The organism is Devosia sp., from assembly GCF_017307495.1.
Classification (GTDB): Bacteria; Pseudomonadota; Alphaproteobacteria; order Rhizobiales; family Devosiaceae; genus Devosia_A.
The window spans coordinates 55520-110439 of sequence record NZ_JAFKHE010000013.1; the positions used below are offsets into that span (position 1 = coordinate 55520).

General features: G+C 66.9%; 56 protein-coding genes and 1 riboswitch (2 of these 57 running past the window's edge). Of the genes, 26 read left to right on the forward strand and 30 right to left on the reverse strand.

The window, feature by feature from the left end:
• A protein-coding gene (locus J0I99_RS03610; protein ID WP_291395910.1) for an EAL domain-containing protein crosses the window boundary here: on the forward strand, positions 1-775 show its 3' end. Its footprint begins 1013 nt before the window's first position; the window shows 775 of its 1788 coding nt (coding positions 1014-1788); the start codon falls outside the window, past its left edge; its stop codon occupies positions 773-775.
• A gap of 176 nt (positions 776-951) precedes the next feature.
• Here the strand turns inward: J0I99_RS03610 and J0I99_RS03615 are convergent, their stop codons facing one another.
• From J0I99_RS03615 to J0I99_RS03660, 10 genes are all read right to left on the reverse strand, one after another.
• Entirely contained in the window at positions 952-1926 is a 975-nt protein-coding gene (locus tag J0I99_RS03615; RefSeq protein WP_291395911.1) for an ABC transporter substrate-binding protein, read from the reverse strand.
• Positions 1927-1948: 22 nt separating this feature from the next.
• Positions 1949-2842 carry an ABC transporter permease gene (locus J0I99_RS03620; RefSeq protein WP_291389604.1) on the reverse strand — a complete coding sequence of 298 codons (894 nt, stop codon included), beginning with the start codon at positions 2840-2842 and terminating at the stop codon, positions 1949-1951.
• 218 nt (positions 2843-3060) lie between these two features.
• Entirely contained in the window at positions 3061-3945 is an 885-nt protein-coding gene (locus tag J0I99_RS03625) for an ABC transporter permease (RefSeq protein WP_291389601.1), read from the reverse strand.
• 2 nt (positions 3946-3947) lie between these two features.
• Complete coding sequence (locus J0I99_RS03630; RefSeq protein WP_291389605.1) at positions 3948-4748, reverse strand: ABC transporter ATP-binding protein; 801 nt, start codon at positions 4746-4748, stop codon at positions 3948-3950.
• 2 nt (positions 4749-4750) lie between these two features.
• The gene (gene hydA, locus J0I99_RS03635; RefSeq protein WP_291395913.1) at positions 4751-6205 is read right to left on the reverse strand and encodes a dihydropyrimidinase; all 1455 of its coding nucleotides are present in this window, start codon (positions 6203-6205) and stop codon (positions 4751-4753) included.
• A 30-nt stretch (positions 6206-6235) separates the two neighbouring features.
• On the reverse strand, positions 6236-6748 hold the full coding sequence (locus tag J0I99_RS03640) for an endonuclease domain-containing protein (protein ID WP_291395915.1): 513 nt from the start codon (positions 6746-6748) through the stop codon (positions 6236-6238).
• A 2-nt stretch (positions 6749-6750) separates the two neighbouring features.
• Complete coding sequence (locus J0I99_RS03645; RefSeq protein WP_291395917.1) at positions 6751-8001, reverse strand: Zn-dependent hydrolase; 1251 nt, start codon at positions 7999-8001, stop codon at positions 6751-6753.
• 2 nt (positions 8002-8003) lie between these two features.
• Entirely contained in the window at positions 8004-8567 is a 564-nt protein-coding gene (locus J0I99_RS03650; protein WP_367115346.1) for an endonuclease domain-containing protein, read from the reverse strand.
• 3 nt (positions 8568-8570) lie between these two features.
• A complete protein-coding gene (locus J0I99_RS03655) occupies positions 8571-10067 on the reverse strand; it encodes a CoA-acylating methylmalonate-semialdehyde dehydrogenase (protein WP_291395919.1) in 1497 nt (498 codons plus the stop codon).
• A 66-nt stretch (positions 10068-10133) separates the two neighbouring features.
• Positions 10134-11465: an aspartate aminotransferase family protein gene (locus J0I99_RS03660; protein ID WP_291395920.1), complete on the reverse strand. Its 1332-nt coding sequence runs from the start codon at positions 11463-11465 to the stop codon at positions 10134-10136.
• Between the two features lie 116 nt (positions 11466-11581).
• On the opposite strand from J0I99_RS03660, the gene J0I99_RS03665 reads away from it, so the two are divergent.
• Positions 11582-12277 carry a TetR family transcriptional regulator C-terminal domain-containing protein gene (locus J0I99_RS03665; RefSeq protein WP_291395922.1) on the forward strand — a complete coding sequence of 232 codons (696 nt, stop codon included), beginning with the start codon at positions 11582-11584 and terminating at the stop codon, positions 12275-12277.
• On the opposite strand, the gene J0I99_RS03670 is transcribed toward J0I99_RS03665, so the two are convergent.
• The 4 genes from J0I99_RS03670 to J0I99_RS03685 all read right to left on the reverse strand — a co-directional run bounded on the left by J0I99_RS03670 (position 12274) and on the right by J0I99_RS03685 (position 17200).
• Positions 12274-13197, reverse strand: coding sequence for a DMT family transporter (locus J0I99_RS03670; RefSeq protein WP_291390875.1), 924 nt, complete (start codon positions 13195-13197; stop codon positions 12274-12276). The two genes, J0I99_RS03665 and J0I99_RS03670, sit on opposite strands and share 4 nt — an antisense overlap.
• A 101-nt stretch (positions 13198-13298) precedes the next feature.
• A complete protein-coding gene (locus J0I99_RS03675) occupies positions 13299-14282 on the reverse strand; it encodes a GGDEF domain-containing protein (RefSeq protein WP_291395923.1) in 984 nt (327 codons plus the stop codon).
• 241 nt (positions 14283-14523) lie between these two features.
• On the reverse strand, positions 14524-15840 hold the full coding sequence (preA, locus tag J0I99_RS03680; protein ID WP_291395925.1) for an NAD-dependent dihydropyrimidine dehydrogenase subunit PreA: 1317 nt from the start codon (positions 15838-15840) through the stop codon (positions 14524-14526).
• Positions 15841-15850: 10 nt separating this feature from the next.
• On the reverse strand, positions 15851-17200 hold the full coding sequence (locus J0I99_RS03685; RefSeq protein WP_291395927.1) for an NAD(P)-dependent oxidoreductase: 1350 nt from the start codon (positions 17198-17200) through the stop codon (positions 15851-15853).
• A gap of 465 nt (positions 17201-17665) precedes the next feature.
• Here J0I99_RS03685 and J0I99_RS03690 point away from each other — a divergent pair, with 465 nt between their 5' ends.
• Complete coding sequence (locus J0I99_RS03690) at positions 17666-17977, forward strand: septal ring lytic transglycosylase RlpA family protein (RefSeq protein ID WP_291389912.1); 312 nt, start codon at positions 17666-17668, stop codon at positions 17975-17977.
• Positions 17978-18044: 67 nt separating this feature from the next.
• On the opposite strand, the gene J0I99_RS03695 is transcribed toward J0I99_RS03690, so the two are convergent.
• From J0I99_RS03695 to J0I99_RS03720, 6 genes are all read right to left on the reverse strand, one after another.
• Positions 18045-18254 (reverse strand): hypothetical protein, encoded by a 210-nt coding sequence (locus J0I99_RS03695; protein ID WP_291395929.1) that lies wholly within the window; start codon positions 18252-18254, stop codon positions 18045-18047.
• On the reverse strand, positions 18247-18396 hold the full coding sequence (locus J0I99_RS03700) for a hypothetical protein (RefSeq protein ID WP_291389910.1): 150 nt from the start codon (positions 18394-18396) through the stop codon (positions 18247-18249). The genes J0I99_RS03695 and J0I99_RS03700 overlap by 8 nt, the downstream gene beginning before the upstream one ends.
• Positions 18397-18451: 55 nt before the next feature.
• Positions 18452-19006: a phosphonate metabolism protein/1,5-bisphosphokinase (PRPP-forming) PhnN gene (gene phnN / locus J0I99_RS03705; RefSeq protein ID WP_291395932.1), complete on the reverse strand. Its 555-nt coding sequence runs from the start codon at positions 19004-19006 to the stop codon at positions 18452-18454.
• Positions 19006-20142 carry an alpha-D-ribose 1-methylphosphonate 5-triphosphate diphosphatase gene (locus J0I99_RS03710; RefSeq protein ID WP_291395934.1) on the reverse strand — a complete coding sequence of 379 codons (1137 nt, stop codon included), beginning with the start codon at positions 20140-20142 and terminating at the stop codon, positions 19006-19008. The genes phnN and J0I99_RS03710 overlap by 1 nt, the downstream gene beginning before the upstream one ends.
• Positions 20120-20842: a DUF1045 domain-containing protein gene (locus J0I99_RS03715; protein WP_291395936.1), complete on the reverse strand. Its 723-nt coding sequence runs from the start codon at positions 20840-20842 to the stop codon at positions 20120-20122. The genes J0I99_RS03710 and J0I99_RS03715 overlap by 23 nt, the downstream gene beginning before the upstream one ends.
• A gap of 83 nt (positions 20843-20925) precedes the next feature.
• The gene (locus tag J0I99_RS03720; protein ID WP_291395937.1) at positions 20926-21381 is read right to left on the reverse strand and encodes a hypothetical protein; all 456 of its coding nucleotides are present in this window, start codon (positions 21379-21381) and stop codon (positions 20926-20928) included.
• Positions 21382-21660: 279 nt separating this feature from the next.
• On the opposite strand from J0I99_RS03720, the gene J0I99_RS03725 reads away from it, so the two are divergent.
• Positions 21661-22932, forward strand: a complete 1272-nt coding sequence (locus J0I99_RS03725) for a glycerate kinase (RefSeq protein WP_291395939.1) — start codon at positions 21661-21663, stop codon at positions 22930-22932.
• A gap of 18 nt (positions 22933-22950) precedes the next feature.
• On the opposite strand, the gene J0I99_RS03730 is transcribed toward J0I99_RS03725, so the two are convergent.
• Positions 22951-23151: a hypothetical protein gene (locus J0I99_RS03730; protein ID WP_291391632.1), complete on the reverse strand. Its 201-nt coding sequence runs from the start codon at positions 23149-23151 to the stop codon at positions 22951-22953.
• A 123-nt stretch (positions 23152-23274) separates the two neighbouring features.
• Here J0I99_RS03730 and J0I99_RS03735 point away from each other — a divergent pair, with 123 nt between their 5' ends.
• The 3 genes from J0I99_RS03735 (at position 23275) to J0I99_RS03745 (ending at position 25662) form a co-directional block, all read left to right on the forward strand.
• Complete coding sequence (locus J0I99_RS03735) at positions 23275-24213, forward strand: Gfo/Idh/MocA family oxidoreductase (RefSeq protein ID WP_291395940.1); 939 nt, start codon at positions 23275-23277, stop codon at positions 24211-24213.
• A 96-nt stretch (positions 24214-24309) separates the two neighbouring features.
• Positions 24310-24807 carry a 2,4'-dihydroxyacetophenone dioxygenase family protein gene (locus tag J0I99_RS03740; RefSeq protein WP_291395941.1) on the forward strand — a complete coding sequence of 166 codons (498 nt, stop codon included), beginning with the start codon at positions 24310-24312 and terminating at the stop codon, positions 24805-24807.
• Positions 24808-24936: 129 nt separating this feature from the next.
• Positions 24937-25662, forward strand: coding sequence for an SDR family oxidoreductase (locus tag J0I99_RS03745; RefSeq protein ID WP_291391629.1), 726 nt, complete (start codon positions 24937-24939; stop codon positions 25660-25662).
• Here the strand turns inward: J0I99_RS03745 and J0I99_RS03750 are convergent.
• The 3 genes from J0I99_RS03750 to J0I99_RS03760 all read right to left on the reverse strand — a co-directional run bounded on the left by J0I99_RS03750 (position 25585) and on the right by J0I99_RS03760 (position 27705).
• Complete coding sequence (locus J0I99_RS03750; RefSeq protein WP_291395942.1) at positions 25585-26127, reverse strand: hypothetical protein; 543 nt, start codon at positions 26125-26127, stop codon at positions 25585-25587. The genes J0I99_RS03745 and J0I99_RS03750 overlap by 78 nt on opposite strands.
• Before the next feature lie 131 nt (positions 26128-26258).
• The gene (locus J0I99_RS03755; RefSeq protein WP_291395943.1) at positions 26259-27206 is read right to left on the reverse strand and encodes an aldo/keto reductase; all 948 of its coding nucleotides are present in this window, start codon (positions 27204-27206) and stop codon (positions 26259-26261) included.
• A 112-nt stretch (positions 27207-27318) separates the two neighbouring features.
• Positions 27319-27705 (reverse strand): VOC family protein, encoded by a 387-nt coding sequence (locus J0I99_RS03760; protein WP_291395944.1) that lies wholly within the window; start codon positions 27703-27705, stop codon positions 27319-27321.
• 282 nt (positions 27706-27987) lie between these two features.
• On the opposite strand from J0I99_RS03760, the gene J0I99_RS03765 reads away from it, so the two are divergent.
• The 6 genes from J0I99_RS03765 (at position 27988) to J0I99_RS03790 (ending at position 35552) form a co-directional block, all read left to right on the forward strand.
• The gene (locus J0I99_RS03765; protein WP_291395945.1) at positions 27988-29583 is read left to right on the forward strand and encodes an ABC transporter substrate-binding protein; all 1596 of its coding nucleotides are present in this window, start codon (positions 27988-27990) and stop codon (positions 29581-29583) included.
• A gap of 67 nt (positions 29584-29650) precedes the next feature.
• On the forward strand, positions 29651-30658 hold the full coding sequence (locus tag J0I99_RS03770; RefSeq protein WP_291395947.1) for an ABC transporter permease subunit: 1008 nt from the start codon (positions 29651-29653) through the stop codon (positions 30656-30658).
• Positions 30658-31560 (forward strand): ABC transporter permease subunit, encoded by a 903-nt coding sequence (locus J0I99_RS03775; protein ID WP_291395948.1) that lies wholly within the window; start codon positions 30658-30660, stop codon positions 31558-31560. Before J0I99_RS03770 ends, J0I99_RS03775 begins: the two co-directional genes overlap by 1 nt.
• A 5-nt stretch (positions 31561-31565) precedes the next feature.
• The gene (locus tag J0I99_RS03780) at positions 31566-32402 is read left to right on the forward strand and encodes an ABC transporter ATP-binding protein (RefSeq protein WP_291395951.1); all 837 of its coding nucleotides are present in this window, start codon (positions 31566-31568) and stop codon (positions 32400-32402) included.
• The gene (locus J0I99_RS03785) at positions 32402-33238 is read left to right on the forward strand and encodes a dipeptide ABC transporter ATP-binding protein (protein WP_291395953.1); all 837 of its coding nucleotides are present in this window, start codon (positions 32402-32404) and stop codon (positions 33236-33238) included. The genes J0I99_RS03780 and J0I99_RS03785 overlap by 1 nt, the downstream gene beginning before the upstream one ends.
• Positions 33239-33326: 88 nt before the next feature.
• Positions 33327-35552: an EAL domain-containing protein gene (locus J0I99_RS03790; RefSeq protein ID WP_291395955.1), complete on the forward strand. Its 2226-nt coding sequence runs from the start codon at positions 33327-33329 to the stop codon at positions 35550-35552.
• On the opposite strand, the gene J0I99_RS03795 is transcribed toward J0I99_RS03790, so the two are convergent.
• From J0I99_RS03795 to J0I99_RS03805, 3 genes are read right to left on the reverse strand one after another with little or no spacing between them, the layout of a single operon-like run.
• Positions 35545-35976: a Fur family transcriptional regulator gene (locus tag J0I99_RS03795; protein ID WP_291395956.1), complete on the reverse strand. Its 432-nt coding sequence runs from the start codon at positions 35974-35976 to the stop codon at positions 35545-35547. The genes J0I99_RS03790 and J0I99_RS03795 overlap by 8 nt on opposite strands.
• A 3-nt stretch (positions 35977-35979) precedes the next feature.
• Positions 35980-36786, reverse strand: coding sequence for a metal ABC transporter permease (locus tag J0I99_RS03800; RefSeq protein ID WP_291395958.1), 807 nt, complete (start codon positions 36784-36786; stop codon positions 35980-35982).
• A complete protein-coding gene (locus J0I99_RS03805; RefSeq protein WP_291391617.1) occupies positions 36779-37618 on the reverse strand; it encodes a metal ABC transporter ATP-binding protein in 840 nt (279 codons plus the stop codon). The genes J0I99_RS03800 and J0I99_RS03805 overlap by 8 nt, the downstream gene beginning before the upstream one ends.
• A 96-nt stretch (positions 37619-37714) precedes the next feature.
• Between J0I99_RS03805 and J0I99_RS03810 the strand changes: the two genes are divergently transcribed.
• A complete protein-coding gene (locus tag J0I99_RS03810; protein WP_291395960.1) occupies positions 37715-38641 on the forward strand; it encodes a zinc ABC transporter substrate-binding protein in 927 nt (308 codons plus the stop codon).
• A 2-nt stretch (positions 38642-38643) separates the two neighbouring features.
• On the opposite strand, the gene J0I99_RS03815 is transcribed toward J0I99_RS03810, so the two are convergent.
• Positions 38644-39000 (reverse strand): DMT family protein, encoded by a 357-nt coding sequence (locus J0I99_RS03815; RefSeq protein ID WP_291395961.1) that lies wholly within the window; start codon positions 38998-39000, stop codon positions 38644-38646.
• Between the two features lie 266 nt (positions 39001-39266).
• On the opposite strand from J0I99_RS03815, the gene J0I99_RS03820 reads away from it, so the two are divergent.
• The 6 genes from J0I99_RS03820 (at position 39267) to cobO (ending at position 46783) form a co-directional block, all read left to right on the forward strand.
• Positions 39267-39866, forward strand: a complete 600-nt coding sequence (locus J0I99_RS03820) for a hypothetical protein (protein WP_291391614.1) — start codon at positions 39267-39269, stop codon at positions 39864-39866.
• A 20-nt stretch (positions 39867-39886) separates the two neighbouring features.
• Positions 39887-40100, forward strand: a riboswitch (cobalamin riboswitch).
• Between the two features lie 35 nt (positions 40101-40135).
• Positions 40136-40318 carry a CbtB-domain containing protein gene (locus J0I99_RS03825; RefSeq protein WP_291395963.1) on the forward strand — a complete coding sequence of 61 codons (183 nt, stop codon included), beginning with the start codon at positions 40136-40138 and terminating at the stop codon, positions 40316-40318.
• 75 nt (positions 40319-40393) lie between these two features.
• A complete protein-coding gene (locus tag J0I99_RS03830; RefSeq protein WP_291395964.1) occupies positions 40394-41125 on the forward strand; it encodes a CbtA family protein in 732 nt (243 codons plus the stop codon).
• Entirely contained in the window at positions 41122-42180 is a 1059-nt protein-coding gene (gene cobW / locus J0I99_RS03835; RefSeq protein WP_291395965.1) for a cobalamin biosynthesis protein CobW, read from the forward strand. Before J0I99_RS03830 ends, cobW begins: the two co-directional genes overlap by 4 nt.
• Positions 42181-42245: 65 nt before the next feature.
• Positions 42246-46145, forward strand: a complete 3900-nt coding sequence (locus J0I99_RS03840; RefSeq protein WP_291395967.1) for a cobaltochelatase subunit CobN — start codon at positions 42246-42248, stop codon at positions 46143-46145.
• Positions 46142-46783: a cob(I)yrinic acid a,c-diamide adenosyltransferase gene (cobO, locus tag J0I99_RS03845; protein ID WP_291395969.1), complete on the forward strand. Its 642-nt coding sequence runs from the start codon at positions 46142-46144 to the stop codon at positions 46781-46783. The genes J0I99_RS03840 and cobO overlap by 4 nt, the downstream gene beginning before the upstream one ends.
• On the opposite strand, the gene J0I99_RS03850 is transcribed toward cobO, so the two are convergent.
• Both J0I99_RS03850 and J0I99_RS03855 read right to left on the reverse strand, forming a co-directional pair.
• Complete coding sequence (locus J0I99_RS03850; protein ID WP_291395971.1) at positions 46784-47263, reverse strand: hypothetical protein; 480 nt, start codon at positions 47261-47263, stop codon at positions 46784-46786.
• A gap of 54 nt (positions 47264-47317) precedes the next feature.
• Positions 47318-48220, reverse strand: coding sequence for a cation diffusion facilitator family transporter (locus J0I99_RS03855; RefSeq protein WP_291393192.1), 903 nt, complete (start codon positions 48218-48220; stop codon positions 47318-47320).
• A gap of 250 nt (positions 48221-48470) precedes the next feature.
• Between J0I99_RS03855 and J0I99_RS03860 the strand changes: the two genes are divergently transcribed.
• The 6 genes in view from J0I99_RS03860 to cobJ are tightly spaced (each overlapping or abutting the next) and all read left to right on the forward strand, a layout consistent with a single transcriptional unit that may run on beyond the window.
• The gene (locus J0I99_RS03860) at positions 48471-49736 is read left to right on the forward strand and encodes a sirohydrochlorin chelatase (protein ID WP_291393195.1); all 1266 of its coding nucleotides are present in this window, start codon (positions 48471-48473) and stop codon (positions 49734-49736) included.
• On the forward strand, positions 49736-50605 hold the full coding sequence (locus tag J0I99_RS03865; RefSeq protein WP_291395973.1) for a hypothetical protein: 870 nt from the start codon (positions 49736-49738) through the stop codon (positions 50603-50605). The genes J0I99_RS03860 and J0I99_RS03865 overlap by 1 nt, the downstream gene beginning before the upstream one ends.
• Entirely contained in the window at positions 50602-51222 is a 621-nt protein-coding gene (locus J0I99_RS03870) for a precorrin-8X methylmutase (protein ID WP_291395975.1), read from the forward strand. Before J0I99_RS03865 ends, J0I99_RS03870 begins: the two co-directional genes overlap by 4 nt.
• Positions 51219-52574, forward strand: a complete 1356-nt coding sequence (cbiE, locus tag J0I99_RS03875) for a precorrin-6y C5,15-methyltransferase (decarboxylating) subunit CbiE (RefSeq protein ID WP_291395977.1) — start codon at positions 51219-51221, stop codon at positions 52572-52574. The genes J0I99_RS03870 and cbiE overlap by 4 nt, the downstream gene beginning before the upstream one ends.
• Complete coding sequence (cobI, locus tag J0I99_RS03880; RefSeq protein ID WP_291395979.1) at positions 52571-53293, forward strand: precorrin-2 C(20)-methyltransferase; 723 nt, start codon at positions 52571-52573, stop codon at positions 53291-53293. The genes cbiE and cobI overlap by 4 nt, the downstream gene beginning before the upstream one ends.
• Positions 53290-54920, forward strand: the 5' portion of a protein-coding gene (gene cobJ, locus J0I99_RS03885) for a precorrin-3B C(17)-methyltransferase (protein ID WP_291395981.1). The gene runs 136 nt beyond the window's last position; only the first 1631 of its 1767 coding nucleotides appear in the window; its start codon is at positions 53290-53292; its stop codon lies beyond the right edge, outside the window. Before cobI ends, cobJ begins: the two co-directional genes overlap by 4 nt.

Consider the following 54920-nt stretch of genomic DNA (forward strand, 5'->3'; position numbering starts at 1 on the left):
ACTCAAGCATGCCATCGCCATGCAGCAGTTCGAGCTCCACTTCCAGCCCATCCTCGACCTCGGGACCGAGGCCTTCGCCGGCTTCGAGGCGCTGCTGCGCTGGCGCCATCCGGAGCGCGGCATGGTTCCGCCCGGCGACTTCATCCCGGTGGCGGAGGCGACGGGCATGATCCTGCCGCTTGGCGAGTGGGTCATCCGCGAGGCGCTGGCGGAAGCGGCCAGGTGGCCGGCCGACCTGCGCGTCGCGGTCAATGTGTCGTCCGTCCAGTTGGTGCGCGGCAACCTGCCCACCATCCTGACCCAGGCGCTGGCCCATAGCGGCATCGCCCCCGGCCGGGTCGAGATCGAGATCACCGAGTCGGTGTTCCTCGCCAATTCCGACGAGAGCCTGGAGACCCTGCGCCGGCTCCGCGCCCTCGGCGTGCGGGTCGCGCTCGACGATTTCGGCACCGGCTATTCTGCGCTCGGCTACCTGCTCGCCTTCCCGTTCGACAAGATCAAGATCGACGGCACCTTCGTCCGCGCCCTGTCGAGCGCCGAAAGCGCCCGGACCATCGTCAGTGCCGTCGCGGACATCGGGGCGCGCCTCGGCATGCAGACCACGGCCGAGGGCATCGAGGATGCCGAGCAACTGCGCGCCGTGCACGCCATGGGCTACAGCGAGGCGCAGGGCTACCTGATTGCCCGCCCCATGCCGCGCGAAGCCGTCCGCCGCCTGCTCACCGCCGCCTTCGACCGGATGCCCGAGGCCCCCCACGAGCGCGTCGCGGGTTAGCGCATTTCACAACCTGACTGGACCGCTCGCTGGTCACCCCTGTTCCTCTCCCCGTCGGGGAGAGGGTGGATCGCGCGTAGCGCGAGACGGGTGAGGGGCAGCGCGCCGTCGCCGCCCCCGCTAACAACAAGGGCGGGGATCGCTCCCCGCCCTCCGGCATTCGATTGCAGCCAGCCTCAGAGCTTGTCGGTGATCGCGGTGGTGTAGGCGCCCGACGGCTTGTTCTTGATGATCTTCTGGTCGAGCAGCGCCTTCTCGGTGCGGTCATAGGCCGCCATGTTGAGCTTGAAGTCGGTGGCATCGACCAGCTTGGCCACTTCGCTCATCATGTACTTCTGGTGCGCCAGCGTCTGGGCGCCGGACTCGTCGTTGTCGATCACGATCTGAGCCGCCTCGTCGGGATGCTCGATCGCATACTGCCAGCCCTTCTGCGAGGCGCGCACGAAGCGCACCATCTTGTCGACGAAGGCCGGGTCGGCCAGCTTGTCTTCCATGGCGTACAGGCCGTCCTCGAGCAGGTCGTTGCCGAGGTCGGTGTAGTTGAAGATCACCAGCTTGTCGGTGGTGAAGCCGGCATCGATCGCCTGGCCGAGCTCGTTGTAGGTCATCACCGAGATGCAGTCGGCCTGCTTCTGGATCAGCGGCTGCACGTCGAAGCTCTGCTTCAGCACGTTGACGCCGTCCGGGCCGCCATTGGTCGGGATGCCGAGCTTGTTCATCCAGGCGTAGAACGGATACTCGTTGCCGAAGAACCAGACGCCGAGCGTATGGCCCTTGAAGTCGGCCTCGGTCTGCACCGGCCCGTCCTTGGGGCAGATCATCAGCAGGCCCGACTTCTTGAACGGCTGCGCGATATTGACCAGGGCCACGCCCTGCTCGCGCGCGGCGAGCGCGCCGCCCATCCAGTCGACGATCACGTCGGCGCCGCCACCGGCGATCACCTGCTCGGGCGCAACGTCCGGCCCGCCCGGCTTGATCGTGATGTCGATGCCTTCGTCGGAGTAGAAGCCCTTGTCCTTGGCGACGTAGTAGCCGGCGAACTGCGCCTGCGTCACCCACTTGAGCTGCAGCGTCACCGGATCGGCGGCGAAGCCGGCGGTGGCGCCCAGCGCCAGCGCGCCGGCCACGAGCCCAACGAGAAGTTTCTTCATGATCACGTTCCCTCTTTCCCTGTTACGCCCGTCCACCACGGACGGACGGATGCCAGAAGGTGACGGCCCGTTCGACGAGCGCCACCACCCAGTAGAAGACAGAGCCCGCTAACGCCGCCACGGCGATCTCTGCCCAGACCATCTCGACATTGAGCTTGCCGATCTCCGACGAGATGCGAAAGCCCATGCCGACGATGGGTGTCCCGAAGAATTCAGCCACGATTGCGCCGATCAGCGCCAGAGTCGAGTTGATCTTCAAAGCGTTGAAGATGAACGGCGCCGCCGCCGGCAGCCTGAGCTTGAACAGCGTCGACCAATACCCGGACGCATAGGTGCGCATCAGGTCGCGCTCCATGTGCCCGGCGACGTTCAACCCGGCGACCGTGTTCACCAGCATGGGGAAGAAGGTCATGATCACGACCACCGCCGCCTTCGACGGCCAGTCGAAGCCGAACCACATCACCATGATCGGCGCGATGCCGATCAGCGGCAGCGCCGAGATGAAGTTGCCGAGCGGCAGCAGCCCGCGCTTCAGGAACGGCGAGCGGTCGACCGCGATGGCGACGAGGAAGCCGGAGCCGCAGCCGAGCACGTAGCCCGCCAGCACCGACTTCATGAACGTCTGCTGGAAGTCCGCGGCGATCTGCGGGATGTTCCCGGTCAGCATGGTCCAGATGCCCGAGGGCGCGGGCAGCAGCACCTTGGGCACGTTACCGCCGCGCGTGATCGCTTCCCAGGCGACGAGGATGGCGACGCCGAACACGAGCGGGATCAGCATGCCGACGGCATCGCCGACCTTGCCCTTGCTGATGGCGCCCGAGAGCCGCTCCGCGAACAGCCAGGCGAACAGCCAGGCCGAAACCAGGGCGAACCAGTACCCCGCCTCGGCCTGCTGGATCGTATCGAGCGCCAGCATCAGCGCCATCGCGCCGAGCGCCGCGAGCCCGCCATCGCCCCAGAAACTGAGCTTCAGGCGGAAGCGGACGAGGCTGAGGATCGCCAGCACCAGGAACGCCCCCACCGCCGGGAACTCCCACACCGGCAGCGGTGCGCCTTCGGTCGAGGCGAACTCGAACACCAGCGCGAGCAGCGCGAAGCCGGCGGCGAAGGCGGCAAGGACTCGTTGCAGCATGCTCATGGCCTTGCCCCCAGCCGCGCATTGATCACCCGCTCGGCGATGCCGACCAGCGCAATCAGCGCTCCGGCGAGCAGCGCCGCCGCCAGCAGCGCCGACCAGATCTGCACCGTCTGGCCGTAATACGAGCCGGCCAGCAGCCGCGCCCCGATGCCGTTGCTGGTCCCGGCCGGCAGTTCGCCGACGATCGCGCCGACAAGGCTGGCCGCGACGCCCACCTTCATCGAGGTGAACAGGTAGGGCAGAGCGATCGGCCAGCGCAGCTTGGTGAACACCTCGAAGCGCGAGGCATTGTAGGTCCGCATCAGGTCGAGCTGGATCTGCTCGGGGCTGCGGAAACCCTTCACCATGCCGACGACGACCGGAAAGAAGCTCAGGTAGGTCGAGATCAGCGCCTTGGGGATCAGCCCCGAGATGCCGACCGCGTTCAGCACCACGATCACCATCGGCGCAATGGCGAGGATCGGCACGGTCTGGCTGGCGATGATCCATGGCATCAGCGAGCGGTCCATCGCCTGGTTGTGCACGATGAACACCGCGAGCCCGATGCCGAACGCCGTGCCCATGATGAAGCCGAGCAGGGTCGCCGACAGCGTCTGCCAGCCATGGTAGACGAGGCTGCGCTTGCTGGTAACGGCCTGCTCGACCGTCGTCTTCCAGAACTCGGCGACGATCTGGTGCGGGGCCGGCAGCAGCGGCTTGTCCTGGTTCAGCACGTCGTTGAGCTGCTGGCCGAAGGTCACGCCAGTCACGTCGGTGCGCTGGTAGAAGTCGGAAACGCCCGACCAGTTCATCAGGATCGCCGCGACGTACCAGACGACGATCAGCCCGATCAGCACGATGACAATGGGGATCAGGCTGCCGTCGCGCCAGGTCTTGCCCATCGTCATTCCTCGTACGAATGCCCGGCCCGCAACCCCTCACGGACGCGGTGGGCAATGGCGAGGAATTCCGGCGTCTCGCGGATTTCGAGCGGGCGCTCGGCGGGGAGGGGGCTTTCGATCACGTCGGTGACCCGCCCCGGGCGCGGCGACATCACCACGATCTTGGTCGACAGGTACACCGCCTCCGGAATCGAGTGGGTCACGAACGCGATGGTCTTCTGCGTCGCCGCCCAGAGCTTCAGCAGCTCCGAGTTCAGGTGGTCGCGCACGATCTCGTCGAGTGCCCCGAACGGCTCATCCATCAGCAAGAGGTCGGCATCGAAGGCCAGCGCCCGGGCGATCGAGGCGCGCTGCTGCATGCCGCCGCTGAGCTGCCAGGGGAACTTCTTCTCGAAGCCCTCGAGGTTGACCAGTTCCAGCGTCTTCCTGATGCGCTCGCGCCGGTCGGCCTCGCCATAGCCCATGATCTCGAGCGGCAGCGCCACGTTCTTTTCGATCGTCCGCCACGGAAACAGCGCCGGCGCCTGGAACACGTAGCCATACGAGCGGTTGACCCGCGCGTCGGCCGGCGACGTCCCATTGACCGTGATCGTGCCCGAGGTCGGCTGCTCGAGGTCGGCGATGACGCGCAGGAACGTCGTCTTGCCGCAGCCCGAGGGCCCGATGAACGAGACGAACTCGCCCCGCCTGATGTCCAGATTTACATCGGACAGCGCGATCACGTCGCCGTCCGCCGTCTTGAAGGTGAGACCGAGGCCCTTGGCCTCGACCACGCTTACAGATTTGCCCCCGTCAGTCGTCAAACTCAAACCCCGCTCTGCGGAATGCCCGCCCGTTCGATCTTGCGCGGTGCGGTGATTTCCTTCCACTGGCTCAGCGCGCGGTTCACAGGGTTCTTGGCCTCGCGGGCCACGAACTCGCCATGCCCCTGCTCGGCCGAGACCTTGTCCTCCGTCACCGCCACCTTGCCACGCGTCAGCGTGAAGCGCGGCAGGCCCGTCACCTCGATGCCCTCGAACACGTTGTAGTCGATCGCCGACTGCTGCTTGCTCGCCTCGATGGTCTTCCTGCGCTTGGGATCCCACACCACGAGGTCGGCGTCGGCCCCGACCAGGATCGCACCCTTCTTCGGGTACATGTTGAGGATCTTGGCGATGTTGGTCGAGGTCACCGCGACGAACTCGTTCATCGTCAGCCGGCCGGTGTTGACGCCCTTGGTCCACAGCACCGGCATCCGGTCCTCGAGCCCGCCCGTGCCGTTCGGGATCTTGGCGAAGTTGCCGATGCCGGTCCGCTTCTGCGCCGTGGTGAAGGCGCAATGGTCGGTCGCCACCACCTGCAGCGACCCGGACGCGAGCCCGGCCCACAGCGAATCCTGGTGCTGCTTGTTGCGGAACGGCGGGCTCATCACCCGGCGCGCCGCATAGTCCCAGTCCTTGTTGAAATACTCGGTCTCGTCGAGCACCAGGTGCTGGATCAGCGGCTCGCCGTAGACGCGCATGCCCTTCTGCCGCGCCCGACGGATCGCCTCGTGCGCCTGCTCGCAGGAGGTATGCACGATATAGACCGGCACGCCCGCCATGTCTGCGATCATGATGGCGCGGTTGGTCGCTTCGCCCTCCACTTCCGGCGGCCGCGAATAGGCGTGGCCCTCCGGCCCGTTATTGCCCTCGGCCAGGAGCTTCTGGGTCATCGAGGCGACGACGTCGCCGTTCTCGGCGTGGACGAGCGGCAGCGCGCCCAGCTCGGCGCAGCGCTGGAAGCTGGCGAACATCTCGTCGTCGTTCACCATCAGCGAGCCCTTGTAGGCCATGAAGTGCTTGAACGAGGTGATGCCGCGATCGACCACCTCGGCCATCTCGTTGAACACCTGCTCGCCCCACCAGGTGATCGCCATGTGGAACGAGTAGTCGCAACTGGCCTTGGACGTCTTGTTGTCCCACATCGAGAGCGCCTCGAGCAGCGACTGGTTCGGGTTGGGCAGGCAGAAATCCACCACCGTCGTCGTGCCGCCCGCCAGCGCCGCCCGCGTGCCGGACTCGAAGTCGTCCGACGAATAGGTGCCCATGAACGGCATCTCGAGATGCGTATGCGGATCGATGCCGCCCGGCATGACATAGCACCCGGACGCATCGAGCACCTCGCCCCCGCTGAGGTTCTGCCCGATCTCGGTGATCCTGCCGCCCTCGACGCGGATATCGGCCGCATAGGTGAGATCGGCAGTAACGATCGTGCCGTTCTTGATGATTTTGCTGGTCATGGCATGTCCCTGTATGTGTCCTGAAACCCCTCACCCGTCCCGGCTTCGCCGGTCCACCCTCTCCCCGACGGGGAGAGGAACAGAGGGTGCCTCGCTCAAATATCTCGCTGCAAACGCCGCCCTCGCGGCTCGTGCTCCCCTTGTTCCTCTCCCCGTCGGGGAGAGGGTGGCCTGCGCGAAGCGCAGGTCGGGTGAGGGGTTGCCCGCCACTGTGTCGAGAATGGCTTGAAGCACAGCATCACGATTGCTGTTCACGTCGTTGTTCCAGAACCTGAGGACCGAGTACCCCTCGCGGTTGAGATACTCGGTGCGCGACATGTCCTCGGCGCTCTCGGCATGCTGTCCACCGTCCAGTTCGACGATCAGTCCCGCCTCGGCACAAAGGAAATCCGCAAAGTACGGACCGATAGGCACCTGCCTCGCGAACTTGAGGCCGGCCAGGTTGCGATTGCGCAGCACGTACCAAAGCCGGTTTTCGACGTCCGTGCCGGCCTTTCGCAGCCGACGCGCCCGTTCAACCGTGGCTGTGGTGCGCTCGCCCAAGCTCACCCCACGATCTCCGCCGTCTCCAGCACCGCCCGCAGCAGCACGTCGGTTCCGGCCGCGGCCCATTCCTTGCTGATCTCTTCCGCCTCGTTGTGGCTGAGCCCGTCGACGCACGGGCACATGATCATCGCCGCCGGCGCGACGCGGTTGATCCAGCACGCATCGTGCCCGGCGCCCGAGACGATGTCGCGGTGCGAATAGCCGAGTTCCTTGGCCGCCGCCCGTACGTTGCCGACCAGCGTCTTGTCGAAAGTCACCGGGTCGAAATGCCCGACCTGCTCGACCTCGAATCCGATATCCAGCGCTTCGGCGGTATTCTCGATGCCGGCGCGGATGCGCGCGTCCATCTCGTCGAGCACGTCCTTGTTGGGCGAGCGGATATCGATGGTGAACACCGCCTTGCCGGCGATGATGTTGCGCGAATTCGGATAGACTTGGATGTGCCCCACCGCGCCCACGGCGTCGGGCTGGTAGTCCATCGCCACCTCGTGCACCAGCTCGATCACCCGCGCCATGCCGAGGCTGGCATTACGGCGCTTCGGCATCGGGGTCGAGCCGGTATGCGCCTCCTTGCCGGTGAGCGTCACCTGCAGCCACTTCAGCCCCTGGCCGTGCGTGACGACGCCGATGTCGATGTTCTCGTCCTCCAGGATTGGGCCCTGCTCGATGTGGAGCTCGTAATAGGCGTGGATCTTCCGCGCCCCGACGACCTCGTCGCCCTTCCAGCCGATCCGCTCGAGTTCTTCGCCGAAGGTCTTTCCGTCCTTGTCGGTGTGCTTGTAGACGTCGGCCTGGTCGAGCACGCCGGCGAAGACGCCCGAGGCCATCATGGCCGGGGCGAAGCGCGCGCCTTCCTCGTTGGTCCAGTTGACCACCACGATCGGCCGCCTGGTCCTGATGTCGAGGTCGTTGAGCGTGCGGATCACCTCGAGCCCGCCGAGCACGCCGAGCACGCCGTCATAGCGCCCGCCGGTCGGCTGGGTGTCGAGATGGCTGCCGACATAGACCGGATCGAGCCCCGGCTCCGTGCCCTCGCGGCGCGCGAACATGGTGCCCATCTGGTCGAGCCCCATGCTCATCCCGGCCGCCTCGCACCATTTCTGGAACAGTGCGCGGCCCTTGCCGTCTTCGTCGGTCACCGTCTGCCGGTTGTTGCCGCCGGCAACCCCAGGACCGATTTCGGCCATCTCGTGGATGGAGCTCCAGAGGCGTTCGGGGTTGATCCTGAGGTTCTCGCCGGGAGCTGCCATAGTTATCGGTCTTTCACAGAAGTTGCAGTCAGGTCCCCTCGCCCCTCTGGGGAGAGGGTGGCTGGCGCGAAGCGCCAGTCGGGGGAGGGGCAGTGCCGCAAGGTCAGCAACAATGCCTGCTGCACGCCGTCGATGTTGCCCAGCACTTCATTGTTCCAGAAGCGCAGGACGGAGAAGCCCTGTTCGTTGAGATAGCGAGTCCGGCGGGCATCACTGACGGAGTCGGAATGCTGGCCGCCGTCCAACTCGACGACGAGCATTTCGTCGCGACAGACGAAGTCTGCGCAGTACGGCCCAATCGCGTACTGGCGCACGAACTTGAAGCCGTCGAGACGGCGGTCGCGCAGACGCCACCAGAGCATCTTCTCTGCGTCAGTGGCAGCTGAGCGCAACGCGCGTACGCGCTTCAGAATGCGTGGATCGCCGTGACTTCCCCTCACCCTGACCCTCTCCCCGGAGGGGAGAGGGGACGCACTTTGCGCCGCCGGTGCTCCATCGCCCCCTCTCCCCTCCGGGGAGAAGGCTGGGGTGAGGGGCAGTCCTGCGATGCTCGCGCGTCCCACCATCTCTTACTTCATGCTCGGGAAGGTGAATTCCGCGCCGGATTTGATCCCTGCCGGCCAGCGCGTCGTCACGGTCTTGAGGCGGGTATAGAAGTGCACCCCCTCGGGCCCGTAGATCGAGTGGTCGCCGAACAGCGAGCGCTTCCAGCCGCCGAACGAGTGGTAGGCCACCGGCACCGGGATCGGCACGTTGATGCCGACCATGCCCACCTCGATCTTGTCGGCGAAGTCGCGCGCGGCGTCGCCGTCGCGGGTGAAGATCGCCGTGCCATTGGCATATTCGTGGCCGTGGATCAGGTCGACCGCATCCTGGTACGACTTGGCCCGCACCACGCTCAGCACCGGCCCGAAGATCTCCTCGCGGTAGATCTTCATGTCCGGCTTCACGTGGTCGAACAGGGTGCCGCCGACGAAGAAGCCGTTCTCGTAGCCCTGCAGCTTGAAGCCGCGCCCGTCGACCACGAGCTCGGCCCCCGCTTCGACGCCGCTATCGATATAGCCGACGATCTTGTCGCGCTGCGCCCTCGAGACGATCGGGCCCATCTGCGCGTCCTTGTCGGTCGCGGGGCCAATCTTCAGCGCCTCGACGCGCGGCTTGAGCCGGGCGACCAGCGCATCGGCCGTCCTGTCGCCGACCGGCACCGCCACCGAGATGGCCATGCAGCGCTCGCCGGCCGAGCCGTAGCCGGCGCCCATCAGCGCGTCGGCGGCCTGGTCCATGTCGGCGTCGGGCATGATGATCATGTGGTTCTTGGCGCCGCCCAGCGCCTGCACGCGCTTGCCCGCCTGCGTGCCGCGCCGGTAGACGTACTCGGCGATCGGGGTCGAGCCCACGAACGACACCGCCTTGATGTCCGGATGGTCGAGCAGCGTGTCGACCGCTTCCTTGTCGCCATGCACGACGTTGAGCACGCCCTCGGGCAGGCCCGCGTCCATGAACAGCTGCCAGGCGAACATCGGCGCGCTGGGATCGCGCTCCGACGGCTTCAAGACGAACGTGTTCCCGCAGGCGATGGCCAGCGGATACATCCACATCGGCACCATGGCCGGGAAGTTGAACGGCGTGATGCCGGCCACGACGCCGAGCGGCTGCCGGTCCGAATAGCTGTCGATCGAGGGGCCGACATTGCGGCTGAACTCGCCCTTCAGCAGCTGCGGGATGCCGCACGCGAAGTCGACGCAGTCGATGCCGCGCGCCAGTTCGCCCAGCGCATCGTCATGCACCTTGCCATGCTCGAGCGAGATCAGCCGCGCCAGCTCGTCGGAGTGCTTCTCGAGCAGCTCCTTGAACTTGAACAGCACCCGCGCGCGCTTCATCGGCGTCAGCCCCGCCCAGCCGGGCAGGGCCTTCTTCGCCGCGGCCACGGCCGAGTTGATCTCGTCGACGCTCGACAGCGGCAGGGTGGCGATGGCCTCGCCGGTCGCCGGGTTGAACACCGGCTGGGTGCGGCTGCTGGTCGAGGTGACCAGCTTCCCGCCAATCGCATTCTGGATCGTCTGCATCGAGGTCTCCGCCCTTAGTGTGGAACGTTCATTCTATTCGCTGTGATATAGAATATCCGTTCCATTCTACTCAAGCGTCTTCAGGATGCCTCCAAGCGTGCCGATCAGTTCGTCGATCTGCGCCTTGGTGATGATCAGCGGCGGGCTCAGGGCGATGATGTCGCCGGTGGTGCGGATCAGGATGCCCTTCTCGTAGGCTTGCACGAAGGCCGAGAAGGCGCGCTTGGTCGGCGCGCCGGCGATCGGCTCCAGCTCCACCGCGCCGATCAGGCCCAGGTTGCGGATGTCGATGACATGCGGCAGGCCCTTGAGCGAATGCAGCGCATCGGCCCAGTAGTCGGCGAGTTCGGCGCCGCGGGTCAGCAGGCCCTCGTCCTTGTAGGTCTCGAGCGTCGCCAGGCCGGCCGCAGCCGCCACCGGGTTGCCCGAATAGGTGTAGCCGTGCATGAACTCGATGACGTGCTCCGGCCCCTGCATGAAGGCGTCGTGGATCTCGGACGTGACCAGCACCGCGCCCATCGGGATGGTGCCGTTGGTCAGGCCCTTGGCCGTCACCATGATGTCGGGCGTGACGCCGAAATAGTCGGCCGCGAACGGCGTGCCGACGCGGCCGAAGCCGGTGATCACTTCGTCGAAGATCAGCAGGATGCCGTGCTTCCTGGTGATCTCGCGCAGCTTCTGCAGATACCCCTTGGGCGGGATCAGCACGCCGGTCGACCCGGCCACCGGCTCGACGATCACCGCGGCGATGGTCGAGGCGTCATGCAGCGTGACGATGCGCTCGAGTTCACTCGCCAGGTCCTCGCCGCCGCCCTCGCGCTCGCCGCGGGTGAACTGGTTCTTGCCCGGGGTATGGGTGTGCGGCATGTGGTCGACGCCGGTCAGCAGCGTGCCGAACATCTTGCGGTTGGTGACGATGCCGCCCACCGAGATGCCGCCGAAGTTGACGCCGTGATAGCCGCGCTCGCGCCCGATCAGGCGGAAGCGGCTGCCCTCGCCCTTCACCCGGTGATAGGCCAGCGCCACCTTCAGCGCCGTCTCCACCGACTCCGAGCCGGAGTTGGTGTAGAGCACGTGGTTCAGCCCCTCCGGCGCGATCGACACCAGCGCGTTGGCGAGCTCGAACGCCTTGGGATGGCCCATCTGGAAGGCCGGCGCGTAGTCCATCTCGGCTGCCTGCGTCGCGATCGCCTCGACGATCTTGGGGCGGCAGTGGCCAGCGTTCACGCACCACAGGCCCGCCGTGCCGTCCAGCACCTTGCGTCCGTCGGAGGTGGTGTAGTGCATGTCCTTGGCGCCCACGAACATGCGCGGCGCCTTCTTGAACTGCCGGTTGGCTGTGAACGGCATCCAGAACGCGCTGAGATCGTTTGGCGTGACATTGCGACGGTCGGACACCTTGATGACTCCCTGGCAGTCTATTTGTTGATCGTACTGGTCAAGTTTTATTATCCCTTGACCTTTGGATGTGTTATCCAGAAATTTGACCAGTTGGAAAAAACGTTATCACTCCCATGCCGCTGATCAAGGTGAAAATGCTGGAGGCCGAAGGCGGCCAGGGGGCGGTGAAACCGACCGGCCGCAAGCGCGCGCGCGCCCAGACCCGCATCCAGCGCGAGAAGCAGGAAGTGATCCTCGAGGCCGCGCTCGACGTGTTCTCGCGCGAGGGTTTTCGCGGCGCCACCATCGACCAGATCGCCGAGGCGGCGGGGATGAGCAAGCCCAACCTGCTCTACTATTTCCCGCGCAAGGAAGAGATCTACAAGCGCCTGATGACCGCCATGCTCGACGTCTGGCTCGCTCCGCTGCGCGAGATCGATTCGGACGGCGACCCGGTGACGGAGCTGCGCTCCTACATCCGGCGCAAGATCGAGATGAGCCGGGACTATCCCCGCCAGAGTCGGCTGTTCGCCAACGAGATGCTGCAGGGCGGGCCGCGCGTGCTCGACGTGCTGGAGACCGATCTCAAGGGGCTGGTCGACGAGAAGGTGCAGATCATGGAGGGCTGGATGGACGCCGGCAAGATCGTGCGCACCGATCCCTACCACATGATCTTTTCGATCTGGGCCACCACGCAGCACTATGCCGATTTCGACGTCCAGGTCCGCGCCGTGCTCGGCAAGGACCGCGGCGGCGAAGGCCGCTTCGAAGACGCTGCCCGCTACCTCGAGAACCTCTTCCTGCACGGGCTCTTGCCCAAGGAACGCTAGGCGTCCCTGAGCAGCGCCAGCACCGCCAGCCCGAGCACGGTCACCAATGCGCCCAGGGCGACGCTGAAGCTCACCCAGCCATGCCCGGCCATGCCCTCGAGCAGGATGACGAACGCCGGTACCAGATAGCCGTAGGCGACAACCTTGGCGGCGGGCAGGTGGGCCGAGGCGAACTGGATCAGGAAGAAGCAGATCGCCGTCGGCCCGATCGCGAGGTAGAGCACCACCCACCACACCAGCGGGTCGAGATGCAGCCAGTCCGTCGCCAGCACCTCCGGCAACCCGTAGAGCACGATCCAGGACGCCGTCGCCACCATCGTCCAGAAGCTCAGCACCAGCGCCGGCTCGCCGCGGTTGAAGCGGCGGAGCAGCGGCGTGTACACCGAGTAGGTGATGCAGCCGACGAGATAGATGAGTTCGCCCTGGCCCACGTCGAAGCGCATGAGCGCCTCGACATCGCCGCGGAAGATGACCCAGATCGCCCCGGCGCCGGCGAGCAGCAGGCTGACCAGCACCGCCGGCCCGGATCGCTGCCCGACGATGAACCACGCCGTCACCGCCGTCATCATCGGCACCAGCGTATAGACCGCGCTGGTCGCGACCGGCTTCGTCATCGTCAGGGCAATGAACATCGTGATGAAGTACACGGCCGTCAGGAAGCCGTTGATGCCGAAGCGCCAGGGCGCAGCCGGCCAGCGAAACCGCAGCCGCGCGATGCCAAAGGCATAGAGCCCCATGAACCCGGCCGCCAGCACGAAGCGCAGGGCATTGAGCGGCACCGCGTGGATATAGGGCACGGTCATCGCGCCGAACGTGAACGAGCCGGCGATCAGGCTTGCGAACAGCAGCATGGCGAGGTGCGCGCGCAGCCGCTGCCGGCCATCGGCCGCCCCTTCGATCTCCGCTCCGCTTTCCGCCACCGTATGCTCCCCGAACCAGCGCCGCCGTCTCTATAGCGGCGCGACGGTCGAGAAAAGCCGGCAACCGCCGCCGGCAGGGCACCCTTTCCCGGCGCCAGTGCTCACGCAGCTTCCGCGAGGGCGAAGGTGTGGCCCGGCAGTGCCTTGGCCCGATAGAGCGCCGCATCCGCCGCCGCGACCAGTTGCGGATCGCCGGGGCGGCCGACGGCTGCCCCCAGGCTCGAGCCGAGCGCGACTTCGCCCGCTCCGATGGGGATCGGCTCGCTCAGCGCGGTGCCGATGTCGGCCGCCATTTCCGCCAGCGCCGCCCGGTCGATCGGACCCTGTCGCACGAAGGCGAACTCGTCGCCGCCCATGCGGGCCACCAGGTCGCCGTCCCCGGCGAGGTTCGCCAGGCGCTGCGCGACGGTTTTCAGCAGTTCGTCGCCGGCGCCATGCCCCATCCGGTCGTTGATCGCCTTGAAGTCGTCGAGGTCGAGATAGAGCAGCCCGATCTCGGTGACGCCGCGCGCCGCCGCGGCCTCGATCCAGCCGTCGAAGGCCAGCCGGTTACCCAGCCCCGTCAGTGCATCGTGCAGCGCCAGCTCATGCGCATCGCGCCGCCGTCGCTCGAGTTCGCGGGTCATGCCCAGCAGCTTGCGCAGGATGGTGAAGATGCCGAACAGGAACACGCCGGTAGCCGCCAGCCGCAGCGGTGCGAGGTGGAGGAACATGTCGGAGCCAATGCGTCTCGGCGTCCACGCCAGCACCTCGGCCCGTCCGGGAGCAGGCACCGACACCTCGTCGGCCGCAACGCCGGACGGCGCGACAAAGCGTGCCCGATCGAGGACGAAGTCCTGCTGCAGCCGCGCTTCTGTCCCGGGCCCGGAACCAACGACCAGCAACGCCCGTTCTGCCCGTTCGATCTCGTCGGCGATGGCGGCCCGGTCGATCGCCTGCATGGCGTAGTAGGCGGCAAACACCACGGTCAGCGCCAGCAGCAGCATCGCTGCGACGCTGCCGGCCATCAGCCGGCCCGGATCGGGCAACTGGGCTGGCAACTCGCTCCCACCCGTCGTCCGCTTCGGTGCGCCGAAAAAACCCATACCCGCATCCCCCTGGCGCCCGGAACCTAGCAAGCAGCTCTTTGCCAATCCCTTAGCGACATCATGGGCTAACGGTAGATGGTTGATGCAGTCTTAAGCGTCGCCGGAACACTGCGGCCCGGCTCGCGGGAGAGACCTGACTCTCCCCACCCGGATCCCGGGAGAGCGACAAGAAGGATCGCAGCAAGAAGCCCGGGAGCCGCAGCTCGCCGGGCTTGCATGACTTGCGGGTCGGGCCGGTTTATTCGGCCGGCTCGACCTTGCGCATTGGGTTGTTGGGGTGCGTGGTCCAGTTGGCGTAGGTCGGCTCGACCACCCTGTTGGTCCGCTCGTCCAGCATGCCCGGCTGGAGCGCGATCATGGTGATGCAGTCCTCGACCGGGCACACGTTGACGCACAGGTTACAGCCGACGCATTCGTCGTCCATCACCTCGAAGTGCCGCTTGCCGTCCTTCTCCTTCATGATCGCCTGGTGCGAGGTGTCCTCGCAGGCGATGTGACAGCGGCCGCACTTGATGCACGTTTCCTGGTCGATATGCGCCTTGGTGATGTAGTTGAGGTTGAGGAACTGCCAGTCGGTGACGTTGCGCACCGCGCGGCCCGAAAAATCGTCGAGCGTGCGATACCCCTTCTCGTCCATCCAGTTCGAGAGCCCCGAGATCATCTCCTCGACGATCTTGAAGCCATAGACCATGGCCGCGGTGCACACCTGCACGTTGCCGGCCCCCAGCGCCAGGAACTCGGCGGCGTCGCGCCACGTCGTCACCCCGCCGATCCCCGAGATCGGCAGCCCGTAGGTTTCCTTGTCGCGGGCGATCTCGGCGACCATGTGCAGCGCGATCGGCTTGGCCGCCGGACCGCAATAGCCGCCATGCGTGCCCTTGCCGTCGATCGTCGGCATCGGCGCCATCAGGTCGAGGTCGACGCTGGTGATCGAGTTGATGGTGTTGATCAGGCTCACCGCATCGGTGCCGCCGTTCTTGGCGGCGCGCGCCGGCCGGCGGATATCGGTGATGTTCGGCGTCAGCTTGGTGATCACCGGCATGCGCGAGTACTGCTTGCACCAGCGCACGACCATCTCGACATATTCGGGCACCTGGCCCACGGCGGCGCCCATGCCGCGCTCGCTCATGCCGTGCGGGCAGCCGAAATTCAGCTCGATGCCGTCCGCTTCGGTCTCTTCCACCAGCGGCAGGATCGCCTTCCAGCTGTCCTCGTCGCACGGCACCATGATCGAGACGACCAATGCCCGGTCGGGCCAGTTCTTCTTGACCTGCTTGATCTCCTGCAGGTTGAGCTGCAGCTGCCGGTCGGTGATCAGCTCGATGTTGTTGAACCCGATCAGCCGCCGGTCGCCCGACCAGATCGCGCCGTAGCGCGGCCCGTTGACGTTGACCACCGGCGGGCCTTCCTCGCCCAGCGTCTTCCACACCACGCCGCCCCAGCCGGCCTTGAAGGCGCGCTCGACATTGTAGGCCTTGTCGGTCGGCGGCGCGGACGCCAGCCAGAACGGATTGGGCGATTTGATCCCGACGAAATTGTTGCGGATGTCAGCCATGGCTCTCTCCTCAGTTTCCGCTCAGGTAACGGTGGATGCTCTCGGCCGCGTCGCGTCCCTGCGCCACCGCCGTCACCGTCAGGTCGTCGCCCTTGTCGATGCAGTCGCCGCCGGCCCATACGCCCGGCCGCGATGTGCGGCCCTCGGCGTCGACGGCGATGCGGCCGCCGCTCAGCGCCAGCCCGGCCGCCGTCTCGTCCTCGAGCGTCTGGCCGATGGCCTTGAACACCTGGTCGGCGGGCAGCGTCAGGGTGTGGCCCATGCCGACCAGCCGGCCATCCGTCAGCGTGGTGTATTCGAGCTCGATGCCGGTCACCCGGCCGTTCTCGGTCAGGATACGCTTGGGCTGCAGCCAGTGCCGGATCCGGACACCCTTGGAGGCCGCCAGGTCCTGCTCGAAGCCCGAGGCGTTCATGTGCTCCTGCCCGCGCCGGTAGCAGATCGTCACGTCCTCGGCGCCCAGCAGCTTGGATTGCACGGCCGCGTCGATCGCCGTCATGCCGCCGCCGATCACCACGATCCGGCGGCCGACGGGGAGCTTGGACAGGTCGTCGCTCTGGCGCAGTTCCGAGATGAAGTCGACGGCGGCGGCGAGCCCGTCGTCGGCGGTGCTCTCGCCCTCCGCCCGCAGCGCATTCACGCCGCCCAGTCCCACGCCGAGGAACACCGCGTCATGCGTCTTGAGCAGGCCCTCGAGCGACAGCTCCTTGCCCAGCGCCTGGCCGAGCTCGATGTCGATGCCGCCGATCGCGGTGACATACTCGACTTCCGCCTGCGCAAAACCGTCGGGCGTCTTGTAGGTGGCGATGCCGTATTCGTTGAGCCCGCCGGCCTTGGGCCGCGCGTCATAGATGGTGACGTCGTGGCCGTGCACGGCCAGCCGGTGCGCCGCCGCGAGGCCGGCCGGGCCGGCGCCCACCACTGCGATCTTCTTGCCGGTCGAGGGGGCGCGCTCGAAGAACTGCGCGTTCTCTTCCATGGCGATGTCGGTCGCGTAGCGCTGCAGCTGGCCGATCTTGACCGGCTTGCCCTCGGCCTCCATGCGCACGCAGGCCTCCTCGCACAGCTGCTCGGTGGGGCAGACCCGGGCGCACATGCCGCCCAGGATGTTCTGCTCGAAGATCGTCTCGGCCGCCCCGAGCGGATTGTCGGTCGAAATCTCCCGGATGAACATCGGGATGTCGATCGAGGTCGGGCAGGCATGCATGCACGGGGCATCGAAGCAGAAGTAGCAGCGGTCGGCCTCGACGAACGCTTCGTGCTTGTCCAGCCGCGGATGCAGGTCCGAGAAATTCCGTGCGTATTGGCCGGGTTCCAGCCGCCCCGGTACGATGCCTTGCTTGAGCATACCCTCGCTCATCGGCCGCTCCCTCTCTCCCTAGAGCCATTCCAGAGAGGGACGCTAACGCAGCGCCGAAATTTTATCAATTGGTCAAAAATGAGAAAAATGCTGACCCTCGACCGAGGCGCGCCGCCTCCCCGCCGGCCCCCGAAAACGTGCCGGATCTTGCCGAAAGCCGTCCGCCATCGCTGCCCGGCGATGCCCGGGCGCGGCTCCGCGCGGATTTTTTTCGTATGGCGCCAAGGAACGGCGAGTCATTCCCGTCGTCGGGACAAGGCCCTGGAATTCCAGTCAGAAATCGAATCCCGGGACAGAATCCAGCTGATGCATTTGTGCAACTGTTGCACTTGCAGGTGACCTGTTCATATTCGGTTCATATTCTCGCCACACCGCCAAAGCTTGTTCCGCCCCGTCGTAACAAGCGTGAGTAGTTGAAGGTTGAATAGGAATATCGTTCTGGTCGCCGCCCTGGTAACGGGCCTCATGACTTCCGTTACCGGTGCCTTGGCCGACCAGTGCGGTGGGGCGTCCTGGTATGGACCAGGTTTCCACGGCAAGAAGACGGCCTCGGGCGAGCGGTTCAACGAGAATGCAATGACCGCCGCCCACAAGAGCCTTCCCCTCGGTACCGTCGTGAAGGTCACGAACCAGCGGACGGGGAAGTCCATCAAGGTCACAATCAACGACCGCGGTCCCTATGCCAAGGGCCGCATCATCGACCTCTCCAAGGCGGCAGCCGCCAAGCTCGGAACCCAGGCGTCCGGCGTCGGCAAGGTCTGCATCGCCGAACTCTGACCACCGCAGTCGGAGCCAATTCAGGGGGTCGCCCGGGACAGCCGGGCGGCCCCTTTGTCATGCCCGCCTACAGGTCGTTGGCCGCGTTCAGTTCGCTGCTCGTCAATCCGTCGCCCTCGGGGTCGATCGGATTGACCGGCTCCAGGCCGATCAGCGCCTCGATGTCGACGGCCAGCATGGTGAGGTCGAGCTCGGCGACCTTTTCCACCTTCTGCCGCGCCAGGGCGTGCTTCAGGGCCTCTTCGATCTGCTGCGTCCTGAGGGACTCGTCAACCATTGCCATCGATCTTGATTCCCCCGTCGTCGACGCGGATCTCCAGCGCCGGGCGCTGCGACTGCTGGTAGGCGATATAGACGCCGAAGCCGACGGCAAGCGCGGCCAGCGTGGCGATCACGATGTAGAGCGAGCTTCTGGTCATGCCGGGACCCTTCAGTTGACGCTGCCGGGGTGCAACGCCGCAGCCCGGCATTGGTTCAACCGGCGATCAGCCTGAGTGCATCGACAAAGCGCGCCACGCCCTGGTCCAGCGATGCGGAGTTGTCGATGGTGACGGCACTGACGCCTTCCGGCACCGGCGCGCCCTCGCGCGCCAGCCGCGCCGCAACCTCGTCGGCGCCCTCGCGCCCGCGCCCGGCCAGGCGCCGCGCCCGCACTTCCGGTTCGGCGGTCACCAGCAGCACGTGGCAGCTGGGGTATTTCTCGATCGCCCGCTCGATCACCCGGCGCGAGGTGTTCACCACCACGACCCGGCCCGCGACCATGGCCGCCTCGATCGCGGCCGGCACGCCATAGCACAGGCCGTGCGCCTCCCAGTCGAGGGCATAGGCGCCGCGCAGCTTCTGCCGGGCGAACTCGGCCGCATCGATGCTGTCGTGATCCTCGAGCTCGACCATCGCCTGCCGCGTCACCACGCGGCGCGGGAAGGTGAAGCGCGGGTCCCCCGCCAGCGCGGTCTTGGCCGCCCCGATCAGCGTGTCCTTGCCGGCGCCCGAAGGGCCGACGACGAGGACGAGGGCCCCCTCGCTCATCAGCTGACCCGCTTGCCTTGCCGCCACACCCCGCGCACCACCGGCACGGGGTCGGTGCGCCGCACGCGCACCAGGTCGGCGCGCTTGCCCACCGCGATCTCCCCGCGGTCGTTGAGATGCGCCGCCTCGGCCGGGCGCTTGCTCACCATCTGCACGGCCTGCGGCAGCGTGATGTTGTCGGCCCGCTCCGGCAGCAGGAACGTCGCATACATCAGCGCGAACGGCACGTAGTCGGAACTCAGCACGTCGAGGACGCCGGCCTTGGCCAGCTCGGCTGCGGAGATATTGCCGTTGTGCGACTTGCCGCGCACCACGTTCGGCGCCCCCATCAGCACGGCGAGCCCGGCCGCGTGGCAGGCCCTGGCCGCGTCCATCGTGGTGGGGAATTCCGCGATGCTCATGCCGTCGCGTACCGCCTCGTCGACATGCTCGACCGTGGCGTCGTCGTGGCTGGCGAAGGCGAGGCCGATCTCGCGGCCGCGCTTCAGGATCGCGGCGCGGTTGGCGTCGGCGTACTTGTCCCGTTCCGCCTGCCGGTCGGCGATGAACTGCGTCATCTCGGCATCCGAAAAGCGCATCTTCTTCTGGTAGTAGGCGACGTAGTGGTCGAGCGTCACATACTGCCGGGCGCCCGGCGTATGGTCCATCAGCGAGGCCAGCCCGACGATCGGGTTGGCGCAATGCGCGTCGAAATGCTCGGCCACGTCCGGTGTCGCCAGTTCGCAGCGAAGGTGGATGTGGTGGTCGGCCCTGAGCCGGTCGTCGGCATCGGCATGCGCCACCGCCTCGACCATGGCAGCCACGTCCTCGGTGATGTCGCCCGTCTCCGGATCCGAACCGATCCGCACCGCGTCGAACACCGTCGTGATGCCGGCGCCCGCCACCTGCGCGTCATGGCTCTGCAGCGCCGCCAGGGCGTTCCAGGTGACCCCCGGCCGCGGCCGGTAGTGGTTCTCGAAGTGGTCGGTGTGCAGTTCGACGAGGCCCGGCACGACATAGTCGCCCTCGACATCTTCGCCGACCCGGCCGGTGCCGGCGTCGATCTCGGCGATCACCCCGTCGCGCACCAGCACGGAGCCCTCGATCACCTCGTCGGCAAGCACGATCCTGGCGTTAGCGAGCGCGAATTCGCGCATCGGCAGTCTCCCCGGTCAGCATGAAATCGTCGAGCCGCGCGAACGGTGCGCCGGCCTCGGGCTCGTGGAACAGGACCAGCCTGTCCACCGCCATGTCCGCTTCGGCCAGCGGGCCGAAGTGCTCGGCCGCCGCCTGCATGTAGGCCGCGCGCTCACCTTCCGGCAGCCGGTCGGTCAGCGTCATGTGCAGCTGGAACTGCTCGAACACGTACGGATAGCCGTAGCCCTCGAGCAACTCGAGCTGGCGTGGGCTGAGATTGCCGTTCTTGACCCGCCGGGCCCGTTCCTCGTCCGAGGGCGGGGCGCGGAACGGATCGAACGTCTCGACCACGTCGCCGGCAAAGGCGGTAAGCGCCTCGCTCTGCGTGGCCGGAATGAGCGCCAGGAAGCCGTCGATCAGCGCCAGCTTGATCGGCCCGATCGCCACCGGCTCCGTCGCCGACACGTACTCGTCCAGCGCCGCCTCGAGTTCGGCGCGTGTCCTGCCCTCGGCCAGCGCCATCGGCGCCTTTATCGTCGCGTGGAAGCCGTAGCGCCGGGCCGAGATGCTGCGCTCGAACAGCGCGTTCCTTGCCGTCGCATGCAGCGGTCCGTCGATCGTCGCCCCGGTCAGCGGGTCGCGGCCCAGCCATTCGGCGGCCTTGGCCCACAGCGGATCGTCCGCGGCGGGCGCATAGTAGATGGCAAAGCGTTCGGGCATCGGCGCGGCTCGGCTGGAAGTCGGGGGTGACTAGCCGGGTTCGATGTCAGTTTTTTGTCAGCCCGGCAAGCCGGCCGCCGAACTCAGAGCACCCTGGCGCTGCACGGCGCCGATTGCGGCGCGGCGCCCGGCAGCACATTGTCGGCCACCAGCGTCTGGCCGCCGGCGAGCGGGCCCAGCAGGGCGAAGAAGCCGACCTGGCCCTCGCTCTTCAGCTGCCACTTGATGCGCGTGCCCGGCGGCAGCTCCTCGGCGCTCTTGTTCACCACCACGATGGCGTTGGGCTGGCTGGCGACGGCGCAGTCGAGGGCGACCTGCAGCCCGAAGTGCCGGGCCTGCAGCGCCGGTTCCTCGACATAGTCCGAAGAAGAGGAAGACCGCTCGACTCTGGTCGGCGACTTCGGCGTGCTGTCGACGATCTCCGTCTTGTCGATGGGGAGGCCCCCGCCGGGTGCGAGCGGTACAACTTCTGCGGCAATGGCCGGCACACACATCAGTATCGCGAACACGACGCCCGCGAGGGGACGAATAACGTTCATTTCGGTTCCTGGCGTAGGGCCATCCGGTCGCGTCCACGACCGCCTGACTATGACTTTGCTTTTGTGGGCCGGCAACTACCGTGTGACTCTTGAACCCCTGCTGAGGTTCCCGTTTAGCCGACGTTCAGCCAACCGTTGCGCAACCGCTACACCTGCGGGCCGGTCCCTTGCCGCCCTATTTGGGCAATGCAGCCGGTTGCACAAGGCGATCGCGGAATGATGATGAAGATGGCCGGCTTGCACCAGGCGCATGCCCCCGCCACTATGCCGGCAACAGGGATGACGACACGCCTCATGGACCGGGACCTTCTCGAGCGGCTCTATCATCGCGCCGTGGATGCTGCGCAGCCTCAGCATGCCATAGCCGCCAACCTGCCCGCCCCGCCGGCCGGCCGGACCATCGTCATCGGGGCCGGCAAGGCCTCGGCCCAGATGGCGCAGGCCTTCGAGCGGGCCTGGCCGTACCGCATCGACAAGGGCCTCGTGGTCACCCGCTACGGTTATGCCGTCCCCTGCGAGCGCATCGAGATCGTCGAAGCCGCCCATCCCGTTCCCGACATTGCCGGCTACCTCGCCGCCCGCCGGCTGATGGAAACCGTCTCCGGCCTCAGCCACGATGATCTCGTGGTCGCGCTGATTTCGGGCGGCGGCTCGGCGCTCCTGCCGCAACCGGCCGCCGGTCTCAGCTTCGAGGACGAGCAGGCGGCCAACGAGGTGCTGCTCGCCTCCGGCGCGCCGATCTCGGTGATGAACGTCATCCGCAACGAACTCAGCGCCATCAAGGGCGGCCGCCTCGCCGCCATGGCCGCTCCCGCCCGCGTCGCCACCCTCGTCGTCTCCGATATCCCCGGCGACGACCCCTCCCTCGTTGCCTCCGGCCCCACCGTGCCCATGGCCACCACCCGCGCCGAGGCCCGCCACCTCGCCGCCCTCTATCGGTTGAAGCTGCCGCAGCCGGCCGAAGCACTGCTCGCCTCCGACGCCAACCCGGCGCCGGGACCGGCCGACCCGCGTTTCCGGCACAACTCCACCCGCATCATCGCCTCTGCGGCCCTGTCGCTCGACGCCGCCGCCGCCGCAGCGCAGGATGCCGGGTTGCAGGCGCACATCCTCTCCGACGCCGTCGAGGGCGAGGCGCGCGACGTTGCCGGCGTGCTCGCCGCCCTGGCCCGCGAAGTGAGCCGGCGCAACCGCCCCTTCGCCCGGCCCGCAGTTCTCCTTTCGGGCGGCGAAACCACCGTCACCCTGCGCGGCACCGGCCGCGGCGGCCGCAATGCCGAGTTCCTGCTCGCCTTCGCCATTGCCGTCGAGGGCACTACCGGGATCACCGCGCTTGCCGCCGATACCGATGGCATCGACGGGGCAGGGGACAATGCCGGCGCCGTCTGCGACGGCACCACCGCCGCGCGCATGCGGGCCGCCGGCATCGACCCGCGCGCCGCGCTCGCCGACAACGACGCCTACAACGCCTTCCGCGCCATCGGCGGCCTGTTCACCACCGGCCCCACCGGCACCAACGTCAACGACTTCCGCGCCATCATCGTCAGGTAGCCGCCGCCGCGAGGCGGATCATTCCTCGACCCAGCTGTCGAAGTCGCCGTCCTTGGTCAGTCGCGCCACCATGTAGCCGCCGCGCTCGCGCGGCCGCACTTCATAGTCGTACCGGTGTCCGTCCATGGCGCGCTGGATGTTGGCTGCGCTCTCGGCGCTCTCCTTGCTGCCATAGACCTGCGGCACGCTGCCGCCTTCGCTGACGAATGCCCGTGACATGGCCGTCTCCTTTGCGACCACCATACACCAACCGTCCCCGGCCGGACGATTTTGCGTGTCGGGGAACTTCCCTTCCGCCCCGACTTCCCCTTAAGTGCGCCCCGCTTCAGGGAGACGCCGCACATGGCCAGAAAGAAGATCGCCGTCATCGGCATCGGCAAGATCGCGCAGGACCAGCACCTGCCGGTGATCGACAAGAGCCCGGACTTCGAGCTCGCCGCCTGCGTCTCGACCCGCGGCCTCGGCCATCGCGACGTCCCGGTGTTCAGGACCCCGGCCGAACTCTACAAGGCCATGCCCGAAGTCGGCCTCGTCGCCATCTGCACGCCCCCGGGCGTGCGCCACGCCTTTGTCCGCGAGGCGATCGACGCCGGCAAGGACGTGCTGCTGGAAAAGCCGCCGACCCCCACCATCACCGAGTTCGAGGACCTCGTCGCCTATGGCGAGAAGAAGGGCGCGGTCCTGTTCCAGACCTGGCACAGCCGCTACAACGCCGCCGTCGAGGCCGCGAGGCTCATCCTCAAGGACGAGGGCGTCGCCTCTGTTCGCATCGACTGGCGCGAGAGCGTGCGCAAGTGGCATCCCGGCCAGGAGTGGGTATGGGAGCCGGGCGGCTTCGGCGTCTGCGATCCGGGCATCAACGCGATGTCGATCTTCACCAGGATCATGCCGTTCCCCGTCTTCGTCGAGCGCGCCACGCTGAAGTTCCCGGCCAACCGGCAGACCCCGGTCGATGTCGAGATCGTCTTCAAGTCGGTCCACAAGCATGCCCCGAAGATGTCGGCCGGCTTCAACTGGCTCGAGGAGTCGGGCGAGATCTGGACCATCGCCATCGAGACCCGCAAGGGCACCCAGCTGAAGCTCGAAAAGGGCGGCACCGTGCTCAAGGTCGATGGCACGGAAACCGTCGCCAATCCGTCCGAGGAATACGAGGCGATCTACGAGCGCTTCGCCAAGCTGCTCAGGAAGGGCAGGTCCGAGATGGACGGTGCGCCCCTGCGCCTCATCGGCGACGCCTTCCTGCTCGGCGCGCGCGAGAACGTGGAAGAGTTCCACTGGTAGTTCAACTGCCGCCGCCGGACTTGGGCTAGACATTTGGTGCACTGGTGCATCGAGTTCCAGCTCGGTACACCTACCATACCAGATGAGGAGGACCGCATGTACGAGACCTTCAACGGCTCGGCGCACCCGCTTGCGCCCAAGGAAATCGCCATCACCGCGCTGCCCGACGACGAGCGCGTCTGGGTCCCGCAGGCCGAGGGCGTCTGGTTCCGCCCGCTCTTCCTCAACACGCTCCAGGGCCAGTGGTGCAACCTGCTGCGCGTCCGCCGCGCCGGCATCCTCTCCAGGCACCTGCATCCGCAGCCGGTGCACGGCTACGTCATCAAGGGCCGCTGGCACTATCTCGAGCACGACTGGGTCGCCGAGACCGGCTCCTATGTCTTTGAACCGCCAGGCGAAATCCACACCCTGACGGTTCCCGAGGATTGCGCCGAGATGATCACCTTCTTCAACATCTCGGGCTGCATGGTCTATCTCGACAAGGACAACAGGCAGGTCGGTTTCGAGGACGTCTTCACCAAGATCGACATGTGTCGGAAGCACTACGAGAAGGTCGGGCTGGGCGCGGATTACGTCCACCAGTTCGTGCGCTGACCGGACTTCCCCTCACCCTGACCCTCTCCCCAGAGGGGAGAGGGGACGCGAGACCACCGACAGTGCCACATCGCCCCCTCTCCCCTCTGGGGAGAGGGCCGGGGTGAGGGGCAGTACCGAGGACAAAACATGACCTGGGCCACCGAATTCTTCGCCAATAAGTCCGTCGTCATCACCGGCGGCACCTCCGGCATCGGCCAGGGCATCGGCCGCGCCTTCGCCGACGCCGGGGCGACGGTCCATGCGACCGGCGCCACCCAGGCCGAAGTCGAAGCCGGCGCCAAAGCCGAGCCGCGCTTCCGCTACACCCAGCTCGACGTGCGCGACACCGAGCAGGTCGCGGAATATGCCAGCGTTTTCAGCCACATCGACGCGCTGGTCAACTGCGCCGGCATCATCTTGCGGGGCGGCGAGTTCAGCGTCTCCGGCTTTGAGACGGTCATGGACATCAACCTCAACGGCTCGATGCGAACGGCCTATGCCTTCCGCGACAAGCTCGGTGGCGGTGCGATCCTCAACATCGGGTCGGTTTCGACATTCCGCGGTGCCCAGCACGCACCGGCCTATGCCGCTAGCAAGCATGCCGTCGGCGGGCTCACCAAGTCGCTGGCCGCGGCGTTCGCAGCCGAGGGCATCAGGGTCAATGCGCTGGCGCCCGGCTGGATCGAGACACGCTTCACCGCCGAGCCGCGCGCCAACGAAGCCCGCAATGCCGAGCTGATGGGGCGCACGCCGCTCGGCCGCTGGGGCACTCCTGCCGACCTCGCGCCGGCTGCTCTATTCCTCTGCTCCCCGCTGGCCGGCTTCATCACCGGCGCCATCCTGCCGGTCGACGGGGGCTACCTCATCGCCTGACGGAGCCGGCGGGTTCACCCTTGGCGCGCAGAAATAGAGCGCCTGGTTGATCGCATGGAGCGAACCCGAGAGCGAAATTGCCCGGTCGATCGAGGCGCCGGCCTGCGGGTCGACATAGACCAGCCCGGCATTCTTCAGCAGCGCGATGATCGGGGCGACGTCGCCCCCGATCCGCGCATGGTAGGGCGAGCCGTCGGCGACGGCCGTCACCGGGAACCGCTCGCCTTCCTTGTCGAACTCCAGCACCCACCGCCCGGCGTCGCCGCCCTCGCGGCTGGTGTGGATGTGCACCCCGACCGAGAAATCGTCCTCGCAACGCACCGCGAGGCAGGCAAAGGCCTCCGGTGTCGAGCCATAGGTGCAACCCAGCGCCGCTCGGTCGCCCTCACCAGGAAGCGGTGAATAGTGCCAGCCGGCCTCCTGTGCGAGGGCCGGGGCGGTGAGCATGATGCTGGTAGCAGCCACCAATGCCCACCCCATCCACGATGTCATTCCGGCGAAGGCCGGAATCCATCTCTCCGCCCGCGCTGGCGGAACCATGGACCCCGGCCTGCGCCGGGATGACATCGGTGTGTGGGGTGGTGCAGTGCCCAAGCCTAGTTCCCCGCGTCGGTGAGTACCTTCAGGTCCTCGGCACTCAACGTCAGGCGCGCCCCGCGGGCAAGGCTCTTCACCTGCTCGACCGAGGTGGCCGAGGCGATCGGCGCCGCAACGCCCGGCTGCGCTGCGACCCAGGCAAGCGCGATCTCGCTCAGGGCTGCGCCGGTCCGCGCTGACACCTTGTCGAGCGCAGTGAGAATCCTGAAGCCCTTGTCGTTGAAGTAGTTGTCGATCACGCCCTTGCCGCGATGGCTCTTGGCGGCGTCCTCGGGCTTTCGGTACTTGCCGGTGAGGAAGCCTCGCGCCAGCCCGAAATAGTGGATGCCGGAAACCTCTTCCTTCACGCACAGTTCCTGCAGCGCGCCGGAGAACTTCCTGCGGCTATAGAGGTTGAACTCGTTCTGGATCGTGTCGTAGCGCGCAAAGCCTCTGCGCCTCGAGATCTCCAGCGCTTCGCTCAGCAATGACACATCGTGGTTGGAGGTGCCGATGAACCGCACCTTGCCCGCCTTGACCAGGCGGTCATGGGCCTCGAGCGTCTCTTCCTGCGGCGTGTTCGGGTCGGGCCAGTGGCTCTGGTAGAGATCGATATAGTCGGTCTGCAGCCGCTTCAGCGAATGCTCGACTTCCTCCATGATCCACCTGGCGCTGAGGTCGCGGTGACCCTGGCCCATGTCCGAGCCGACCTTGGTGAACACGAGCACCTTGTCGCGATTGCCGCGCGCCTTGATCCAGCGCCCGATGACCTTCTCGCTCTCGCTGTCGTTGCCGGGGATCCAGCGCGAGTAGGAATCGGCCGTGTCGATGGCCGTGAACCCTTCCGCCGTGAAGGCATCCAGGATGTCGAACGAGGTCTCCTCGTCCACCCCCGCGCCGATGACGTTGGTGCCCAGCACGATCGGGTCGATGAAAAGCTGGGAGCGGCCGAGGCGGCGCTTTGCCATGAATATCTCCAATGGAATGCTGTGGTCGGGAGGGAAGGCTACGCTAGCGCTGTGCGGTCCGGGTGCCAAGCGAGCCAGTTGCGATCATGGATACGGTCGGAGAACGGCTCGCTCACCGCGGCTGGATCAGGTCCCACTTGTTGCCGTAGAGGTCTTCGAACACCGCAACCGAGCCGTAGGCCTCGTGCCGCGGCGCCTCCAGGAACCTGACGCCCCGCGCCGAATAGAGCGCGAAGTCACGCTCGAAATCGTCCGTCTCCAGAAAGAAGCCGACTCGCCCGCCGGTCTGGTCGCCGATGCGGGCCCGCTGCGCCTCGCCCTCCGCCACCGCCAGCAGCAAGCGGGCCCCGCCGGCTGCAGGAGCCACCAGAACCCAGCGCTTGCCGCCGCCCAGCGGCGTGTCCGTCACAACGACGAATCCGAGCGTGTCGCGATAGAAGGCGATGGCCTCGTCGTAGTCGCTAACGACGAGTGCGATGGTGGCGATGGATTGCGTCATCCTCAGAAACTTTCCTCCGGTGCTGCTGCGGACAAAGTTGCCGGCAAGCCCGGCTCCGCAACCGATTTACCTGCCCGATTCCCGGCGCGTAGTCTTGCTTTCCATCGGTCGGCCAATCCTTGGGCATCCATTCCTCCGGCCGTCGGTCCTTGACCAATTGGTCAACTCCCCATTGCGCAGCCAGGGAAAAAGCGCTTTGTTGCCGCCCAAGCTCCGGCCGGCCAAGGGGGAACACCTTGCCGTTGAACGCCGGGGCGCAATGCTATTCGGGAGACAAACATCATGAAATTGATGCGCACTCTGCTTACCGCAACCGCGCTTGTCGCGGTGATGGGCGGCAGTGTCTATGCCAAGCAGCTCGTATTCTGCTCGGAGGCCTCGCCGGCGCACTTCGACCCCGGTCCGACCGCCGGTGGTAACGATTTCGACGCTTCTTCGCGCACCATCTACGATCGCCTCGTCGAGTTCGAGCATGGCGGCACCGCCGTCACTCCGGGCCTCGCCGAGAAGTGGGAAGTCTCGGCCGACGGCCTCGAGTACACCTTCCATCTGCGTCCGGGCGTGAAGTTCCACACCACGTCCTATTTCACCCCCACCCGTGACCTGAACGCAGACGACGTGATCTTCTCGTTCGAGCGCCAGTGGAAGTCGGACAATCCGTGGTACCAGTACCTCGAGGGCCTGAGCTGGGACTATTTCCAGGGCATGGACATGCCCAAGTTCCTCAAGTCGATCGAGAAGGTTGACGACCTGACGGTCAAGATGACCCTCACCGAGCCCAACGCGCCGATGATCGCGAACCTCGGCATGGACTTCTCTTCGATCGTCTCGAAGGAATATGCCGACCAGCTCGCCGCTTCGGGCAACCTCGCCGACTTCGCCAACAAGCCCATCGGCACCGGCCCGTTCGTCTTTGTCGACTACCAGACCGATGCCGTCATCCGCTACCAGGCCTTTGCCGACTACTGGCGCGGCAAGGTTGCCATCGACGACCTGATCTTCGCCATCACCACCGATCCGGCGGTGCGCGCGCAGAAGCTCAAGGCTGGCGAATGCGACATCATGAGCTACCCGGCCCCGGCTGACATCGAGGGTCTCAAGGCCGACGCCAACCTGAACGTCATGGAACAGGAAGGCCTCAACATCGGCTACATGGCGTACAACACCACGATTGCCCCGATGGACAACGTGAACGTCCGCAAGGCGCTCTCGACGGCCATCAACAAGAAGGCGATCGTCGATGCCGTCTACCAGGGTGCCGGCCAGGTCGCCAAGAACCTGATCCCGCCGACCATGTGGTCCTATGACGACGCCATCGTCGACACCGCCTACGATCCGGAAGCGGCCAAGAAGATGCTGGCCGACGCCGGCGTGTCGGGCCTGACCCTCGATCTCTGGGCCATGCCGGTCAGCCGTCCGTACAACCCCAACGCCCAGCGCGTTGCGGAAATGATCCAGGCCGACTGGGCCGCTGTCGGCGTCACCGCCAACATCGTGACCTACGAGTGGACCGAGTACCGCGAGCGCGGCAAGCAGAAGGACCGCCCGGGCGCCTTCCAGATCGGCTGGACAGGTGACAACGGCGATCCGGACAACTTCTTCGCCACCCTGTTCTCGTGCTCGGCCATCGGCGTCAGCAACTACTCCAGCTGGTGCAACCAGGACTTCGAGACCGCGATCCAGGACGCCAAGAAGGTTTCCGACCAGGCCGAGCGCACCAAGCTCTACACCAGGGCCCAGGAGATCTTCAAAGCCGAGGAGCCCGCCATGACGATCGCTCACTCGAAGGTCTTCATGCCGATGAACAAGCGCGTCCAGGGCTACACCATGGATCCGCTCGGCATCCACCGCTTCGACAACGTCGACGTGACCGAATAATCGGCTAAAATAAGGGGGGCGGCACCGCGGGATACTCCCGACGGCGCCGCCCCTTGGCATACCCAGCATGCTGCGCTTCATCCTCCAGAAACTGGCCTTGATCGTTCCGACCATCATCGGCATCACGATCGCGTCCTTTGCTTTCATCCGCCTGCTTCCCGGCGACCCCATCCTTGCGATGGCGGGCCAGCACGGCGTCACGCCGGAACGCTACGAGATCCTCAAGGAGCAGTTCGGCTTCAACCTGCCGATCTGGCAGCAGTACTTCAACTATGTGGGCGGCATCCTGCAGGGCAACTTCGGCATCTCGCTCGCCACCAAGCGCCCCGTCATCGCCGAGTTCATGACCCTGTTCCCCGCAACGGTCGAACTGGCGCTCTTTGCCATGCTGATCGCCGTGATCCTGGGCATTCCGGCCGGCATCTTCGCCGCCATCAAGCGCGGCTCGTGGTTCGACCAGGTCACCATGGGCGTGGCGCTGACCGGCTACTCCATGCCGATCTTCTGGTGGGGCCTCCTGCTCATCATTTTCTTTTCCGGCTATCTCGGCTGGACGCCGGTGTCGGGCCGCATCGCGCTGAACTTCTTCTTCCCGCGCGTCACCGGCTTCATGCTGATCGACAGCCTGCTCGCAGGCAAGCCGGACGGCTTCGTCTCTGCCTTGCGTCACCTGATCCTGCCCGCCATCGTGCTCGGCACCATTCCGCTGGCCGTGATTGCGCGCCAGACGCGCTCGGCCATGCTCGAAGTGCTGGGCGAGGACTACGTGCGCACTGCCCGCGCCAAGGGGCTCGAGCCCCGCCGCGTCGTCGGCGTCCACGCCTTCCGCAATGCGCTGATCCCGGTTGTCACCACGATCGGCCTTCAGGTCGGCCTGCTGATGGCCGGCGCCATCCTCACCGAGACGATCTTTTCCTGGCCCGGCATCGGCAAGTGGATGATCGATTCCATCGGCAAGCGTGACTATGTCTCCGTGCAATCCGGCCTGTTGCTCATTGCGTTGATCGTCATGGCGGTGAACCTCGTCGTCGACATCCTCTACGCCGTCATCAATCCGCGCATCAGGGTGCAGTGATGAGCACGGACGCCGCAACGCCCACCGTCGCTGCCGGCCCGCTCGCGGGCCTGCGCGAGTTCTGGTACTATTTCTCGATGAACAAGGGGGCCGTCCTCGGCCTCGCCGTATTCGTCCTCCTGATCCTGGTCGCCATCTTCGCGCCGGTCCTCGCGCCGTTCCCGCCCGACCAGCAGTTCCGTGAATTCATCCGCATGGCGCCGCCGTGGGCCGGCGGGACCCAGCCGCAGTTCCTGCTCGGTACCGACGAGGTCGGCCGCGACATCCTTTCCCGTCTCATCCACGGCTCGCGCTATTCCCTGTTCATCGGCTTCTTCGTCGTCAGCGGTGCGCTCCTTGTCGGGGTCACCCTCGGCCTCCTGGCCGGCTATTTCCGCGGCTGGGTCGATGCGCTGATCATGCGCGTCATGGACATCATCCTCGCCTTTCCTTCGCTGCTGCTTGCCCTCGTGCTGGTGGCCATCCTCGGCCCCGGGCTGTTCAATGCGATGCTGGCCATCGCATTGGTGCTGCAGCCGCACTTCGCGCGCCTCACCCGCGCCGCCGTGCTCTCCGAAAAAAGCCGTGAGTACGTGACTTCGGCCAAGGTCGCCGGGGCCGGGCACCTGCGGCTGATGTTCATCACCATCCTGCCCAACTGCCTCGGGCCGCTGATCGTGCAGGCGACGCTCAGCTTCTCCAACGCCATCCTCGAAGCTGCCGCACTGGGCTTCCTCGGCATGGGCGCACAGCCGCCGACGCCGGAATGGGGCACCATGCTGGCCCGCGCCCGCGAGTTCATCACCTCGGCATGGTGGATCGTCACCATGCCCGGCCTCGCGATCCTCATCACGGTTCTCGCCATCAACCTGATCGGCGATGGGTTGCGCGATGCGCTCGACCCCAAGCTCAAGCGGAGCTGAGGCCGATGCCCCTTCTCGAAGTCAAGAATCTCACCGTCTCGTTCGATACCTCGGTCGGCGTGTTCCACGCCGTGAAGGGCATCGACCTCCATGTCGACGCCCGCGAGGTCCTCGCCATCGTCGGCGAGTCGGGCTCGGGCAAGTCGGTGGCCATGCTTGCGGTGATGGGTCTCCTCCCCGCCACCGCCACCGTGAAGGCCGACAAGCTCAGCTTCGACGGGCGCGACCTGTTGAACATCTCGGACAGCGACCGGCGCAAGATCATCGGCAAGGACGTTGCCATGATCTTCCAGGAGCCGATGACCAGCCTCAACCCGTGCTTCACGGTCGGCTTCCAGATCGAGGAAGTGCTGCGCTTCCACCTCGGCATGGGCAAGGCGCAGCGTCGCGCCCGCGCCGTCGAACTGCTCGAGCAGGTCGGCATTCCCAATCCGGCCGAGCGCCTCAATGCCTATCCGCACCAGATGTCGGGCGGCCAGAACCAGCGCGTCATGATCGCCATGGCCATCGCCTGCAAGCCCAAGCTGCTGATCGCCGACGAGCCCACCACCGCGCTCGACGTGACCATCCAGAAGCAGATTCTCGACCTCCTGGTCCGCCTCCAGGCCGAGCACGGCATGGGCCTGATCATGATCACCCACAATATCGGCGTCGTCGCCGAGACGGCCGACCGCGTCGTCGTGCAGTACAAGGGCAACAAGATGGAGGAGGCCGGCGTGCTCGAACTCTTCACGACGCCCAAGAGCCCGTACACGCGGGCCTTGCTCGCCGCCCTGCCCGAGAACGCCACCGGCGACCGGCTGCCGACGATCACCGGCTTCGATTTCGAGGAGGCCCGCTGATGGCCAAGGTCCTCGAAGCCTTCAACATCGTTCGCGACTACCATATCGGCGGCACCCTGTTCGGCGGCGGCCGTACCGTGCATGCCGTGAAGGGCGTCAGCTTTTCGCTCGAGCAGGGCAAGACCCTCGCTGTCGTCGGCGAATCCGGCTCGGGCAAGTCGACGCTTGCCCGCATCCTCACCCTGATCGACCGACAGACGGCCGGCGAGCTGAAGATCGACGGCGAGATCGTCGATATCGCCAAGACCGGTGTCACCAAGGCCATGCGCCGCAAGGTGCAGATGGTGTTCCAGAACCCGTACGGGTCGCTCAACCCGCGCCAGAAGATCGGCGACGTGCTGATGGAGCCCCTGCTGCTCAACACCGACATGCCGGCTGCCGAGCGCCGCGAACGTGCCCTCGACATGCTGGTCAAGGTCGGCCTGCAGCCCGAGCACTTCAACCGCTACCCGCACATGTTCTCGGGCGGGCAGCGCCAGCGCATCGCCATTGCGCGCGCCATCATCCTGCGCCCCTCGCTGCTGGTGCTCGACGAGCCGGTCTCGGCCCTCGACCTCTCCGTCCAGGCCCAGATCCTCAATCTCCTCGCCGACCTGCAGGACGAGTTCGGGCTCACCTACGTGTTCATCAGCCACGACCTCAGCGTAGTGAAGTACATCGCCGACGACGTGATGGTGATGTACCTGGGCGAGGCGGTGGAGCAGGGGACCCGCGACAAGCTCTTCTCCAGTCCCGAGCATCCCTACACCAGGGCCCTGTTCGCCGCGACGCCGCGTGCCGACGTCGAGAGCATCAAGACCCGGTTGGCAAAAAAGGCAGCGCTGGCAACGACCTGAGCGGTTTTGAGCGCAGGCCTTAAGCCGGTGTTAAGCCCGGGCCCGTAGCTTCCCCTGATGCTACGATCGCCGGTGTCCCTCCTTGCCCATGGCTGCCGCTTCCACATTGGCAAAGGCCATTAAGGCGCGCCACCTGAAAGAGGCTGACCGCCCGGCCTCGGCACTTGCCGGCTTCACGCTCTGGATCGCACTCCCGACTCTCGCCGTTTATGTCGGCGTGTGCGCGCTCGTCGTCGTCGCCATGCACCTCATGAGCTCGGAGATGAACGCCATCGACTCCGACCGTGGCCAGAAGGCCATCGCCGCCGCGGTCGATTCCCTGGTGGTCGGCCTGGGCGAAAGCGCCGCCGACGAGGCCACCTGGACCGAGGCCTACATCAACACCTATGTCGAGCCCAACCCGGCCTGGCACGATGCCACCTGGGGCTCCACCGCCCGCATCTCCGATACCTACGACACCGCGATCCTTACCGACGTCGACGGCAAGATCGTCTTCGGCGAAAGCGCCCGCGGACCTGTGAGCGGCAGTCTGGCGGACGCATTCAGTGGGGCCGCCGAGCTGCTGGCGGAACTCGAAAGCGAGATCAGCCATTCGGGCGACGGCGCCACCGTCGCCCATCTGTCGCGCAACAGCCGAGGCGCCGTGGCGCTGGCCGCCGCCGTTGTCCGGGGCAATTCCGGGCAGGCAGGCATTCCCCGGGAGCACCGGCGCATTCTCTGGCTCGCCAAGCAGCTCGACGACGAAATGCTGCGCGGCGTCGCCGCCCGCTTCGAACTGCCGCTGCCGCGTCTTGTGCGTGTCCCGCAGGATGGCCACGACTCCATGGTGCTGAAGGATGCGGCCGGGGCCGACATCGCCACCATCGACTGGAGCCCGCGCCGCCCCGGCGATCCTGCCTTCGCCCACACCATCACCGTTGCGGTGATGGTCATGCTGGTCATCGGCGTGCTGGTCTTCCTCGTCCTCGCGGCCTTCCGTCACAGCATCAAGCTTCGCGCCGTGGCTGACGAGCGCGATTGGTTCAACGCCCGCTACGACCCGGCCACAGGCCTGCGCAACCGCTTCGGCCTCGAGGAGCACCTGAAGAGCCTGATCCCGAAGAAGCGCGGCGAGCGCAGCGTCACCGCCCTCCAGGTCTATGTCGACGGCCTGCCGGATATCGTGGGCCTCTATGGACGCGAGACCGCGGCGCAGGTCCTCGTTTCACTGGCCGAGCGCTTCGCGGACATGTCCGGCGGCAGCGCCACCCTTGCTCGCATCGGTCCCGCCGAGATCGGACTGGTCGAGATCGGGGAGACTTCCGCCATCGACCTGGGCGCGCTGGCCGAGAAGATCCTCGAGACGGCCTCGGATCCCGTCCCCGTCGGCGCCCTCAAGCTCAAGATCGGCGGACTCAGCATTGGTCTGGCCTCCGCTGCTGCCACGCGCGACGACGTCGGCAACGTGATCCGCATGGCCGAGGCCGCGGTGGCCAAGGCGCGCGAGACCGGCGGCAATCACACCGTCGTCTATACCCCGGCCATCGAGGACGAGCGGCGTCGCCGGATCGAGCTGCAGACCGATATCCGCCGAGGGCTCGAGGCTTCCGAATTCGACCTCGAATACCAACCGATCATCGATTTCCGCACCCAGGCCGTCATCGGCGTCGAAGCACTGATGCGCTGGAACCGCCGTGCTGCCGGTCCCATGGGTCCGGGTGAATTCATCCCCGCCGCCGAAGCCTCGGGCCTGATCGACGATCTGGGCATGTTCGCGTTGCGCCGCGCCGTCGAGGAGATCGGTCCGCTCGGCAACCTCAAGATCTCCGTCAACGTCTCGACCGCGCAGTTGCGGAACCCCAACCTGCCGCAGATCGTGTTCTCCGCGCTCGACGAGTGGGGGGTTGATCCCACCCGCCTGCAGCTCGAGGTCACCGAGTCCTTCCTCGTCACCCAGCCCGAGCGGGCCATCAAGCTGATCGAGCAGCTGCGCCATGCCGGTGTGCTGATCGCGCTCGACGATTTCGGCACCGGCTACTCCTCGATCGGCTACCTCAAGCAGTTCAGCTTCGACCGGGTGAAGCTCGACCGTTCGCTCGTCGCAGATATCGATGAGGATCCCGTTCAGGCGGCACTGGTCGAATCCACCATGGTCTATGCCTTCGCCATGGGCCTCGCCGTCACCGCCGAGGGCGTCGAGCGGCGCGAGGAAGCGGCGCTCCTGTCCCGGCTGGGCTGCCGCGAGTTCCAGGGCTATCTCTTCGCCCGCCCGCTGCGACTGGCCCAGCTCGAGCGCCTGATCGGCGTTGAGCCGGAACTGCGCGCGGCTAGCTAGCCGGTTTCCCGCATTGCGCGCAGCGGCCGCGCAACTCGATGGTCGTCCGCTCGAGTGCGAACCCTGTCCGCTCGGACCAGGCCACCAGGCGTCCGGTCACTTCCGGATCGGTGAACTCATCGACCCGTCCGCAACCTGAGCAGATCGCAAAGGCCGCCATGCTGACCCGGTGGCAGCCGGCATCGGCGCAGCAGACGAACGCATTGAGCGATTCCAGCCGGTGCGCGAGACCCTGCTCGATCAGCTTGTCGAGTGCGCGGTAGATCTGCAGCGGCGCGCGCAGTCCGTCCTCGCGCAGCCGATCGAGAATGTCGTATGCCGAAAGCGGGCCGTCGGCCCGATTCAACGCCTCGAGCACCAGGCCCTGGTTGCGCGTCAGGTCGCGCGGCCGTTCGTGATGGTGGTCTTCGTGACTGTGCGCCATGGCTCAGGCCTCCCGCTTGCGCTGCCACAGGCGGGCCGGCACCGCGATCGAAACAAGGAACAGGACCAGCGCGGCCACGACGATCGAGGGGCCGCTGGGCGTGTCGAACCGCAGCGATCCGAACAGCCCGCCGGTTACCGCCACCGCTCCCGCCACGGCAGCCACGACCGCCATCAACTCGGGCGTGCCGCTGACCCGCCGTGCCGTCGCCGGCGGGATGATCAGCAGCGCCGTGATCAGCAGCACGCCGACGATTTTCATCGCGATCGCGATCACCGAGGCGAGCAGCAGCATCAGGATCACCCGCGTCACCTCGGGCCGCATGCCTTCGGCCTCGGCGATGTCGGCATTCACTGTTGCCGCCAGCAGCGGTCGCCACATGAGCACCAGGGCGCCCAGGATCACCGCCCCGCCCAGCCAGATCACCGCGATATCGGCCACCGACACCGCAAGGATGTCGCCGAACAGGAACCCCATCAGGTCGACCCGGATGCCGCTCAGGAACGCGACGACGAGGCCGATCGCCAGCGCCGAATGGCTGAGGATACCGAGCAGCGCATCGGTCGAAAGCGTATTGCGCCGCTGCAGCAGCAGCAGCGCGCCCGCTACCGCCGCGGCGATGACGAATACCCCGAGCGTGACGTTGACCTGTGCCACCAGGCTGAGCGCCACGCCGAGCAACGCCGAATGCGCCATCGTGTCCCCGAAATACGACATCCGCCGCCATACGATGAAGCAGCCCAGCGGCCCCGTGACCAGGGCCAGCCCGATGCCGGCGATGAGCGCGCGGGTGAAGAAGTCCTCAAGCATGGTCGTGTCCGTGGTGGCTGTGGCCCTCGTGCTCGTGCACGTGCTCGTGCGCGCCAACCACCCGGCCGTCCGCCTCCAGCACGCGCCCGTCGGGCAGGTGCGTGTGGTCGTGATGGTGCTGGTACACCGCAAGCGCGTTGGCCGCACGGGCCCCGAACAGGCTCAGGTATTCCGGGCTCCGCGCCACCGATTCCGGCGAACCGCGGCAGCACACGTGCCCGTTGAGGCAGATCACCGTGTCGGTGGCCGCCATCACCACGTGCAGGTCGTGGCTGATCAGCAGGATCCCGCATTGCGTCTCGTCGCGGATCTGGCCAATGAGATCGTAGAGCGCCACCTCGCCCGAGAAATCCACCCCCTGTACGGGCTCATCGAGCACCAGCAGGTCCGGTTTCCGGATCATGGCCCGCGCCAGCAGCGCCCGCTGGAACTCGCCGCCCGACAGGTGCTGGACCTCGGCCTCGGCGAGGTGCGAGACGCCCGTGGCCTCGAGCGCCCCGGCGATCTCCCCGGGCCCGTACCTGCCGGTGAGCGTCATCAGCCGCCTGACCGTAAGCGGCATCGTCCAGTCGATCGCCAGCTTCTGCGGCACATAGCCGACCCTCAGCCCGGTCCGGCGCGACACCGTGCCCACGCTCGGCTTCAAGACGCCGGTCACGAGCTTCGCGGTGGTCGACTTGCCCGAGCCGTTCGGGCCGATCATCGTCACGATCTCGCCGCGCCGGATCGAAAGGTCGACGCCCTCGACCAACCAGCGCCCGTCGCGCTTCACACCAGCCCCGGCGACATCGACCAGCACGTCGTGCCCGCGCGGCGCCTCCACGAAATTCATGCTTCCGTCCCTTGCTGACGTTCTAACATTACGTTACAGCCTAGCAGGCCGACAGCGTAATGTCATAACATTTCGTCGTTCTGAAAGGCTTCTGGCATGTTGAAGAACTTCACCCTGGCGCTGCTGGCGGCGCTCGGCTGGTCGTCCGTAGCTCTGGGGGATGTCCCCAAGGTCGTCGCCTCGGTCAAGCCGATCCATGCGCTGGTCAGCGCCGTGATGGGCAACCTAGGCACGCCCGCGCTGATCGTCAGCGGTGCGGCGTCCCCGCACACCTACAGCCTCAAGCCCTCCGACGCGCAGGCCCTGCAGTCCGCCGACCTCGTGTTCTGGACTGGTCATGGCCTCGAGCTCTTTCTCGAGGATTCGATCGCAACCCTCGCGCCTCGGGCGAAGATCGTGGAGCTCAGCGCTGCCCCGGGCATCGAACTCCTGCCGCCGCGCCAGAGCGGCACCTTCGAGCAGCACGCCGACGATCCGGCGGAGACCGGGGGCGGGCACGCCCACGAAGAGCGCGACATGCACTTCTTCCTCGATCCTGAGAATGCCAAGGTCATGGTCGCCGTGATTGCCGACCAGCTTGCCGCCGCCGATCCCGAGCACGCCGAGCTCTACCGGGCCAATGCCGCCACCGAGACGGCTGACCTCGACGCCCTGATCGCCGAGACCGCCGCGAGGCTCGCGCCGGTCAAGGATCGACCCTTCGTCGTCTTCCACGATGCCTATCAGTACTTCGAGAAGCGCTTCGGGCTGACCGTCGCGGGCTCCGTTACCGTCAGTCCCGAGATCACGCCGGGCGCCGATCGCATCAACGCCATCCGCGACAAGCTCAAGACCCTCGCCGCCGCCTGCGTCTTTGCCGAGCCGCAGTTCGATCCCCGCATGGTCAGCGTACTGATCGAGGGCACCAGCGCCCGGCACGGCGTGCTCGATCCCGAGGGGGCAACCCTCGAAGAAGGTCCCGGTCTCTATCGCAGGCTGATCGAGAACCTCGCAACCAGCCTCGTCGACTGCCTCGGCGGCTGAAGCTACTTCAACGGCCCGCGGAAGATGAAGAAGGCGCCGGCGAAGATGAGCGCGAAGCCGACCGCGTGGTTCCAGGTCAGCTTCTCGCCGAGCACGAACACGGCAAAGCCGACGAACACCGTGAGGCTGATCACCTCCTGGATGGTCTTGAGCTCGGCTGCCGAATAAGTGCCGTAGCCGATACGGTTGGCGGGCACCGCCAGCCAGTATTCCACCAGCGCGATGCCCCAGCTCGCCATTACCGCCGCCCACATCGGGGCGGCGGGGAACTTCAGGTGCCCGTACCACGCAACGGTCATGAACACGTTCGAGCCGACAAGAAGGACGATAGGCATGATCGTCTGGAAGGTCAGGGGCATGGGACACCGCGAGCGAGAATCACGCGCCCATTGATCTCCGGCGGCCGGATCGGCTGCAAGCCCGTCAGCGCGCCGGCAGCTGCAAAAGGAGCTGGTCGACGCCGCCTTCCTGCACAATCGACGCTGTCTGCCCGGCCCGGCGCCACATCGTTTCCGGCCTCGCCGGCCGCGTGGCAGAGGCAAGCTACCCGCCCCGCTTCCGCCACCAAACCCTGCCCAGACTCACAGCCGTCCGCTAGACTCGGCGGCATCGATGGAGGCCTCGCATGCGCACACTCGCCCTCGTTCCATTCCTCCTCCTTGCCGGCCCGGCGATGGCCGGCGAGATCAAGTGCGAGGGCGCCTTCGCCGCCGACAGCTCCGAGGCGAGGCTGGTCGAGAGCTTCGGCAAGGACAACGTGGTGACCGGAGACGTCCCCGGCCCCGAGGGCTCCACCGTCCTCGCCACGACAGTGTTCCCCAACGATCCCGCGCGGGCGATGGAGTTCGGCTGGTGGGACGAGGAGAAGCTCGAGCGCACCGCCTACTTCACTGTCCCCGCCGGTGATACCGCCCCCGGCGGACTGAGGGTCGGCATGACGGTCAAGCAGGTCGAGGCCCTGAACGGCGGCCCCTTCGACATGTATGGCTTCTTCTGGGACTATGGCGGCTCGGCTGGCTTCGACGGCGGCAAGCTCGCCGACCTGCCCGGCGGCTGCAACGTCTCGGTCCGCTTCGCCGTCGGCGACTATCCGGCCGATCTCGATGTCGCTGCTATTTCCGGCGACCAGCAGATCTCCTCGAGCGAGCCACTGCTCGAGACTGTGCACGCCACCATCGAGTCGATCACGGTGGGCTATCCCGACTTCTCCGCCGCCGAAGATTGACCGCCCTCCACCAGGCGGCGTATTGATCACCCTACGTTGGTTCCGCAGACCCGTTCGGGCGCGCGGATCAAAAGGGAACACGGTGCGGCGTACCCATCAGGGACCAAATCCGTGGCTGCCCCCGCAACTGTGAACGGCGAGTGCCCTCCGACTATGCCACTGGTGGAAACCGGGAAGGCTGGAGAACACGAGGACCCGTGAGCCAGGAGACCTGCCGACGTGCAGCCGGGCGAAGAGCCCATTTTCATCCGCACGGAGGGTGCAGGTCTATGAATACGCAAATCCAGACCGCGACGGTTGCGTCGCTTTCTGTCTCGCAGCGCGTCATCGCAGGCGTGCTGGCGCTGTTTCTCGGTCTCGTCCTTGTCGGCGGGGTTGGCTTTGCCAGCGACATGGCCATTCACAATGGCGCGCACGACATGCGCCATTCGCTGGGCTTCCCCTGCCACTGAGCCGGAGCGCGATCGGAACGGCCGCTTGCGCTATTTCCGGCCCGAACGCGCGACCAGCTGAAGAACGAGACATCGATGAAACTCTTCCAGCGAATCTTCTTCGCTGCGGTCCTCTCCGGACTCGCAGCCGGCTTGGTCATGAGCGCCGTCCAGCAATGGCGCGTGGCGCCGCTCATCCTCGAAGCGGAGGTCTATGAGACGGCTGCGGCGCCTGCCGAACATGCCCACGACTCTGCCACCCCGGCGGTCCATGAGCATGACGCAGACGCATGGGCTCCACAGGATGGCCTCGAACGCATCGGCTACACCGTGCTCGCCAACATCCTCGCCTCGATCGGCTTTGCCTTCCTGCTTGCCGCCGTCTCGGTCCTCTCCGGCATCCAGATCACCGCGCGCAACGGCGTGATCTGGGGCCTCGGGGGCTTCGTCGCCCTGCAGCTGGCGCCAGCCTTCGGCTTGGCGCCAGAGCTTCCGGGCATGCCGGCCGCCGATCTCGTGGCCCGCCAGGCCTGGTGGGTCGGCACGGCGCTGGCCACCGGCGTTGGCATCCTCGCGATCGCGAGGTTCCGCAACTGGACCGGCATCGCACTCGCCGCCGTACTGATCCTTGCGCCGCACCTCATCGGCGCGCCGCAACTGGCAGGCGAGCACGTGTCCGTCGTCCCTGCCCATCTCGCCAGCGAATTCGCGGCCGCCTCGCTCGCAACCGGCGCCCTGTTCTGGCTGATCGCCGGCCCGCTGCTGGGCTGGCTCAACGAACGCTTCACCCGCGCCGAGGTGACCGCCCTCAAGGGAGCCCACGCATGAACACCCAGAAGATCCCCGTCACCGTGATTACCGGCTTCCTCGGCGCGGGCAAGACGACACTTGTCCGCCATCTGCTCGCCCACGCCAATGGCAAGCGCATCGCGCTGATCATCAACGAGTTCGGCGAACTCGGCGTCGACAAGGAGATCCTCGCCGGCTGTGGCGACGAGACCTGCCGCGAGGAGGACATGATCGAGCTGAGCAACGGCTGTATCTGCTGCACCGTCGCCGACGAATTCATCCCCACCATGCAGCAGCTCCTCGCCCGCCCGGATCGGCCCGACCACATCGTGATCGAGACTTCCGGCCTCGCCCTGCCGCAGCCGCTGATCCGCGCCTTCAACTGGCCCGAGATCAAGTCCGAGGTCACCATCGACGGCGTCATCACCGTTGCCGACGCCGCCGCGCTGAGCGAAGGCCGCTTCGCCAACGACGAGGCGGCTGTCGATGCGCTCCGCTCGGCCGACGCCATGCTCGATCACGAGACCCCGCTGGGCGAATTGTTCGAGGACCAGCTGATCGCTGCCGACATGGTGATCCTCAACAAGTCCGACCTGGTCTCGACCGCCAAGCTCGATACCATCGAGAGCCACCTCAAGGCCGAGATGCGTCCGGGCACCGGCATCGTCCGCGCTCACAACGGCCATGTCGATGTCGCCGCGCTTCTCGGCATGGGCCTTTCGACCGAGGACAACCTGAGCGGCCGCGAGAGCCACCATGAGCTCGAACACGGCGGCGAAGGGCATGAGCACGACGACTTCGATTCGTTCTCGGTCGACCTCGAGGGCGTCACCAGCAAGGATCAGCTCTTGGCGAGCATCGAAGAGACCATCCGCGCGCACGACGTGCTGCGATTGAAGGGCTTCGCCGCCCTCCCGGGCGCCTCGGCCCGCCTCGCCATCCAGGCCGTCGGCCCGCGCGTCACCGCATATTTCGACCGACCGTGGAAGCCGGGGGAGGTTCGGCAGACCGCACTCGTCGTGATCGGCGAGAGCCCCCTCGACCGCGATGCGATCACCGCCAGCCTTCGGCAGGCGGTAGTGGCCGCAGCCTAGCCGACGGCATCACGTCTCCCTCTCCCCGCGGGAGAGGGTCGGGGTGAGGGGTTGGAGTGACAACGATGCATCTTCTCGCGGCGCAAGCCGGGGCATTGCAGCAGGAGGGCGAGGCCATAGACCTCGCCCAGTCGCCGGCGGACATCGTTTTCGCCTCGGCTGCCGACAGCGAACTGATGATGCTCGCCGCCGCGGCAGACCGTGCAGGGGCCGTCGACCTCCGCCTCGCCAACCTGCTGCGCCTGAGCCACAACCTTTCGGTCGACATGTGGCTCGACCAGACCGTGCAGCACGCGCGCCTCGTCGTCCTCCGCCTGCTCGGCGGCGCATCGTACTGGCAGTACGGCGTCGACGAACTTTCTGCCCTTGCCATGCAGGGCAAGTTCCGGCTCGCCCTGCTCCCCGGCGACGCCACCCCCGACCCGATCCTGCAACAGCGCTCCACCATCGCGCCGGAAGACTGGTCGCGGCTGCACGCGCTGTTCACGGCAGGCGGACCGGACAATGCGGATGAGTTGCTCGCAGCGTTCCACGTTTTGGCGGCTTCATCGCCTCCCTCCCCCTTGAGGGGAGGGATCGAGGGAGGGGGTGGTACGGCGACGCACGGTCCGACCCCCACCCCCAGTGCCTCCCCTCAGGTGGGAGGGGAGCTGTCCGACCTTACCCCCAAGCCCTTCCCCCGCTTCGGCCTCTGGCACCCCGCCCAAGGCATGCTCGAGACCCTGCCGCCGTCGCCACACCCGAACGCCCCCATCCTCTTTTACCGCGCCGCCCTCGAGGGCGCCGGCACCGCCACGCTCGAAGCCCTGATCACCGAGCTCGAAGCCCAGCGCCTCAACCCCGTCCCCATCGTCGTCTCGACGCTGAAGGAGGGCGCCTGCATACGTTTCTTGCAAGCGGCCCTTGCCGCGTACCCGCCCGATGTCATCCTCAACCTCACCGGCTTTGCCCTGGGCCTCGATGGCCTCGAGGACAAGCAGAACCCCTTCGCCGGCATCGACGCGCCGGTGATCCAGCTGATCCAGGGCGGCCGCCCCGAGCAGCAATGGGCTGATGACCTCCAGGGCCTGACGTCCAAGGACCTTGCCATGCAGGTGGTCCTGCCCGAGCTCGACGGCCGCCACGGCATGATCCTCGTCGGCCACAAGCAGGAGGCCGTCTGGCACGAGCGCACCCAATGCCCGCTCTCCGCCTACGCCCCCGACCACGCCGGCATCCGCCGCGCCGTGACGCTGGCGAGGAACTGGACGGTACTGCGCAACACGCCGCGCGCCGGGCGCAAGATTGCCATCGTCCTCGCCAACTATCCCATCCGCGACGGCCGGCTGGCGAACGGGGTCGGCTATGACGCGCCGCAATCGACGGTGGAGATTTTGCGAGCGATGGCGAGGGCAGGATATGCGGCCTCCCCCCTCCCAACCTCCCCACTTGTGGGGGGGGCTGGGAGGGGGGAGGCCACAGGCAACGATCTCATTGCCCTGCTCCAATCTGGCCCCACCAACGCCCATCCCGAGCGCGGCACCGGCATCCCGTTTCGCGTCGCTCGCTACCGCGAACTCTTCGCCACCCTGCCGGCGAAGATCCGTTCCGAGGTCACCGCCCGCTGGGGCGATCCGTCGTCCGATCCCTTTGTCCGCGGCGACAACTTCCACCTTCCAGCCCTCGACCTCTGCAACGTCACCGTCCTCCTCCAGCCGGCCCGCGGCTACCACCTCGACGAGACTGCCAGCTATCACGACCCCGACCTCGTCCCCCCGCACGGCTACCTCGCCGCCTATCTCTGGCTGCGCCATGAGTTCGGCGCCCATGCCGTCATTCACAACGGCAAGCACGGCAATCTCGAATGGCTTCCCGGCAAGGCCGCAGCGCTCGATCCGGCCAGTTACCCCGCTGCCCTCTGGGCCGAACTGCCGCAGCTCTACCCCTTCATCGTCAACGACCCGGGCGAAGGCACCCAGGCCAAGCGCCGCACCGGCGCGGTGATCATCGACCATCTCGTCCCGCCATTGACGCGCGCCGAAACCTACGGCCCGCTCAAGGACCTCGAGGCCCTGCTCGACGAATACTACGCCGCCTCCGGCCTGGACCGCCGTCGCCTCGCCGGGCTTCGCAAGCGCATCCTTGATTTCGCCCGCGATACCCGTCTCGACCGCGACATCGGCCTCGTCCCCGACGAGACGGAATCGCTGCGCCGCATCGACACCTTCCTGTGCGACCTCAAGGAGGCCCAGATCCGCGATGGCCTCCACGTCTTCGGCCAATCCCCCATCGGCCGGCTGGAGCGCGACCTGATCGTGGCGCTGGCGCGCGTCCCGCGCGGCGAGGGGGCAGGCGAGGCGTCGTTGGTGCGGGCACTGGCGGATGATCTGAAGCTGGGGCTTGATCCGTTGACGGCAGACTTGGGCGCCGAATGGACTGGGCCTCTGCTCCCCTCCCCCTTGAGGGGAGGGCCCGGGGGAGGGGGTGGTGCAGTCGGCAACGAGATTTCCCTCGCGACCCCCACGCCCCAGCCCTCCCCTCAAGGGGGAGGGGAGCCGTTCCGCACCGTCGGTGACATCGTCGAATACCTCGAAGCTCTCGCCGCTGAACTGGTGGAGGGCGGGGCCCCGGAGCCGGATTGGCACGCGACCCGTGCCGTCCTGGGAACGGTGGTGCACACCATCCGGCCGCGCCTGCGCGCCTCCGGCCCGGCCGAAACCGCCGCGCTTCTCGCCGGCCTCGACGGCCGCTTCATCGCCCCCGGCCCCTCCGGCGCGCCCTCGCGTGGACGGCTCGATGTCCTCCCCACCGGCCGCAACTTCTATTCCGTGGACAACCGTGCCGTCCCCACGCCAACCGCGTGGGAACTCGGCCGGAAATCCGCGGAGAACCTGCTGCTCCGCCATTTCCAGGATCACGGCACGCCGCTCCGCTCGCTCGCGCTCAGCGTCTGGGGAACCGCCAACATGCGCACCGGCGGCGACGACATCGCCCAGGCCCTCGCCTTCATCGGCGCCCGCCCGAGCTGGGATCCGGGCTCGTTCCGCATCTCCGGCTACGAGATCATCCCGCTGGCGAAGCTCGGGCGACCGCGCGTCGACGTGACCCTGCGCATCTCCGGCTTCTTCCGTGATGCCTTCCCGCAGCAGATCGCGCTGTTCGATAAGGCCATCCGTGCCATCGGCGCGCTCGATGAGCCTGAGGACGACAATCCCATCGCCGCCCGCATGCGCACCGACGCGCTCGAACTGATGAAGTCGGGCGCCGGCGATCGCGATGCCGCCCTCAAGGCTGGCCACCGCATCTTCGGTTCCAAGCCCGGGGCCTACGGGGCCGGCCTGCAGGGCCTCATCGACTCCGGCTCGTGGGAAACCGGGGCCAATCTCGCCGAAGCCTTCCTCAACTGGGGCCAGTATGCCTACGGCGCCAATGCCGCCGGTACGCCCGAACGCGACCGGTTCGTTGCCCGTCTCACCAATAGCGATGCCATCGTCCACAATCAGGACAATCGCGAGCACGACCTGCTCGACAGCGACGACTACTACCAGTTCGAGGGCGGCCTCGCCGTCACCGCTGAAGCCCTGAGCGGGCGCAAGCCCGCCGCCTACCACAACGACCACTCCCGGCCCGAGCGCCCCGTCGCCCGCACGCTTGAGGAAGAAATCGCCCGCGTCATGCGCTCCCGCGTCGTCAACCCCAAGTGGATCGACGGCGTGAAGCGTCACGGCTACAAGGGCGCCTTCGAGATCATCGCTACGGTCGACTACATGTTCGCCTTTGCCGCCACCACCGGCGCGGTGAAGACGCACCACTTCGACCTCGCCTTCGAAGCCTTCGTCGAGGATGATGCGACGCGGCAGTTCATCCAGCAGAACAACCGCTTCGGCTACGACGAACTGATCGAGAAGTTCAACGAAGCCCGCCGCCGCGGCTTCTGGACGCCCCGCTCCAACTCCGCCTTCGCCTATCTCGAGGAACGCCCATGACCGACCGTCCCCCCAAGAAGACCGACCTGATGAGCGAGGCGGAGCGTGACGCCTACCACGCCGAGAAGATGAAGAAGAAGAAGGAGGCGCGGAACAAGATCCTCGCTACCAAGACCGAGGAGCGCGGCCTGCTCATCGTCCACACCGGCAAGGGCAAGGGCAAGTCGACCGCCGCCTTCGGCATGGTGTTCCGCGCCCTCGGCCACGGCTTCAAGGTGGGCATCGTGCAGTTCGTGAAGGGCGCCTGGGAAACCGGCGAGCGCGACGTGCTGGAGAAGTTCCCCGATCTCGTCACCATCAACGCCATGGGCGAGGGCTTTACCTGGGACGTCGCCGATCGCCAGCGCGATCTCGCCGCCGCCCGCGCCGCCTGGGAGCAGGCCAAGCGCCTGATCGCCGATCCGCAGTACAAGCTGATCCTGCTCGACGAGCTCAATATCGTCCTGCGTTACGACTACCTGCCTCTCGACGAAGTGCTGGAGGTGCTGCGCAACAAGCCGCGCGACACGCACGTCATCGTCACCGGCCGCAACGCCAAGGATGAACTGATCGAACTCGCCGACTTGGTCACCGAGATGACCGAGATCAAGCACCCCTTCCGCGCCGGCGTGAAGGCGCAGGCCGGCATCGAGTTCTGATCAGCAACCAGCCTTGAGCGAGCGCACCAGCCGGTTCACCACCGGGTCGAGCCTGGTGATATCCGCGGCCGAGTATTGCAGCCGGAAGGCCGCATACTGGCCATCGCAGCCGGCGACCATCCGCTGGTACAGCACGCGCTTGCCCTGCGTGCCCGAAAAGCTCGCCCAGCTCGGCGTGACCGACCGGTAGGTCAGGGTCCAGCCGTCGCCCTCGGCCGAGGCCATGGCCGCCGCGACCGCCGCTTCGAAACTGTCCTCGAGGATGGTTCCGCCCCACGCGGCCAGCTTCGTCGCCCCGTCGCGGAACTCCCGTCCGTCGCCATTGTCGGCTTCCCGCCCCACCGCAAAGCCGGGTGGCACCTCGATGCTGTAGCCGAAGCGGGCGTTGTCGTAGCGTCGCCAGTCGTCGGCGAGGGCCGGGGTCAGCACAAGGACAAGGAGCAGGGCAAGCAGGGCGCGCATGCCGGGAACATCGCTCAACGCACAGCCTCATTCAATCGTCTTGCTGGTCGCGGCGCGCGGGCCGCGTGGCTGCTACACCACCACGATGCCGGAGTGCTTGGCCTTGTACTCCGGCTCGACATGGATGCTGACCTGCGCATGCGGCACCGCCTCGCGCAACCTCGCCTCGATCGAATCGCAGATGGCGTGCGCCGCCTCCACGCTCATGGCGCCGGGCACAACGAGGTGGAAGTCGACGAAGGTCGCCCGCCCGGCCTGGCGGGTGCGGATGTCGTGCGCCTCGATCGCGCCGTCGGCGCTGGCGGAAATGATTTCGCGGATCGTGTTGAGCGTCTCGGGCGCGACGGCCGCGTCCATCAGTCCTCCCACGCTCTGGCGGATCAACTGCCAACCCGACCACAGGATGGTCACCGCCACGAAGGCGGCGAGGATCGCGTCGAGCCGCTGGTAGCCGGTCACGATGGCGAGCAGGACGCCGGCGAGCACTGCCACGGTAGAGAGCACGTCCGTCATCAGGTGCCGGCCGTCCGCCTCGAGCGACAGCGACCCCTGGCGCTTGCCGGTCCGGATCAGCACCAATGCCCATCCGACGTTGATCAGCGTCGCCACGATCGAGACCGTCAGCCCGACCGGGTCGGCCTCGAACGGCCGCGGATCGTTGAACCCGACCCAGGCCCGCTGCAGGATCACGAGCGCCGCGATGCCGATGAAGATGCCGATCACCACCGCCGAGAAATACTCGGCCTTGTGATAGCCATAGGGCAGGTTTGCATCCGCCGGCCGCGCCACCAGGCGCACGGCCACCAGCGCGACAACTGCCGTGACCACGTTGACGACGCTCTCGAGCGCGTCCGAGAACAGCGCGATCGAGCCCGTCGCATAGGCCGCATAGCCCTTGAGCGCGAGCACAAGTAGGCCCACCACGAGGCTCCCCAGCGCGACGCGCACGGTCAGGTTGTCGGACGATGCTTTCATCGGCGCTCCTTACGCTGGCTCTATTGCACTGACAAGTCCATGAATTTGCACGTGATTTTGAGAAGCGTTCGCATCTGGTCGGGGAATCGTTTGACCCGTTCCAGCCTGCCCAATACAACCCATTGAAAGCGCAGCGTTCCTTGACGGACTGAAACTCACGCCTGGTGCGGTCGACCCAACTCGGGGACCAATTCCGGGGCTGCTGATTGGTCGAAGCGAACTCTGCCTCTTGTGCAAAACAGAGGCGAGAATGGACAAATCCCTGATCCTGCCGGCCAAGACCGGCGTGATGTTGTGCGGCCACGGCAGCCGCAACCAGCTGGCCGTCGGCGAGTTCGCCATCCTTGCCGAGCGTCTGCGTGAGCGCCTGCCCGGCGTGCCGGTGGAGTACGGCTATCTCGAGTTCGCCAACCCGGTGATCCACCAGGGCCTCGACCGCCTGCGCGAGACCGGCGTCGAGCGCATCCTCGCGGTGCCGGGCATGCTGTTCGCCGCTGGCCATGCCAAGAACGACATCCCCTCGGTGTTGAACACCTATGCCGCCAAGGCCGGCGTCGACATCACCTATGGCCGGGAACTCGGCGTCGACCTGAAGATGCTCCGCGCCGCCGGCGACCGTATCCAGGAGGCGATCGACGCTGCGCCCACCGAGGTCCCGCGCCACGAGACATTGCTGCTGGTGGTCGGCCGCGGAGCCTCCGACCCCGATGCCAATTCCAATGTCGCCAAGGTCATGCGCCTCCTCTGGGAGGGCATGGGCTTCGGCTGGGGCGAGGTCGCCTATTCGGGCGTGACCTTCCCGCTGGTTTCTCCCGCGCTCGACCATGCCGTACGCCTCGGCTACCGCCGCATCATCGTCTTCCCCTATTTCCTGTTCACCGGCGTGCTGGTGAAGCGCATCTACGCCGCGGCCGACGAAGCGGCCGCGAAGTACCCGCACGTCGAGATCCTCAACGCCCCGTACCTCAACGACCATCCCCTGGTCATCGACACCTTCCTCGATCGCATCCAGGAAATGCTGGTCGGCCAGAACCTGATGAACTGCGCCATGTGCAAGTATCGCGAGCAGGTGCTGGGCTTCGAGGCCGAAGTTGGCCTCGCGCAGGAAAGCCACCACCATCATGTCGAGGGTATCGGCGGCGGTCTCGAGAACTGCCCGTGCAAGGGCGATTGCGACAGCTCCTGCCGCGACGAGGCCTTCTGCAAGGCGCATGGCCTGCCCTGGACGCCGCTGCACAGCCATGGGCATGACCATGCCCATGGCCACCATCACCATGGCCACGTGCATCCGCATACCCACGCCCCGGCACGCCATGCCCTCCTCGCCAATACGGCCGCTCCGGCGATCCGTCTCGGCCCGAGCCACGATCACGGCTATCCCGAGGATCACGGCCACCACCACGGCGATGCCCCGGCGCATCACCACCATCCCTATCCGCACGCCGACCATCCGCACGGCCCGGTCACGCTGCCCAAAGTCCCTGGCCGGCTTGCGCGCGAGGAACAGGAGCGCTGATGCCGCTCTTCGATCGCTACATCGCGGTGGACTGGTCGGCCAACAGTCGCCCCAAAGGTGGCAAGGACTCCATCTGGATTGCGGAGCGCGGCAGCGGAGATTCTGTGCCAAGCCTGAACCCGCAAACCCGCCACGCCGCCATCAGCCACCTGGTCGAGCGGCTAGAAGGTGCTCTCGCTGCCGGCGAACGAAGCTTTGTCGGCTTCGACTTTCCTTTCGGCTATCCGCAAGGGGCGGCGTTGCGTCTGGCGGGTCGCCCCACTTGGGCCGCGCTGTGGGCAAAAATCGCCGAAGCAATCGTCGACGGAGAGGACAATCGCTCCAACCGCTTCGCCGTCGCGGCCCAGTTCAACGCCCAGCTTGGCGATGACGGCCCACGCTTCTGGGGTTGCCCGGTCTCCGCGGCGTCTGACAGTCTCAGCACGCACAAGCTGGCGCGCTTCGACGCCATTGCAGAGTTTCGTGCGGTCGAGAAAGTGGCCAAAGGCGCCAAGTCGACCTGGCAGCTCTTCTACAATGGCTCGGTCGGCAGCCAGAGCCTGCTCGGTATCGCGTATCTGCAACGGCTGCGGGCTCGTTTCGGCGCCGCCGTCGCCGTCTGGCCATTCGAAACCGATTTCGAGCGCCAACTCGCCGCGCCGATCGTCCTCGCCGAAATCTATCCCTCACTGGATGCCCACGACCCCGCTGTCCTGCCGAAGGATCGCGCGCAGGTGCAAGCGCAGGTCGCCCGCTATTCGTCGCTCGATGCCGCGGATCGCTTCGTCCACGCCCTGAGCCTGCCTGAGCCGTTCGAGCCACAGCGTACGACGCTCGCCGGGGAAGAGGGATGGATCGTTGGCGCCGGCCATGTGGGGCTCGTCGCATGACCTACCTCCGCGATCCCGACGCCATCTACGCCCAGTCCTTTGCCACCATCAAAGCCGAGGCCGACCTCGCGCATCTGCCACCCGAACTGCACCCGGCCGTGATCCGCATGATCCACGCCTGCGGCATGGTCGACCTCGCCGCGGACATCGCCGGCGATCCCGCCGTCGCGGCCGCCACGCGCTCCGCCCTTTCCGCTGGCGCCGCGGTCCTCTGCGATTGCGAAATGGTCCGCTCCGGCATCATCCGCCGCCACCTGCCGGCCGACACCGAACTCATCGTCACCCTCAACGACCCGGCAGTGCCGGATCTGGCGAAAACCCTCGGCACCACGCGCTCCGCCGCCGCCGTCGAACTGTGGCGCCCGCGCCTGGCTGGCGCCGTTGTCCTCATCGGCAATGCGCCGACCGCGCTCTTTCACCTCATCGAACTGATCGCGACCGGCGGGCCGCGTCCTGCGGCGATTATCGCCGCGCCCGTCGGTTTCGTGGGGGCGGCAGAGAGCAAGGCCTTGCTGGCGTCCGGTTCGCTTTCTATTCCCTTCCTTACGGTGCTCGGCCGGCGCGGCGGCTCGGCCATCGCCAGCGCCGCCTTCAATGCGATAAGCAGGGATCAATGACCGCCTGGCTGCACATCATCGGGGTAGGGGAGCGGGGGCCGCGCGAATTGCCGGCCTCGTATAAGCTGCTGCTCGGCTACGCCGACACCGTCATCGGCCCGGCCCGTTTCCTCGCCGATCTCGAGCCCGTGTCCCGTCCCAATGCCACGGCCGACCTGTTCAACCCGGAGTTTGTGAGCAAGCGCAGCTTCGAGGCCGTCGCCCGCGCCCTCGCCGGCGAGGAGCCCGACCACTCTCCCGCCGCCAACTATTCCGACGGCCGCACCCTGCTCGAGTGGGAACCGCCCATCGACAACATGATCGAGCAGGTCATGGCTCTGCGCGACAGCCCGACCGTCATCCTCGCCTCCGGCGACCCGATGTGGTTCGGCATCGGCGCCACCTTGACCCGCCATCTTCTGCCCGGCGAGTTCGTCATCCATCCGCATCCCTCTGCCTTCCAGCTTGCCGCGGCGCGGCTGCATTGGCCGCTGCAGTCCGTGGCCGCCATCTCTCTGCATGCCCGGCCGGTCGAAACGCTGCACCCCCACCTCGTCCCCGGCAACCGCATCCTCGCCCTCACCGCCGACCGCTCGACTGTCGATCTCGCCCTCGAGCTGCTCATCGACCGCGGCTATGGCCACAGCCTCATCACTACCCTCGAGAACCTCGGTTCCTCCGAGGAGCGCATCACCAGTGGCGAGGCTGAAACCTTCGACAGCCACGACGTCGAGGACTTCTACGTCCTGGCCATCGACTGCGTGCCCGACTTCACCGCGCCGCTCCTCCCGCCCGTGCCGGGTCTCCCCGACGAGAGCTTCGTCAACGACGGACAACTGACCAAGCGCGAGGTTCGGGCCGCCACGCTCGCCAAGCTGGCTCCGTTCGTCGGCGCGGTCCTTTGGGATGTCGGCGCCGGCTCCGGCTCGGTCGCGATCGAGTGGCTGCGCGCCGCCCGGGACACCAGGGCCGTGGCCTTCGAGAGCGCCGGCGCCCGTGTGCAGATGATTGCCGCCAATGCCGCTTCGCTCGGCGTGCCGCATCTCGAGATCGTCCAGGGCCGTGCCCCCGAGGCATTCGGCAACCGCGCCCCGCCCGATGCCATCTTCATGGGCGGCGATGTCGGCAACGACGACCTGTTCGACGCCTGCTGGGGCGCACTGAAGCCCGGCGGACGCCTCGTCGCCAATGCGGTGACCCTCGACGCCGAGCATGCGCTCTATTCGCGCCACCTCCAGCTCGGCGGTGAACTCACCCGCATCGAGGTTGCCGCCCTCGATCGCGTTGGCGGTCACCGCGCATTCAGGCCGCGCATGGCAGTAACCCAGTGGGTCGTTTCCAAGGCCGTGCACGGCTTCGTGGTGAACCCATGACAGCAAAGACAGCCGGCACCCTGCACCTCGTCGGCGTCGGACCCGGCGATCCCGAGCTCGTCACGCTCAAGGCGGCAAGGCTCCTCGCCGCCGTACCCGTCATCGCCTATCCCACCACCGGCGAGGATTCCGCCCTGGCCCTCGAAATCGCCACCCCGCACCTCAATCCGGCCGCCGCGCGCCTGCCCGTATCGATCCCGATGTCGGTCGAGCGCGGCCCCGCCCGGGCCGCCTATGACGCCGCCGCCGAGGCTATCCTTGTCCACTTGCGTGCGGGCCGCGACGTCGCCTGGCTCTGCGAGGGCGACCCGCTGTTCTACGGCTCCGCCATGTACCTGATTGCCCGCGTCGGCCGCGATGCTCCGATTGCCGTCGTGCCCGGCGTGACCTCGCTCACCGCCGCCGCCGCCGCCGTCGGTCGTCCTCTGGCTGCGCGCAACGAGATGCTGAAGATCCTGCCCGCCCCGCTCGACGACGAGACCCTGCGCGCCGAGCTCGCCGCCACCCCCGCCGCTGCCATCATCAAGGTCGGCCGCCACTTCGACCGCGTCCGTGGCCTGCTTGCCGAGACGGGCCACGCCGATGGCGCCGTCGTCGTCGAGCACGCCACGGGCGCGCGCCAGCGCATTACCCGCCTCGCCGATTTCGCCCACGACGAGCGGCCCTATTTCTCCACCATCCTCTGCTATCGCGGCGATGAAGACTGGGGTCGCCCGTGAACAGGCCCGCCATCATCACCTTCGCCGACACCGGCCTCGATACGGCCACCCGCATCGCCGAGATCACCGACGGCGAAGTCTTCGCCTGCGGTCAGGGCGGCATCGATGCGCTCAAGCTGCTGCCCCGCCTCTTCGCCGAAGGTCGCCCGATCATCGGCGTCTGCGCCGCCGGCATCCTCATCCGCCTGCTCGCATCCAGCCTCGAGAACAAGACGCGCGAGCCTCCCGTTCTCGCCGTCTCGCTCGGCGGCGGCAGCATCGTGCCGCTGCTCGGCGGCCACCGCGGCGCTAACCGACTGGCCCGCGAACTGGCCGAAGAGCTCGGCGGCCACCCGGCCATCACCACCGCATCCGACAGCCTCTTCGCCCATGGCCTCGACGAGCCCCCGCCGGGCTGGGTGCTCGGCACCCCACAGGACGCCAAGCCCGCGATGATGTCGCTGCTGCTCGGCGCCAGGATCCAGCTCGATGGCTACGCTCCGTTCCTCGAGGCGGCCGGCTATCCCATCTCGTCCCTGGGCCAGGTGAAGGTCCTGGTCACCGAGCAGAAGCTGCGCATCGATCGCGGCGTCGTCTATCACCCCAAGACGCTGGTGGCCGGTGTCGGCTGCGAGCGTGGCGCGGACGCCGAGGAAGTGATCGAACTCATCGATCTCGCGCTCGCCCGGCAGAACCTCGCGCCGCAGAGCCTCGCCGCCATCGCCTCGATCGACATCAAGGCGGACGAGCCGGCCCTCCACGCTGCCGCCCGCCACTTCAACGTGCCGCTGCGCCTGTTCTCGGCCGCCGAGCTGAGCCAGGAGCGCTACCGCCTGAAGCACCCTTCCAACTATGTCGAGGAGACCGTCGGCAGCCCCGGCGTCGCCGAGCCCGCCGCGCTCAAGGCCGGCCCATTGGTGGTCGACAAGCTGAAGTCGGAGCGCGTGACCTGCGCTATCGGCAAGGCGCCGCGCCCCATCGATCCTGAAACGCTCGGGCGCCGCCCCGGCGTCCTGCACCTCGTCGGCATCGGCCCGGGCGAAGCCATCTCGCGCACCGCCGCCGCCGTCGCTGCGCTGGAAGAGAGCACCGACTGGGTTGGCTACGGCCTCTATCTAGACCTCGTCTCCGATCTCCGCCGCGGCCAGGAGTTCCATCGTTACGATCTCGGCGAAGAAGAGCCGCGCGTTCGCCACGCGCTGGAACTGGCCGCCGAGGGCAGGGTGGTCGCGCTGGTCTGTTCGGGCGATGCCCAGATCTACGCCATGGCGGCGCTCGCCTACGAACTGCTCGACGCCACCGGCCCGCGCGCCCTCTCCGAGGTCGCCCGCCGCGTCAATGTCGAGACGCATCCCGGCGTCTCCGCCTTCCAGGCCGCCTCCGCCGCCGCCGGCGCCATCATCGGCCACGATTTCTGCTGCATCTCGCTCTCCGACCTGCTCACGCCGCGCGCCGATATCCTCAGGCGCCTCGACGGTGCAGCAAAGGCCGATTTCGTCACCGCGCTCTACAATCCGCGCTCGCAGCGCCGGACCGACCTGATCGAGGAGACCAAGCGCGTCTTCCTCGAGCATCGCCCGGCGACTACCCCGGTCATCATCGGCTCCAATCTCGGCCGCCCCAGCCAGCGTGTCCGCGTCGTCGAACT

Excerpts from the sequence above, each read along its gene's own strand:
- J0I99_RS03615 (WP_291395911.1), bottom strand. The coding sequence starts at position 1,926 with ATGAAGAAACTTCTCGTTGGGCTCGTGGCCGGCGCGCTGGCGCTGGGC.
- J0I99_RS03620 (WP_291389604.1), bottom strand. The coding sequence starts at position 2,842 with ATGCTGGCGCTCGATACGATCCAGCAGGCCGAGGCGGGGTACTGGTTC.
- J0I99_RS03625 (WP_291389601.1), bottom strand. The coding sequence starts at position 3,945 with ATGGGCAAGACCTGGCGCGACGGCAGCCTGATCCCCATTGTCATCGTG.
- hydA (WP_291395913.1), bottom strand. The coding sequence starts at position 6,205 with ATGACCAGCAAAATCATCAAGAACGGCACGATCGTTACTGCCGATCTC.
- J0I99_RS03645 (WP_291395917.1), bottom strand. The coding sequence starts at position 8,001 with ATGGCAGCTCCCGGCGAGAACCTCAGGATCAACCCCGAACGCCTCTGG.
- J0I99_RS03650 (WP_367115346.1), bottom strand. The coding sequence starts at position 8,567 with ATGGTGGGACGCGCGAGCATCGCAGGACTGCCCCTCACCCCAGCCTTC.
- J0I99_RS03655 (WP_291395919.1), bottom strand. The coding sequence starts at position 10,067 with ATGCAGACGATCCAGAATGCGATTGGCGGGAAGCTGGTCACCTCGACC.
- J0I99_RS03665 (WP_291395922.1), top strand. The coding sequence starts at position 11,582 with ATGCCGCTGATCAAGGTGAAAATGCTGGAGGCCGAAGGCGGCCAGGGG.
- J0I99_RS03675 (WP_291395923.1), bottom strand. The coding sequence starts at position 14,282 with ATGGGTTTTTTCGGCGCACCGAAGCGGACGACGGGTGGGAGCGAGTTG.
- preA (WP_291395925.1), bottom strand. The coding sequence starts at position 15,840 with ATGGCTGACATCCGCAACAATTTCGTCGGGATCAAATCGCCCAATCCG.
- J0I99_RS03685 (WP_291395927.1), bottom strand. The coding sequence starts at position 17,200 with ATGAGCGAGGGTATGCTCAAGCAAGGCATCGTACCGGGGCGGCTGGAA.
- J0I99_RS03690 (WP_291389912.1), top strand. The coding sequence starts at position 17,666 with ATGACTTCCGTTACCGGTGCCTTGGCCGACCAGTGCGGTGGGGCGTCC.
- J0I99_RS03695 (WP_291395929.1), bottom strand. The coding sequence starts at position 18,254 with ATGGTTGACGAGTCCCTCAGGACGCAGCAGATCGAAGAGGCCCTGAAG.
- J0I99_RS03700 (WP_291389910.1), bottom strand. The coding sequence starts at position 18,396 with ATGACCAGAAGCTCGCTCTACATCGTGATCGCCACGCTGGCCGCGCTT.
- phnN (WP_291395932.1), bottom strand. The coding sequence starts at position 19,006 with ATGAGCGAGGGGGCCCTCGTCCTCGTCGTCGGCCCTTCGGGCGCCGGC.
- J0I99_RS03710 (WP_291395934.1), bottom strand. The coding sequence starts at position 20,142 with ATGCGCGAATTCGCGCTCGCTAACGCCAGGATCGTGCTTGCCGACGAG.
- J0I99_RS03715 (WP_291395936.1), bottom strand. The coding sequence starts at position 20,842 with ATGCCCGAACGCTTTGCCATCTACTATGCGCCCGCCGCGGACGATCCG.
- J0I99_RS03720 (WP_291395937.1), bottom strand. The coding sequence starts at position 21,381 with ATGAACGTTATTCGTCCCCTCGCGGGCGTCGTGTTCGCGATACTGATG.
- J0I99_RS03725 (WP_291395939.1), top strand. The coding sequence starts at position 21,661 with ATGACGACACGCCTCATGGACCGGGACCTTCTCGAGCGGCTCTATCAT.
- J0I99_RS03730 (WP_291391632.1), bottom strand. The coding sequence starts at position 23,151 with ATGTCACGGGCATTCGTCAGCGAAGGCGGCAGCGTGCCGCAGGTCTAT.
- J0I99_RS03735 (WP_291395940.1), top strand. The coding sequence starts at position 23,275 with ATGGCCAGAAAGAAGATCGCCGTCATCGGCATCGGCAAGATCGCGCAG.
- J0I99_RS03740 (WP_291395941.1), top strand. The coding sequence starts at position 24,310 with ATGTACGAGACCTTCAACGGCTCGGCGCACCCGCTTGCGCCCAAGGAA.
- J0I99_RS03745 (WP_291391629.1), top strand. The coding sequence starts at position 24,937 with ATGACCTGGGCCACCGAATTCTTCGCCAATAAGTCCGTCGTCATCACC.
- J0I99_RS03755 (WP_291395943.1), bottom strand. The coding sequence starts at position 27,206 with ATGGCAAAGCGCCGCCTCGGCCGCTCCCAGCTTTTCATCGACCCGATC.
- J0I99_RS03760 (WP_291395944.1), bottom strand. The coding sequence starts at position 27,705 with ATGACGCAATCCATCGCCACCATCGCACTCGTCGTTAGCGACTACGAC.
- J0I99_RS03765 (WP_291395945.1), top strand. The coding sequence starts at position 27,988 with ATGAAATTGATGCGCACTCTGCTTACCGCAACCGCGCTTGTCGCGGTG.
- J0I99_RS03770 (WP_291395947.1), top strand. The coding sequence starts at position 29,651 with ATGCTGCGCTTCATCCTCCAGAAACTGGCCTTGATCGTTCCGACCATC.
- J0I99_RS03775 (WP_291395948.1), top strand. The coding sequence starts at position 30,658 with ATGAGCACGGACGCCGCAACGCCCACCGTCGCTGCCGGCCCGCTCGCG.
- J0I99_RS03780 (WP_291395951.1), top strand. The coding sequence starts at position 31,566 with ATGCCCCTTCTCGAAGTCAAGAATCTCACCGTCTCGTTCGATACCTCG.
- J0I99_RS03785 (WP_291395953.1), top strand. The coding sequence starts at position 32,402 with ATGGCCAAGGTCCTCGAAGCCTTCAACATCGTTCGCGACTACCATATC.
- J0I99_RS03790 (WP_291395955.1), top strand. The coding sequence starts at position 33,327 with ATGGCTGCCGCTTCCACATTGGCAAAGGCCATTAAGGCGCGCCACCTG.
- J0I99_RS03795 (WP_291395956.1), bottom strand. The coding sequence starts at position 35,976 with ATGGCGCACAGTCACGAAGACCACCATCACGAACGGCCGCGCGACCTG.
- J0I99_RS03800 (WP_291395958.1), bottom strand. The coding sequence starts at position 36,786 with ATGCTTGAGGACTTCTTCACCCGCGCGCTCATCGCCGGCATCGGGCTG.
- J0I99_RS03805 (WP_291391617.1), bottom strand. The coding sequence starts at position 37,618 with ATGAATTTCGTGGAGGCGCCGCGCGGGCACGACGTGCTGGTCGATGTC.
- J0I99_RS03810 (WP_291395960.1), top strand. The coding sequence starts at position 37,715 with ATGTTGAAGAACTTCACCCTGGCGCTGCTGGCGGCGCTCGGCTGGTCG.
- J0I99_RS03815 (WP_291395961.1), bottom strand. The coding sequence starts at position 39,000 with ATGCCCCTGACCTTCCAGACGATCATGCCTATCGTCCTTCTTGTCGGC.
- J0I99_RS03820 (WP_291391614.1), top strand. The coding sequence starts at position 39,267 with ATGCGCACACTCGCCCTCGTTCCATTCCTCCTCCTTGCCGGCCCGGCG.
- J0I99_RS03825 (WP_291395963.1), top strand. The coding sequence starts at position 40,136 with ATGAATACGCAAATCCAGACCGCGACGGTTGCGTCGCTTTCTGTCTCG.
- J0I99_RS03830 (WP_291395964.1), top strand. The coding sequence starts at position 40,394 with ATGAAACTCTTCCAGCGAATCTTCTTCGCTGCGGTCCTCTCCGGACTC.
- cobW (WP_291395965.1), top strand. The coding sequence starts at position 41,122 with ATGAACACCCAGAAGATCCCCGTCACCGTGATTACCGGCTTCCTCGGC.
- J0I99_RS03840 (WP_291395967.1), top strand. The coding sequence starts at position 42,246 with ATGCATCTTCTCGCGGCGCAAGCCGGGGCATTGCAGCAGGAGGGCGAG.
- cobO (WP_291395969.1), top strand. The coding sequence starts at position 46,142 with ATGACCGACCGTCCCCCCAAGAAGACCGACCTGATGAGCGAGGCGGAG.
- J0I99_RS03855 (WP_291393192.1), bottom strand. The coding sequence starts at position 48,220 with ATGAAAGCATCGTCCGACAACCTGACCGTGCGCGTCGCGCTGGGGAGC.
- J0I99_RS03860 (WP_291393195.1), top strand. The coding sequence starts at position 48,471 with ATGGACAAATCCCTGATCCTGCCGGCCAAGACCGGCGTGATGTTGTGC.
- J0I99_RS03865 (WP_291395973.1), top strand. The coding sequence starts at position 49,736 with ATGCCGCTCTTCGATCGCTACATCGCGGTGGACTGGTCGGCCAACAGT.
- J0I99_RS03870 (WP_291395975.1), top strand. The coding sequence starts at position 50,602 with ATGACCTACCTCCGCGATCCCGACGCCATCTACGCCCAGTCCTTTGCC.
- cbiE (WP_291395977.1), top strand. The coding sequence starts at position 51,219 with ATGACCGCCTGGCTGCACATCATCGGGGTAGGGGAGCGGGGGCCGCGC.
- cobI (WP_291395979.1), top strand. The coding sequence starts at position 52,571 with ATGACAGCAAAGACAGCCGGCACCCTGCACCTCGTCGGCGTCGGACCC.